Source organism: Cryptosporangium aurantiacum (assembly GCF_900143005.1).
Classification (GTDB): domain Bacteria; phylum Actinomycetota; class Actinomycetes; order Mycobacteriales; family Cryptosporangiaceae; genus Cryptosporangium; species Cryptosporangium aurantiacum.
Genome location: NZ_FRCS01000018.1, coordinates 56,556 through 114,226, shown reverse-complemented (window position 1 = coordinate 114,226; position 57,671 = coordinate 56,556). Strand labels below are relative to the sequence as shown.

At 69.6% G+C, this 57,671-nt stretch carries 55 protein-coding genes and 1 riboswitch (2 of these 56 cut by a window edge); of the genes, 23 read left to right on the top strand and 32 right to left on the bottom strand.

All coding sequences use genetic code 11. The features are described from left to right. The 4 genes in view from BUB75_RS37140 to moaC are tightly spaced (at most 37 nt apart) and all read right to left on the bottom strand, a layout consistent with a single transcriptional unit that may run on beyond the window. On the bottom strand, positions 1-209 hold the 5' end (the start) of the coding sequence (locus tag BUB75_RS37140) for a molybdenum cofactor biosynthesis protein MoaE (protein ID WP_143175660.1). Its footprint begins 241 nt before the window's first position; only the first 209 of its 450 coding nucleotides appear in the window; it begins with the start codon at positions 207-209; the stop codon falls past the left edge of the window. Positions 210-246: 37 nt separating this feature from the next. Continuing rightward, the gene (locus BUB75_RS37135) at positions 247-1,416 is read right to left on the bottom strand and encodes a molybdopterin molybdotransferase MoeA (protein ID WP_073264227.1); all 1,170 of its coding nucleotides are present in this window, start codon (positions 1,414-1,416) and stop codon (positions 247-249) included. After that, positions 1,413-1,910, bottom strand: coding sequence for a molybdenum cofactor synthesis domain-containing protein (locus BUB75_RS37130; RefSeq protein WP_073264225.1), 498 nt, complete (start codon positions 1,908-1,910; stop codon positions 1,413-1,415). The genes BUB75_RS37135 and BUB75_RS37130 overlap by 4 nt, the downstream gene beginning before the upstream one ends. Continuing rightward, positions 1,907-2,386 (bottom strand): cyclic pyranopterin monophosphate synthase MoaC, encoded by a 480-nt coding sequence (gene moaC, locus BUB75_RS37125; RefSeq protein WP_143175659.1) that lies wholly within the window; start codon positions 2,384-2,386, stop codon positions 1,907-1,909. The genes BUB75_RS37130 and moaC overlap by 4 nt, the downstream gene beginning before the upstream one ends. A 70-nt stretch (positions 2,387-2,456) precedes the next feature. On the opposite strand from moaC, the gene BUB75_RS37120 reads away from it, so the two are divergent. Further along, entirely contained in the window at positions 2,457-3,350 is an 894-nt protein-coding gene (locus tag BUB75_RS37120; protein WP_073264221.1) for a putative PEP-binding protein, read from the top strand. Here the strand turns inward: BUB75_RS37120 and BUB75_RS37115 are convergent. Further along, on the bottom strand, positions 3,347-5,392 hold the full coding sequence (locus BUB75_RS37115; protein WP_073264219.1) for a hypothetical protein: 2,046 nt from the start codon (positions 5,390-5,392) through the stop codon (positions 3,347-3,349). The genes BUB75_RS37120 and BUB75_RS37115 overlap by 4 nt on opposite strands. 563 nt (positions 5,393-5,955) lie before the next feature. Here BUB75_RS37115 and BUB75_RS37110 point away from each other — a divergent pair. Then, complete coding sequence (locus BUB75_RS37110; protein WP_218617993.1) at positions 5,956-6,576, top strand: DUF4383 domain-containing protein; 621 nt, start codon at positions 5,956-5,958, stop codon at positions 6,574-6,576. A gap of 115 nt (positions 6,577-6,691) precedes the next feature. Here BUB75_RS37110 and BUB75_RS44625 read toward each other — a convergent pair whose 3' ends face one another. Beyond that, positions 6,692-7,603 carry a helix-turn-helix domain-containing protein gene (locus BUB75_RS44625; RefSeq protein WP_245806368.1) on the bottom strand — a complete coding sequence of 304 codons (912 nt, stop codon included), beginning with the start codon at positions 7,601-7,603 and terminating at the stop codon, positions 6,692-6,694. Between BUB75_RS44625 and BUB75_RS45815 the strand changes: the two genes are divergently transcribed. After that, positions 7,490-7,909 (top strand): VOC family protein, encoded by a 420-nt coding sequence (locus BUB75_RS45815; protein ID WP_245806370.1) that lies wholly within the window; start codon positions 7,490-7,492, stop codon positions 7,907-7,909. The genes BUB75_RS44625 and BUB75_RS45815 overlap by 114 nt on opposite strands. Position 7,910: 1 nt before the next feature. On the opposite strand, the gene BUB75_RS37095 is transcribed toward BUB75_RS45815, so the two are convergent. Then, positions 7,911-8,498, bottom strand: coding sequence for a TIGR03086 family metal-binding protein (locus BUB75_RS37095; protein ID WP_073264215.1), 588 nt, complete (start codon positions 8,496-8,498; stop codon positions 7,911-7,913). 94 nt (positions 8,499-8,592) lie between these two features. Between BUB75_RS37095 and BUB75_RS37090 the strand changes: the two genes are divergently transcribed. Then, the gene (locus BUB75_RS37090; RefSeq protein WP_073264213.1) at positions 8,593-9,234 is read left to right on the top strand and encodes a TetR/AcrR family transcriptional regulator; all 642 of its coding nucleotides are present in this window, start codon (positions 8,593-8,595) and stop codon (positions 9,232-9,234) included. Between the two features lie 14 nt (positions 9,235-9,248). Here the strand turns inward: BUB75_RS37090 and dnaB are convergent, their stop codons facing one another. The 8 genes from dnaB to BUB75_RS45810 all read right to left on the bottom strand — a co-directional run bounded on the left by dnaB (position 9,249) and on the right by BUB75_RS45810 (position 15,615). Further along, the gene (gene dnaB / locus BUB75_RS37085; protein ID WP_073264211.1) at positions 9,249-10,625 is read right to left on the bottom strand and encodes a replicative DNA helicase; all 1,377 of its coding nucleotides are present in this window, start codon (positions 10,623-10,625) and stop codon (positions 9,249-9,251) included. Between the two features lie 377 nt (positions 10,626-11,002). Beyond that, complete coding sequence (locus BUB75_RS37080; protein ID WP_073264209.1) at positions 11,003-11,644, bottom strand: AAA family ATPase; 642 nt, start codon at positions 11,642-11,644, stop codon at positions 11,003-11,005. A 186-nt stretch (positions 11,645-11,830) separates the two neighbouring features. Beyond that, positions 11,831-12,637: a CPBP family intramembrane glutamic endopeptidase gene (locus BUB75_RS37075; protein ID WP_073264207.1), complete on the bottom strand. Its 807-nt coding sequence runs from the start codon at positions 12,635-12,637 to the stop codon at positions 11,831-11,833. 256 nt (positions 12,638-12,893) lie between these two features. Next, positions 12,894-13,343 carry a 50S ribosomal protein L9 gene (gene rplI / locus BUB75_RS37070; RefSeq protein WP_073264205.1) on the bottom strand — a complete coding sequence of 150 codons (450 nt, stop codon included), beginning with the start codon at positions 13,341-13,343 and terminating at the stop codon, positions 12,894-12,896. 13 nt (positions 13,344-13,356) lie between these two features. Next, positions 13,357-13,593, bottom strand: coding sequence for a 30S ribosomal protein S18 (gene rpsR, locus BUB75_RS37065; protein WP_035859653.1), 237 nt, complete (start codon positions 13,591-13,593; stop codon positions 13,357-13,359). Positions 13,594-13,677: 84 nt separating this feature from the next. Beyond that, positions 13,678-14,187: a single-stranded DNA-binding protein gene (locus BUB75_RS37060; protein ID WP_073264203.1), complete on the bottom strand. Its 510-nt coding sequence runs from the start codon at positions 14,185-14,187 to the stop codon at positions 13,678-13,680. A gap of 104 nt (positions 14,188-14,291) precedes the next feature. Beyond that, positions 14,292-14,582: a 30S ribosomal protein S6 gene (gene rpsF / locus BUB75_RS37055; protein ID WP_073264292.1), complete on the bottom strand. Its 291-nt coding sequence runs from the start codon at positions 14,580-14,582 to the stop codon at positions 14,292-14,294. 136 nt (positions 14,583-14,718) lie between these two features. Further along, the gene (locus tag BUB75_RS45810) at positions 14,719-15,615 is read right to left on the bottom strand and encodes a hypothetical protein (protein WP_143175657.1); all 897 of its coding nucleotides are present in this window, start codon (positions 15,613-15,615) and stop codon (positions 14,719-14,721) included. Positions 15,616-15,735: 120 nt separating this feature from the next. On the opposite strand from BUB75_RS45810, the gene BUB75_RS37040 reads away from it, so the two are divergent. Both BUB75_RS37040 and BUB75_RS37035 read left to right on the top strand, forming a co-directional pair. Further along, a complete protein-coding gene (locus BUB75_RS37040; RefSeq protein WP_073264197.1) occupies positions 15,736-16,512 on the top strand; it encodes a deoxyribonuclease IV in 777 nt (258 codons plus the stop codon). Beyond that, positions 16,509-18,485, top strand: coding sequence for a hypothetical protein (locus BUB75_RS37035; RefSeq protein WP_084742172.1), 1,977 nt, complete (start codon positions 16,509-16,511; stop codon positions 18,483-18,485). Before BUB75_RS37040 ends, BUB75_RS37035 begins: the two co-directional genes overlap by 4 nt. Here the strand turns inward: BUB75_RS37035 and BUB75_RS37030 are convergent. From BUB75_RS37030 to BUB75_RS37015, 4 genes are all read right to left on the bottom strand, one after another. After that, positions 18,441-19,943 carry a glycosyltransferase family 87 protein gene (locus tag BUB75_RS37030; protein WP_073264195.1) on the bottom strand — a complete coding sequence of 501 codons (1,503 nt, stop codon included), beginning with the start codon at positions 19,941-19,943 and terminating at the stop codon, positions 18,441-18,443. The two genes, BUB75_RS37035 and BUB75_RS37030, sit on opposite strands and share 45 nt — an antisense overlap. A 101-nt stretch (positions 19,944-20,044) precedes the next feature. Further along, positions 20,045-20,422: a hypothetical protein gene (locus BUB75_RS37025; RefSeq protein ID WP_143175656.1), complete on the bottom strand. Its 378-nt coding sequence runs from the start codon at positions 20,420-20,422 to the stop codon at positions 20,045-20,047. 213 nt (positions 20,423-20,635) lie between these two features. Continuing rightward, positions 20,636-23,194, bottom strand: a complete 2,559-nt coding sequence (locus BUB75_RS37020) for a transglycosylase domain-containing protein (RefSeq protein WP_143175655.1) — start codon at positions 23,192-23,194, stop codon at positions 20,636-20,638. A gap of 369 nt (positions 23,195-23,563) precedes the next feature. After that, complete coding sequence (locus BUB75_RS37015) at positions 23,564-23,971, bottom strand: DUF5318 family protein (RefSeq protein ID WP_073264189.1); 408 nt, start codon at positions 23,969-23,971, stop codon at positions 23,564-23,566. Positions 23,972-24,129: 158 nt separating this feature from the next. Here BUB75_RS37015 and BUB75_RS37010 point away from each other — a divergent pair, with 158 nt between their 5' ends. Then, the gene (locus tag BUB75_RS37010) at positions 24,130-24,789 is read left to right on the top strand and encodes a PadR family transcriptional regulator (RefSeq protein WP_073264187.1); all 660 of its coding nucleotides are present in this window, start codon (positions 24,130-24,132) and stop codon (positions 24,787-24,789) included. A 119-nt stretch (positions 24,790-24,908) separates the two neighbouring features. Beyond that, a complete protein-coding gene (locus BUB75_RS37005) occupies positions 24,909-25,988 on the top strand; it encodes an inositol-3-phosphate synthase (protein WP_073264185.1) in 1,080 nt (359 codons plus the stop codon). Positions 25,989-26,128: 140 nt separating this feature from the next. On the opposite strand, the gene BUB75_RS37000 is transcribed toward BUB75_RS37005, so the two are convergent. Both BUB75_RS37000 and BUB75_RS36995 read right to left on the bottom strand, forming a co-directional pair. After that, on the bottom strand, positions 26,129-26,647 hold the full coding sequence (locus BUB75_RS37000; protein WP_218617992.1) for a GNAT family N-acetyltransferase: 519 nt from the start codon (positions 26,645-26,647) through the stop codon (positions 26,129-26,131). A gap of 8 nt (positions 26,648-26,655) precedes the next feature. After that, positions 26,656-27,141, bottom strand: coding sequence for an NUDIX hydrolase (locus BUB75_RS36995; RefSeq protein WP_281248431.1), 486 nt, complete (start codon positions 27,139-27,141; stop codon positions 26,656-26,658). A 72-nt stretch (positions 27,142-27,213) separates the two neighbouring features. Between BUB75_RS36995 and BUB75_RS36990 the strand changes: the two genes are divergently transcribed. Continuing rightward, a complete protein-coding gene (locus BUB75_RS36990; RefSeq protein ID WP_143175654.1) occupies positions 27,214-28,566 on the top strand; it encodes an MFS transporter in 1,353 nt (450 codons plus the stop codon). Positions 28,567-28,570: 4 nt separating this feature from the next. Here the strand turns inward: BUB75_RS36990 and BUB75_RS36985 are convergent, their stop codons facing one another. After that, positions 28,571-30,016, bottom strand: coding sequence for a CCA tRNA nucleotidyltransferase (locus tag BUB75_RS36985; RefSeq protein ID WP_073264177.1), 1,446 nt, complete (start codon positions 30,014-30,016; stop codon positions 28,571-28,573). 254 nt (positions 30,017-30,270) lie between these two features. Between BUB75_RS36985 and BUB75_RS36980 the strand changes: the two genes are divergently transcribed. From BUB75_RS36980 to BUB75_RS36940, 9 genes are all read left to right on the top strand, one after another. Next, entirely contained in the window at positions 30,271-30,750 is a 480-nt protein-coding gene (locus tag BUB75_RS36980) for an NUDIX hydrolase (RefSeq protein WP_073264175.1), read from the top strand. After that, positions 30,747-32,576, top strand: coding sequence for a murein biosynthesis integral membrane protein MurJ (gene murJ, locus BUB75_RS36975; protein ID WP_143175653.1), 1,830 nt, complete (start codon positions 30,747-30,749; stop codon positions 32,574-32,576). Before BUB75_RS36980 ends, murJ begins: the two co-directional genes overlap by 4 nt. Positions 32,577-32,957: 381 nt before the next feature. After that, positions 32,958-33,131, top strand: a riboswitch (cyclic di-AMP (ydaO/yuaA leader). A gap of 180 nt (positions 33,132-33,311) precedes the next feature. Then, positions 33,312-34,019: a C40 family peptidase gene (locus BUB75_RS36970; RefSeq protein WP_073264173.1), complete on the top strand. Its 708-nt coding sequence runs from the start codon at positions 33,312-33,314 to the stop codon at positions 34,017-34,019. Between the two features lie 241 nt (positions 34,020-34,260). Continuing rightward, a complete protein-coding gene (locus tag BUB75_RS36965) occupies positions 34,261-35,670 on the top strand; it encodes a protein kinase family protein (RefSeq protein WP_178380081.1) in 1,410 nt (469 codons plus the stop codon). A gap of 45 nt (positions 35,671-35,715) precedes the next feature. Then, positions 35,716-36,315 (top strand): RNA polymerase sigma factor SigM, encoded by a 600-nt coding sequence (gene sigM, locus BUB75_RS36960; protein WP_073264169.1) that lies wholly within the window; start codon positions 35,716-35,718, stop codon positions 36,313-36,315. After that, complete coding sequence (locus BUB75_RS36955; RefSeq protein WP_073264167.1) at positions 36,312-37,181, top strand: hypothetical protein; 870 nt, start codon at positions 36,312-36,314, stop codon at positions 37,179-37,181. The genes sigM and BUB75_RS36955 overlap by 4 nt, the downstream gene beginning before the upstream one ends. Positions 37,182-37,309: 128 nt before the next feature. Further along, entirely contained in the window at positions 37,310-38,248 is a 939-nt protein-coding gene (trxB, locus tag BUB75_RS36950; protein ID WP_073264165.1) for a thioredoxin-disulfide reductase, read from the top strand. 61 nt (positions 38,249-38,309) lie between these two features. Further along, a complete protein-coding gene (gene trxA / locus BUB75_RS36945; RefSeq protein ID WP_073264163.1) occupies positions 38,310-38,636 on the top strand; it encodes a thioredoxin in 327 nt (108 codons plus the stop codon). Positions 38,637-38,929: 293 nt separating this feature from the next. Further along, positions 38,930-40,084, top strand: coding sequence for an N-acetylmuramoyl-L-alanine amidase (locus BUB75_RS36940; RefSeq protein WP_073264161.1), 1,155 nt, complete (start codon positions 38,930-38,932; stop codon positions 40,082-40,084). Here BUB75_RS36940 and BUB75_RS36935 read toward each other — a convergent pair. Continuing rightward, positions 40,077-40,715, bottom strand: coding sequence for a GNAT family N-acetyltransferase (locus BUB75_RS36935; RefSeq protein WP_073264286.1), 639 nt, complete (start codon positions 40,713-40,715; stop codon positions 40,077-40,079). The two genes, BUB75_RS36940 and BUB75_RS36935, sit on opposite strands and share 8 nt — an antisense overlap. 428 nt (positions 40,716-41,143) lie before the next feature. Here BUB75_RS36935 and BUB75_RS36930 point away from each other — a divergent pair, with 428 nt between their 5' ends. Both BUB75_RS36930 and BUB75_RS36925 read left to right on the top strand, forming a co-directional pair. Then, positions 41,144-42,457, top strand: a complete 1,314-nt coding sequence (locus tag BUB75_RS36930; RefSeq protein ID WP_073264159.1) for an aminotransferase-like domain-containing protein — start codon at positions 41,144-41,146, stop codon at positions 42,455-42,457. Continuing rightward, positions 42,454-43,401, top strand: a complete 948-nt coding sequence (locus tag BUB75_RS36925; protein ID WP_073264157.1) for a D-alanine--D-alanine ligase family protein — start codon at positions 42,454-42,456, stop codon at positions 43,399-43,401. The genes BUB75_RS36930 and BUB75_RS36925 overlap by 4 nt, the downstream gene beginning before the upstream one ends. Before the next feature lie 51 nt (positions 43,402-43,452). On the opposite strand, the gene BUB75_RS36920 is transcribed toward BUB75_RS36925, so the two are convergent. The 9 genes from BUB75_RS36920 to rpmH form a co-directional block, all read right to left on the bottom strand. Then, positions 43,453-44,145 (bottom strand): GNAT family N-acetyltransferase, encoded by a 693-nt coding sequence (locus BUB75_RS36920; protein ID WP_143175652.1) that lies wholly within the window; start codon positions 44,143-44,145, stop codon positions 43,453-43,455. A gap of 1,538 nt (positions 44,146-45,683) precedes the next feature. Next, positions 45,684-46,670 (bottom strand): ParB/RepB/Spo0J family partition protein, encoded by a 987-nt coding sequence (locus BUB75_RS36915; protein WP_073264153.1) that lies wholly within the window; start codon positions 46,668-46,670, stop codon positions 45,684-45,686. Continuing rightward, positions 46,667-47,668, bottom strand: a complete 1,002-nt coding sequence (locus tag BUB75_RS48945; protein ID WP_425430918.1) for a ParA family protein — start codon at positions 47,666-47,668, stop codon at positions 46,667-46,669. The genes BUB75_RS36915 and BUB75_RS48945 overlap by 4 nt, the downstream gene beginning before the upstream one ends. 1,628 nt (positions 47,669-49,296) lie before the next feature. Beyond that, a complete protein-coding gene (gene rsmG / locus BUB75_RS36900) occupies positions 49,297-50,061 on the bottom strand; it encodes a 16S rRNA (guanine(527)-N(7))-methyltransferase RsmG (protein ID WP_073264149.1) in 765 nt (254 codons plus the stop codon). After that, positions 50,058-50,561 carry a Jag family protein gene (locus BUB75_RS36895; RefSeq protein WP_084742166.1) on the bottom strand — a complete coding sequence of 168 codons (504 nt, stop codon included), beginning with the start codon at positions 50,559-50,561 and terminating at the stop codon, positions 50,058-50,060. Before BUB75_RS36895 ends, rsmG begins: the two co-directional genes overlap by 4 nt. Before the next feature lie 60 nt (positions 50,562-50,621). Then, positions 50,622-51,725, bottom strand: a complete 1,104-nt coding sequence (gene yidC / locus BUB75_RS36890) for a membrane protein insertase YidC (RefSeq protein ID WP_073264147.1) — start codon at positions 51,723-51,725, stop codon at positions 50,622-50,624. After that, positions 51,722-52,018, bottom strand: coding sequence for a membrane protein insertion efficiency factor YidD (gene yidD / locus BUB75_RS36885; protein WP_073264282.1), 297 nt, complete (start codon positions 52,016-52,018; stop codon positions 51,722-51,724). The genes yidC and yidD overlap by 4 nt, the downstream gene beginning before the upstream one ends. Positions 52,019-52,116: 98 nt before the next feature. Beyond that, the gene (gene rnpA, locus BUB75_RS36880) at positions 52,117-52,515 is read right to left on the bottom strand and encodes a ribonuclease P protein component (protein WP_073264145.1); all 399 of its coding nucleotides are present in this window, start codon (positions 52,513-52,515) and stop codon (positions 52,117-52,119) included. A 17-nt stretch (positions 52,516-52,532) separates the two neighbouring features. Then, complete coding sequence (gene rpmH, locus BUB75_RS36875) at positions 52,533-52,670, bottom strand: 50S ribosomal protein L34 (protein WP_035859730.1); 138 nt, start codon at positions 52,668-52,670, stop codon at positions 52,533-52,535. A 501-nt stretch (positions 52,671-53,171) separates the two neighbouring features. Between rpmH and dnaA the strand changes: the two genes are divergently transcribed. From dnaA to gnd, 3 genes are all read left to right on the top strand, one after another. Continuing rightward, entirely contained in the window at positions 53,172-55,265 is a 2,094-nt protein-coding gene (gene dnaA / locus BUB75_RS36870) for a chromosomal replication initiator protein DnaA (protein WP_425430916.1), read from the top strand. A gap of 782 nt (positions 55,266-56,047) precedes the next feature. Next, a complete protein-coding gene (gene dnaN, locus BUB75_RS36865) occupies positions 56,048-57,187 on the top strand; it encodes a DNA polymerase III subunit beta (RefSeq protein ID WP_073264141.1) in 1,140 nt (379 codons plus the stop codon). A gap of 251 nt (positions 57,188-57,438) precedes the next feature. Further along, positions 57,439-57,671: the beginning of a phosphogluconate dehydrogenase (NAD(+)-dependent, decarboxylating) gene (gene gnd / locus BUB75_RS36860; protein ID WP_073264139.1), read on the top strand. It continues 700 nt past the right edge of the window; 233 of the gene's 933 nt are visible here — the first part of the coding sequence; the start codon lies at positions 57,439-57,441; the stop codon falls past the right edge of the window.

Here is a 57,671-nt window from a genome sequence, read left to right as displayed (position 1 = left end):
ACCTCACCCGCCGACGGGTGACCGGTGTACTCCAGCTCGGTCACGATCCGCCCGTGGTCGTGGTCGCGCACCACACCGGAGAAGCCCACCACCGCACCGGCGGCCAGCACGGATACCGCCTGCTCGTGCTCGGCGGTCGAGATCGGCTCCTCGGTGACCTGGGCCACCACCACCCGGTGGCCGGCCTGCCGGATCGTCTCGCTGCTCATGGCCCCCATCCAACCACCGGATTCCCGGACCGGCAGCTCAGCCGGGCATCGGGACGAAGTCGGCCTTGGCGCCGGTCGGTGCCGTCGTGTCCGGGCGCACGATGACGAACCCGTCGGCGCCGGCCACGCCCCGGAGCATCGCCGACCCGGCGTGCGGCAGCGTCACCGCGCCGTCCGGCGTGAGCCGGGCCAGCGCGAGGTGCGTGAACGTGCCCCGGCCCGGGACGTCGTTCGCGAGCACCACCGAGGCCAGCGGCGGCAGCGGCGCACCGGCGAGACCGGCCAGCAGCGGCGCCGCGAGCGTCACCAGGCCGATCACCGCCGACTGCGGGTTGCCCGGCAACCCGACCAGCCAGCCGGCGCCCGGCCCCGGCAGCGTCGCGGTGAGCATCGGGAAGCCCGGCCGTACCGCGACCGTGTCGACGACGTACGAGGCGCCCAGCGTGGCGAGCGTGGGGTGCAGGTGGTCCACCGGCCCGTGCATGGTCCCGCCGGTGGTGAGGACGACGTCCGACTGCGCGGCAGCCTCGCGGACCGCGGTCTCGTGCGCCTCCAGCGTGTCGGCGGCGCGGGTCACCGAGACCACGTCCGCACCCAGCCGCCGCAGCCAGCCGGGAAGCGAGGGTCCGAGCGCGTCCCGCACCCGGCCGGCCCCGGGCGGCCCGCTGTCGAGCAACTCGTCGCCGAACACGACCAGCGCGACCCGCGGACGCCTGCGGACGGCCAGCACGTCGTGCCCGCACGCGGCGGCCAGCGCCAGCACGCCCGGCGTCACCCGGACGCCCGGCGGCAACAGGATCTCGCCGGCGGCCGCTTCCTCGCCGGTCGGACGCCACTCCTGCTTCTCCGGCAGCGACGCGGTGACCCAGGAGCCGTCCACCTCGGTGCTCTCCAGCCGGATCACGTGCTCGGTGCCGACCGGCACCATCGCGCCGGTGGCGATCTCCACCGCCGTGCCGGACGTCACCGTGATCTCGCTGGCGTCACCGGCCAGGACCTGACCGACCAGCCGCCACGGCGCCGGGCCGGCCACCGCGTACCCGTCCACGCTGGACGTGTCGAATGCGGGTAGCGCGGTGAGCGTCACCAGCGGAGTGGCCAGTACGGCGCCGTCGGCCTCCGGCAGCGGTACCGGCCGGCCGGGTAGCGGGGTGGCTGCCGTGTGCACGGCCGCTCGGGCGTCGTCCCAACTGATTGGGTGCTTCACGCGTGGCCTCCGGGGTCACTACGCGGGTGGTCTCCGCCACGGAGCTGGTCGACCGCGTGCCCGAGGATCGGGCCGAGCACCGCCAGCCCGTCCTTGGCGCCGCCACGGGAACCGGGCAGGTTGACGATCAACGTCCGCCCGGCCACCCCGGCGAGTCCGCGGGACAGCATGGCGGTCGGAATGCGCGGAACCGCGTAGGCCCGGAGGGCCTCGGCGATGCCCGGCACCTGGTAGTCGAGGACCGCCGCCGTGACGTCCGGTGTGCGGTCGGTCGGATTGATGCCGGTGCCGCCGCTGGTGAACACGACGTCGACGCCGTCGGCGACGGCGCCCCGGAGCGCCTCACCCACCGGCTCGCCGTCCGGCACCACGACCGGCTCACCCACCTCGAACCCGAGCGCGCGCAGGCCCTCGGCCAGCAACGGTCCACTCTCGTCGGAGTACACGCCTGCCGCGGCCCGATTCGAGGCCACGATCACCCGAGCGGTCCTCACCGGTCGGCCGGCCTGCGCCAGGAGCCGGTCTTGCCGCCGTCCTTCGCCTCGCAGCGCACCGCGTCCAGCGAGGCGGCCGGGTCGACGGCCTTCACCATGTCGATCAGCGCCAGCCCGGCGGCGGCGACCGCGGTGAGCGCCTCCATCTCGACGCCGGTGCGGTCGGCGGTACGGGTGGTCGCGGTGATCGCGATCTCTTCGTCGCGAATTTCGAAGTCGACCGTAACGCCGTGCAACGCGATCGGATGACACAGCGGCACCAGGTCGGGCGTCCGTTTGGCGCCCATGATCCCGGCGATCCTGGCCACCGAGATCGCGTCGCCCTTCGGCAGGCCGTCTCGGCGGAGTAGGCCGATGACCTCGGCAGTCGTCCGTAGGAGACCGGTCGCGACAGCGGTGCGGACGGTCGCCGACTTCGCGGAGACGTCCACCATCCGAGCCGCCCCGGCCGCGTCGACGTGACTGAGCTCCGGCATGGCACCAGAGCTTACTGTCCGTCCCGGTGCTGATCGGGCAGCGGTCATCTCAGTTCGATAATGTCCGGTCGTGAACGCACCCCTTCGCGGACGGCTGGCGGACGGCCAACCGGTCTCCCTGCTCGCCGAGCTGGTCGACCCGTCCGAGGCCGAGTCCGCCGCGGCTGCGGGCGCGGAGGGCGTCGGACTGCTCCGCAGCTGGTTCGCCGTGCGCCCGGACGGTGCTCCGCTGCCGGTCGCCGAACAGCAGGCCGGCTACCGACGTGTGCTGCGGGCGTTCCCCGGTGCCCGGGTGGCGGTCGAGGCGCTCGACCCCGGCGAGCGCCAGGGCGCGTTCGGCATCCGCGGCGTGCGCGCGCTGCAGGCCCGTCCCGACGTCCTGTCCATTCAGTTGGACGCTGTGTCGGGCGCCGCCCGCGAGACCGGCGCCGAGCAGGTGGACGTCGGGATCGTCACGGCGATGGTGACCGAGCCGGAAGAGGTGGCGTGGTTCCTCGAGGAGGCGCGCTTCGGCGGGGTCGCGACCGCCGGTGTGCTCGTTGATCTGCCCGCCGCTGCGGTGCTCGCCGGCACGATCCTGCGAGCGGCGTCGTTCGCCACGATCGACACCGACGGGTTGACGCGGTACGCGGTCGCAGCCGACCGGGCGGCGGGCACCGGACGCTGGTACGACCCGTGGCAGCCGGCGACGCTACGGCTGGCCGAGCTCGTGGGGGCGTCCGGGTCGTTGGCGGGTAAGGAGATCAGCGCTCGGGGCGCCGGTGCGGCCGACCCGCTGCTCGCGTGTGTCCTGATCGGTCTGGGCGTCACCAGCCTGGTGCTCCCGCCCGACCGCTTCGAGCCGGTCCGCGCCGAGTTGGCCCGGCACGCGTTCAGCGACTGCCTGCGGTACGCCGAGCTGGCCACCCGCGCAGCGTCCGCTGAAGACGCCCGCCGCCGCGTCCACGCGGCGATCGATCGCTAGCCCGTCGTTCGGGTGTGGGTGACCACTTCACGTAACGATGTGCCGGCGCCGATGCGCTGCCAGCGGCGTTGCGTCCAGGCGTGCAGCGTCCAGCCCTCGCGGGTGACCGCCGCGAGCACCCGCCCGTAGCGCTGCGCGACCTCCTGCAGCAGCGTCGGGATTCCGGTCTCGACGTCGACCGCGCGGCCGTGCTGCGCCGGGCTCAGCGGCTCGGTGCGAGCCACGTCGTGCTCGATCCCGCCGAGGCGCTGGGGGAGCGCGGCGAGCACGCGCCCGACGGCGTCGCCGAGCGTCAGGTCGATTTCCGGCGGGGCGTACCGGCTCTTCGCTCCCCGGTGGGTCACCGCGAGGCCCCACCGCAGGCGTCCGCGTGGATCGACGGCGATCGCGATCTCTGCCCGGGCGTCGACCCCGAGCACTGGCCTCAGCAACGATTCCACTGGCACGTCACCCGGTGGGCGGACGAAGTAGACGAGGCGCCCGCCCGGCCGACCGGCGGTGAGCCGCGCCAGGTACTCGGCCACGACCTCGCGCGGGTCGCTCAGGTCGGTGGCGAGCACACCCTCGCGCGCCAGCGCGCCGATCGAGCGGATGCCGTGGCTGCACAGCCAGTCCACATCGGTGCCGAACGCCTCGGCCCAGGCCACCGCGGTCAGCTCGCGCGGCACCCGGGCACACCGGACGCCCTGATCGTTGACGAAGAACTCGACGTTCGGCGTCTTACCGATCCGGAGGTTCGTGGTCTGGCCACGGCCGTCCGGACCGATCAGCGTGACCACCGCACCCAAGTGAACCAGGCGGGTGTCGTCGCAGCCGGAGCAGTACGGATCCGGCGCCCGGCCGACACCCGCGCAGCGCGGGCAGTCCGGCGTGGCGACGTCGTCCAGGTAGGTGCACGAGCACTCGCGCCAGGCGACGCCCGAGACGCAGCGGGCGCACCGCTGGGTGGGGATGGACGGACCCAGCCACGGCGGCGTCCGCAGTTCGTCCACCCGGCCGACGACGCGCTCGACAGTGGACCGGACCTGACCGGTTTGCTGCGCCGCGAGCAACTCCCGCTCCTCGACGACGGTGAGCGCGGACAGCTGCCAGCGGCCGTCCCGCCAGGTCGCACTGCCACCGTCCGCTCCACTCGCGGTGATCGTGACGGCCGCGACCAGGTCCTCGACGGTCCACGCCGAGGTGCCGTCACCGGCCGGCGGCGGGGAGGCGACCACCCAGTGACCGGCGGCGGTCGTCGCGCCCTTGGCCTGCTCGACGAGGTCTGACGGGGTGTGGGCGAGTAAGGACTCGGTGAGCGTCGCGGTGCCCGGGTACCAGGCCTGGCCCTGGCGCGGCTGCGCACCGGGCACCTCGTAGGCCACCGACCAGAACCCGTCCAGGAAGCGGACGACGAGGTCGAGCCGACCGGCGTCGGCGGCGCGGCGGAGCTCCACCAGCCGCTGTTCCGGGTCCACGTGCGCCCGGACGCCTGCCGGGTAACCGACGTACAGGTGCCAGCGACGACGCCCGGCCCACTCGGCGATCGCGGCCTGCTCGGCGGCGGACTTCTCCGCGTTGGGCGCCGCCAGCGTCCAGGTGTCGGGCAGGTAGATCGGCGTGGCGAGGTCAGCGCTGGCCAGCGGCCGGTCGAGCATGTCGTAGAGCGTGTCGACGCCGACCCGCGCGGCGAGTTCGCGGACGATCGCTGACAGATCGATCATCCAGCGGCCGGGACGAGCCTCCCACGGCACCGGCTCGAAAGCGCCGGGGACGACCTGGACGGAACCGGTCTGCCCGGTCACCGCGTTGACAACGGTGACGACACCCTGGGCACGCAGCGAGCCGCCCTGCCGGCACGGGAAACACATGACGGTGGTCTCGCCGGAGCCCCGGCAGATCTCACAGTCCGGGTACGGGTCGGAGTCGGAGAGGAGGAGGCGGCCGCTCACCAGGAACTCAGTGCCGTTGTGCCGACAGGCGCACGGAGCGATCCTGAACCCGAGACCGTCGCACGCCGGACAGGCGATGAGCGCGGGCTCGACCGGAGCGGTGTCTGCCATGGAACCTCTTCGGGTTGCCTCGACCCTGATGTCGCATACGTCCGTAACGCTTTCCCTACCGAAGGTAGACAGAGCGTGTTGGACGAGCGCTTCACGGTAGCGTTTGTACCGGCGTTGCGGGAGGGGTATCTGTTAAACATTGCCGTACGTTTGGCAACCGTCCGAATAATGCTCCATTAAGTCCTGCTTTGAACATTTCTCAGTTTTAGGCGCCATTAAGGTTTTATCGCCCCGCGAGAGCGCTTGTCGGGCACCGCTGCCTTCACGCAGGTCATCCCGGATCCCGCCGGAGGCGCGGCGAGGGCCCCATCATCGCGGACCTCTGCACCAGACTGTGACAGGGTTGTGTCAACACCATCAGACAGTGGCGTAATCAGGCCTCAACGAGCGTGGACGCCGCGTGAGGCGCGGGAATCCCGGATCTGCCCCCACCGAAATTCAGCCCTGCGTTTGGCCTGGTCAGGACGTGGCATACGTATCCTTAACAGGTCTAAAGGCGCGCGAACCAGACTCGCGCGGTCGGAGGGGCGGGAAAGATGTCCGGACTACCGAAGAACCATAAGTTGGGGAAGGTCTACCGGTACGGCGGCGGCTTCATGGGCCTGGTACTGCTGACATTCGGAATCCTGGGCTTCGCCAACCAGCTCGAGTTCTTCTCCACCGAGGGCAAAGAGGTTGCCGGACTCTCGTCAAACGGTGCGCTGGCGCTGATCTCCGTCGTAGTAGGTCTTTGCCTGCTCGGCTGCGCCGCCGTCGGTGGTAATACCGCGTCGTGGGCGAACAGCGCCTTCGGCTGGGCGTTCATCCTCAGCGGCCTGGTCAACATGACGATCATGCGGACCGAGTTGAACTTCCTCGCGTTCCGGATGAGCAACGTCATCTTCTCGTTCGTGGTGGGCGTCGCGCTGATCACGTTCGGGATGTACGGGCGGGTGAGCGGAACGCTGCCGCCGGACAACCCGTACTGGCGGGAGCGGCACGGCCTGCCGCCGGAGGTGCAGGAGGGCGAGGACCTGCGGCTGGAGTCGATGCTCGGTGCCGCGACCGACGGCGACCGGGGTTCCGACCCACACAACATGGCCGGCGTGCCGCGTCACACGTCGACCGGCGCACCGATTCCGGTGCTGTCCGGCGGACCGATCCTCTCCGGAGCTCCGGCCCAGCCGGTACACAAGCCGCGCTGACGCGGACGATTTGTAGCGGGCCCTGTCTCCCTGGGAGGCAGGGCCCGCACCAGATGGTGGCGTCCCGGACCACCATCTGTGGCGGCCGCTCGGCGGGCGGCGTGAGGGTGGGCGGTCAGTGGGGAGCCCGGCGGGCGGCGAGGAGTCGGGCGGGCGTCAAGCCGGTCAGCGCGCGGATCTCACGGGAGGCGTGCGGCTGATCGGCGTAGCCCGCCGCCGCAGCCGCGGCGCCGACCGCGTAACGGTCCTCCTCGGCGCGCCGCAGGAATTCGTGCACACGCGCCACCCGGTGCAGCGTCTTCGGTGTCAGGCCGGTCTCTGCTCGCACCAGGCGGCGGAGGTGTCGGGACGAGAAGCCGGTGCGGTCGGCGACCGTGTCCACCGCCGGGGCGTCGGGCGCGGTCAGCGTGCGGACGATCGCCACCGTGGCACGGTCCGGCCGGACGTCCCGCCACCGCTCGCGAAGCCAGGCGCCCGCCGCGGCCCCGGGCGCCCAGACCGCCTCGGCTACCAGGCGGGCGGAACGTCCGTCGAGAACCGCGTCGAGCGGGAACGAACGGTCGGTCAGCTCATCGGCGTCGACGCCGAAAACCGCGCGGATCGCATACGGCTCCAGCCGCAGGCCACGGACGTGCGACCCGTCGGACAGCCTGGGCAGGTCGACCCGGGTCGCCGGGCCGACGAGCTGGGCTGCGCCATCGTCACCGACCAGGATGTCCGCGCAGTTGTCCGGAATGACGCGGTGGATCAGCAGCCCACCGGTGATCCGCTGCTCCCACCCGCAGCGCGCGACATGGCCGAGGCCCAGCGGCGGGTACTCCCGATACTCGTTCCGCCCGACGTGGCCGATTCGTTCAAGACCGTCCGCCGCCGGCCCGCCAGAGTGATCGGCATGGATCAGAGACTCAACGTCATCACGCTGGGCGTCCGCAATCTGGACGCCACTCGCCGGTTCTTCGTCGACGGCCTGGGTTGGAAGCCGCACCTCGACGTCCCCGGAGAGGTCATCTTCTTCCAGGTCGGTCATGGACTGCTCCTCTCGCTCTGGGATCGCGAGGCGATGGCGGCCGAAGCCGGCGAATTCCATCGGGGTGACGCCGCAGCGCCGATCACCCTCGGCCACAACGTGTCCTCCGAGGACGAGGTGACCGCCGTACTCGATCGTGCCACCGCAGCGGGAGGAACGGTCACCGGTCCGGCCGAGCGCCGGGACTGGGGCGGCGTCTCCGGGTACTTCACCGACCCCGACGGTTACCGCTGGGAGGTCGTCCACAACCCGGGTCTGTCGTTCGCGCCCGACGGCACGATCACGTTCGCTCCGCCCCAGGCCTGACTCACGGCTTCCAGTCCGGGGTGCGGCCGAGGAAACGCAGGAGTCGGGCCGCCGCGCCGTCGCCGGACTCGGAGTCCTGCGCGGGCCCGAACGCGAACGCACGCAGCGGTCCGGCGATCGTCTCCGCAATCGGCGTCAACTGTTCCGCGAGCTCGTCGGAGAGCGGCGACGGCACGCCGATCGCGACCGCGATGTCCCAGGCGTGCACCGCGGCGTCGAGAGCTGCGGCGTCGACCACCTGTTCGGCTGACAGCGGCCCGATCGGCAGCGGGCACGGCACCTCGGGTGTCGCGGGAGCGACGGTGGCGAACGCTGCGGTCGTGACGGAGAGCGCCGACTCGAGATAACCCTGCGCCGACTCCGGCGCGTTCTCGGACGGTGCGAACGGGTCTTCGGTCGGCCCGCCGCTCCCCGTGATCGCCGCCGCATATCCGCGCTGGTCACCGGCCGCGTGGCGGAGCACCTGCGCGACGTTCCAGTGCTCGCACGGCGTGTGGCGGGCCCAGTCGGCGTCGCCGAGCTGCGCTGCCACGGACCGCAGCGCCTGGTGTGCCTGCTCCAGCGTGACCCACTCGGTGGTCGAGGACATCGGGGCTCCTATCTCCGGAACGGAACGTGCTGTTCCGTTCTGGGACCGAGCCTATCGGAATGGATCGTTCCGTTCAAGGGGCTATGCTGACCGCATGCCGAGCACCGGTTTGAGTGGGCGCAAGGCCCAAGCTGCCCGCAACGATCAGACGATCCTCGCGGCGGCCCGCGAAGTGTTCCTGCACGACCCGACCGCACCGATGTCCGCGGTCGCCGAGGCGGCCCACGTCGGTATCGGGGCGCTCTACCGCCGTTACGCGAGCAAGGAGCAACTGCTCCGGACCCTGTGCGCGGCCGGGCTACAGCGATTCGTCGAGATCGCCGAGCACGGGGCCACGGTTGAGGACGCCTGGGAAGCGTTCGCCGGGTACGTCAGCGCCGTGGTTGATTCCGACGTGCATTCGCTCACTGTCCACCTCGCCGGGACGTTCACGACGACCCCCGAACTGAGCACCCTCGCCGGGCGGGCCGCCGAACTCGGCAACGCGCTGTTTCGCCGGGCGCAGGAGGCCGGCGCCCTGCGTCCGGACCTTCACCCCGCCGACGTGCCGATGCTGTTCGAACAGCTCGCCGCCATTCGTTTCGGCGACAACGAACGCACGGCGGCGCTGCGCCGCCGGTATCTCACGCTCCTGCTCGACGCCCTGCGGCCGGAGTCGGCCAGGACGCCGCTGCCCGGCGAGGCGCCGACCCCGGACGAGCTGAGCGGCCGTTGGAGGCCGACAGAGCCCGCGTAACCAGGTTCTTGTGGTCAGACACCCGTGCTCATGTCGACAAATCGACTGAAGTGCCCCTGGAAGGCCACGGTCACCGTGTCGGTCGGGCCGTTACGGTGCTTGGCCAGGATGAAGTCGGCTTCACCTGCGCGCGGGGACTCCTTCTCGTAGTAGTCCTCGCGGTGCAGCAGTAGCACCATGTCGGCATCCTGCTCGATCGACCCCGATTCACGCAGGTCCGACAGCTGTGGACGCTTGTCGGTGCGCTGCTCCGGGCCACGGTTGAGCTGCGAGGCCGCGATCACCGGCACCTCGAGCTCCTTCGCCAGCAGCTTGAGGCCACGCGAGAGTTCCGCGACCTCCTGCTGGCGGGACTCGACCCGCTTGTTGCCGGTCATCAGCTGCAGATAGTCGATGACGACAAGACGCAGGTCGTGGCGCTGCTTGAGCCGCCGCGCCTTCGCCCGGATCTCCATCATCGTCATGTTCGGCGAGTCGTCGATGAACAGCGGCGCTTCGCTGACCTCGCCGATGCGCCGGGCCAGCTTGGTCCAGTCGTCCTCGGAGAGCTGCCCGGAACGCAGGTGGTGGAGCGGCACGCGAGCCTCGGCGGAGAGCAACCGCATGGTGATCTCGATCTTCGACATCTCCAGGCTGAACACCGCCGAGGTGAGCCGGTTGCGGATCGACGCCGAGCGGGCGACGTCGAGGCCGAACGTGCTCTTACCGAGACCGGGACGGGCCGCGACGATGATCAGCTGGCCGGGGTGCAGGCCGTTCGTCAACCGGTCGAGGTCGGCGAACCCGGTCGGGACGCCGCTCATCACGCCACCGGTGGCGCCGATCGCCTCGATCTCGTCCATCGTCGGCTGGAGCAGCTCTTCGAGGACCGTGTAGTCGTCGCTGGTGCGCTTCTCGGTGATCTCGTAGACCGCCTGCTGCGCCATGTCGACGACGTCGTCCACCTCGCGTCCGGCGCCGGCGGCCGAGCCGTACCCGAGCTGGACGATCCGGGTGCCTGCCTCGACCAGGCGGCGGAGGATCGCACGTTCGGCGACGATCCGCGCGTAGTAAGCGGCGTTGGCGGCGGTCGGCACCTGCTGGATCAGCGTGTGGACGTACGGAGCACCGCCGACGCGGGCGAGCTCGGCACGGTCGGCCAGAGCGGCGACGACCGTGACCGGGTCGGCGGGTTCACCGCGGCCGTAGAGGTCGAGGATCGTGTCGAAGACGAGCGCGTGCGCGGGCTTGTAGAAGTCGTTGGAACGGACGATCTCCACGACGTCGGCGATCGCGTCCTTGGAGAGCAGCATGCCGCCGAGAACGCTCTGCTCCGCGGCGAGGTCTTGGGGAGGCGTGCGGTCGAAGTCGCTCGGTGGGGCGTAGGACTCGACCTCGTCGCTGACGGCCACCCGCGTCCCTCCCCGGCACTCCAGCGCCCCCGTCAACCCGGAGCACGTCACCACTGTCGTACCGGATGGGTCCGACAGTTCCCGCTGAGCCGGGTGAGTCGACGATAGAAAGCCGGGGCGGCTGCGGACAAACCGGCCTGTGCACAGGCCTGTGGACAACGTTGTGGAAGACGGGGGGTAACTCTGTGTGGGATCTGTGCAGGAAGGTGTGAACGAGGAAGTATTTTCGGGCCGAATTAGGCCTCTGAACTGCGGAAACGTGCGTCCACCGGGTGTGGACGGGAATTAGTCAGCCCGACACCGTCGACGTTGGTGACGGTGGGTAACGCGCCGCATCGCTGTGTACATGCGCTGTCCACAGCCGAGTGGACACCCGCTCACCGCCGACGGGGAGCCGGCTCCAGAACGATGCGGCGGGCAGTGTCGCGGGTGATCGTGTGGACGGACGCGTAACCCGGCTCGCCTTCCTCGGTCAGCGGGCGTAAGCGTGTCCAGCGCCGCCAGTGGCGCTGCACCGTCCGCGCCGGGACCTTCCGGCCACGGATCCGTTGACCGTCCAGCGACTCGGCCAACGAGACGTTGAGCCACAGCAGGATCGCCGGACGACGAGACAACCGCGCGACGATGCTGAGCAGGCGCCTGGCCCAGCCACGGGTGGCCGTGTCGTGGAGCACGATCGTCTTCCGGCCGGGTAACGCGAGCAGCAGCCGGAGGTAGTGCTCGGCGTAGACCAGCGGACGCCAGATCCGGTATCCGCGCCGGCCGCCGAGCAGGCGCTCCCAGCGCGTCCGGATGTCCTCGGGGTCCCGCACGCTGAACACGCCCCGCGGCGACGTGACGCGCAGCCGGTGCAGCAGCGTGCTCTTCCCTGCGCCGGGGACGCCACCGACGACCACGAACGCGCGGCGCGGCAGCGGAAGCCGGGGCGCCTCACCGGGATCGGGCTCGGTCGGGCCGAGGCGCGCGGGGCCACCGCGCCGAGACGCCCCGCCGCGTGGGGCGCGGGTCGCGGCCGGCACCGGCTCCGGTGGACCGGCCTGATCGGTGCTGGGGGTAGGAGGGGCGAAGAACAAGGCGGATGAAAGAACGGCTGTCCCGACTCTCATGCTTCAGTGTGCACACGCCCGCGCAAGATTCGGCTGTGTCCAGTCACCACACGGACACTTCAGGCGTCAGTCGTGACCAAGCGCACACGTTCCGTCTCTCTACGGTAGCCAGGACACGTGTTCATGAAGCAGCGTGTAACCGACAAACGCGACGATGTCGATCAGGGCGTGCCCGATCACGAGCGGCCACAGCCGGTTGGTGCGCTGCCAGAACCGGCCGTAGACCAGCCCCATGAGCAGGTTGCCGAGGAAGCCGCCGAAGCCCTGGTAGAGGTGGTACGAGCCGCGCAGAACCGCCGCGGCGAGCAGCGACTTGTTCTCGCCCCACCCGAGTTGCCGCAGCCGGGTGATGAAGTACCCGACGACCAGCACCTCTTCGGCCCACGCGTTCGCGATCGCCGCGATGATCAGCACCGGCGCACGCCACCAGACGTCGTTCAACGCCGCGGGCACCACGGTCAGGTTGATCCCGATCGCCCGGGTGACCAGGTAGAAGGCCAGGCCGGGTAGCCCGATCAGGGCCGCCAGCCCCGCGCCGCCCGCGAGGTCCCCGCGGATCCGGTCCCGACCGAGCCCGATCGCCCGCGGGGCGATACCCGAACGCCAGAGCAGGTACAGCCCGAGGCCGCCCCAGACGCCGAGCTGACCGGCCGACAACAGCTGATAGGCCAGGTCGATCAGGTTCGCCGCCGCACGCGACACGTTGAGCGCCACGGTCTGGTCCGACAGCGGTTCGGGCTGCAGCAGCGAGTCCAGCAGCGACAACAGGCTCCGGACGCCGGAGAGCCCGAGCGTCAGGGCGAAGACCAGAAAGACCTCGATCGCGAGGGCACGCCGCTCGGCGGGGTCGGTCACCACAGTCGGCTCCGCCGGCCGAGCGGGCGCCAGGATCGTCCGCACGCTCACCGGAGCAGGTTACTCAGCCTGCCCGTGCCCTGCCTGCACCGCGCCACGCACGGCACGGCACGGCACCGCGCCACGCACGGCACCGCGCCACGCACGGCACCGCGCCACGCAGGGCACGGGCCACGCACGGCACAGGGCCGCGCCACGCACGGCACCCGCGCCGCGCCACGCACCGCACGGCACGACACGGACCGGGCCACGGAGACGGCGATGGCCGGCCCGGAGACCCGGGCCGGCCATCAACGACGAGCGAGACTTACTTGTCCGCGACGACGTCGAGCGAGATCTGCGCGGAGACGTCGGGGTGCAGCCGCACCGCGACCTTGTGCGACCCGGTCGTCTTGATGTGACCGGGCAGCTCCAGCCGACGCCGGTCGAGCTCCGGACCGCCGGCGCGGACCACGGCCGCGACGACGTCGGCAGCGGTGACCGAACCGAACAGCCGGCCGCCCTCGCCTGCGCGAGTAGCCAGCTGAACCTTCAGCTTCTCGACCTGGCCCTTGATCTCCTGGGCGTGGTCGAGGTCGCGCACCTGACGGGCGTCGCGCGCCCGCCGGATCTGAGCGACCTGCTTCTCCTGACCGCGGGTGGCCAGGATGGCCTTGCCCTGCGGCAGCAGGAAGTTACGGCCGTAGCCGTCCTTCACCTCGACGATGTCGCCGGGCGAACCGAGGCCACTGACCTCAGAGGTGAGGATGATCTTCATTTCCTCGCCCTCCTCAGCGCGCGGTGCTGGTGTAGGGCAGCAGCGCCATCTCGCGGGCGTTCTTGATCGCGCGGGCGATCTGCCGCTGCTGCTGGCTCGACACACCGGTCACTCGACGGGCACGGATCTTGCCGCGGTCGGAAATGAACTTCCGCAGCAGCGCCGTGTCCTTGTAGTCGATGTAAGTGATCTTGTCTTTGTCGAGCGGGTTGATCTTCTTCTTGGGCTTCCGCACGGGCGGCTTGGCCATGGGTCTTCCTTACTCTGCTTCACTCGGCGTCGAACACGAGTGAGTGCGATCGGTGGCTCTACGCGGCTGTGGCCGACGCTGCCGTTAGAACGGGGGCTCGTCGCTGAACGAGCCGCCCCCGCTGCCTGCTGGCGTCGCCACGGCCCACGGGTCGTCTGCTGGCGCCCCACCGCCGGTGTTGCCGCCGCCGGACGAGCCGTAACCGCCGCTGCTGCTGCCACCACCGCCGCGGGTGGTCTTGTTGACCCGCGCGGTCGCGCTGCGGAGCGACGGGCCGACCTCGTCGACCTCGACCTCGAATACGGTGCGCTTCTCACCCTCGCGGGTCTCGTAGGACCGCTGCCGGAGCCGGCCCTGCACGATGACCCGCATGCCGCGCTGCAGCGACTCGGCTACGTTCTCGGCCGCCTGCCGCCAGACGTTGCAGGTGAGGAAGAGGCTCTCGCCGTCCTTCCACTCCCCGCTCTGCCGGTCGTAGGTACGCGGCGTCGAAGCGAGCCGGAATTTAGCCACAGCTGCGCCACTGGGGGTGAAGCGCAACTCGGGGTCGTCAACCAGGTTGCCGACCAGGGTGATGACGGTTTCGCCTGCCATGGGGTGCGATCCTCCTCAACCGATCTCGTCACTGAGTTCTCGAACTGCTGCTTGGTCGCTCAGCCTGCCCGAGGGGTACGACGAAATCGGTTGCTCTCAGCGCCTCAGCGCTGGTCGGGTCGGATGACCTTGGTCCGCAGAACGGACTCGTTGAGGTTCAGCTGACGGTCGAGCTCCGCGACAGCCGGAGGCTCCGAGTTCAGGTCGACGATGGCGTAGATGCCTTCGACCTTCTTGTTGATCTCGTACGCGAGCCGACGCCGGCCCCAGACGTCGACCTTCTCGACGCTGCCACCGGACGTACGGATCACGTTGAGGAACGTGTCGAGCGAGGGAGCGACGGTGCGTTCCTCGAGATCAGGGTCGAGGATCACCATGACTTCGTAATGACGCAAGGTGGAACCCACCTCCTTTGGACTCAGGCGGTCACGGTCGGTCCGTGACAGGAGGGTCGATCGCGTCATGCAATCCCGACCACCCTACCAGCGCAGACGGAGTGCTACCGACCGCCGCCGCGCCGCCTGTGGATCGTCACCCGCGCTTCCGGCGTAGCGTCCGCGCCTTCCTGGCGGCCTGCGAGTGGGCGCCGACCTCGACCACCGGTCGATACGCGAGCACCGTGCGGAACGCGGCCGCGCCCAGGCCGGCGATCACCACGGCGGTGAGCAGGACGACGAGCCCCAGCTGGTCATGGGTGCTGGAGAACCCGGGGAACGGGGGCAGTACCGGGGAGACCTCGGCGTCCGCCGGGTCCAGATCGGGTGAGCCTGGCCGCTCACCCTCCGGAGTCACCGCGTCGTCGGCGTCGTCCCGTCCCCGGTCTTCGGAAGGGCCGGTGGGCGACGGCGAGGAACTCGGGTGCACGGAGGCCGAGCTGCTCGGCGCGAGAGGGATCACCGCGCCGCTCCGGGTGCTGGGGGTCGCGCCGGCGGGCCCGCTCGGTGCCGACCCGTCGTCGGGGCCCGGCGACTCCGACCGACGCTGGTCGGCGCTGTCCGGCCCGGACGTCGACCTCGGTTCCGCCTCGTCGGGCGAGGCCGCGAGCACGGTGACCCGCCCGGCCGAGGACGTCAGTGCCCCCACCAGCGGGACGTTCGCCGCGCTCGCGACGGCGGTGAACGTCTCGGCCCTGGTGGTGCCGGTGAACAGCATCGACGCCGAGCCGCCCGGCTCTACGCGGGTGGACTCCCCGCCCACCGTGACCCTGAGCACGACCGCGGTGGCGTTCACGAAGAGAACCTCGCCGCCGGCCGGAACCGTCACCGCGGTCGGCCCGACCGTGATCGCGCTGAGCACCCCGACGACGTTCAACACGCTGTTGAACGTCATCGTCGCGTCGGCTGCCCGCACGGGCGCCGGACCTAACGACGTCAGCGCTGACAGCGCGGCCAGGAGCAGGGTGATCGTGCGCTGCTGCCGTCTCGACACCGGCCCTCCCCAGACGTTCGGTACGCACAACGACGCCCCACCGCACCGGTGACGCCCGGGAGCCGCGGGCAGTGTGGCCGAACTCTCCGTAACGTCGTAGCCCTGCCCTAAGCTCGCGCCATGCGTATCGGTGCCCATGTCGACCCCGCCGACCCGCTGGCCGCCGCCTCCGTTCGCGGCGCCGACGTGGTCCAGTTCTTCCTCGGTGACCCGCAGGGATGGAAGAAACCGGTGCCGCGCGAAGACGCTGCCGCGTTGATCGCCAGCCCGGTCGACGTCTACATCCACTCGCCGTACGTCATCAACCTGGCCAGCACGAACAACCGGATCCGGATCCCGTCCCGGAAGTTGCTCGGCCAGCACGCCGAGGCGGCCGCAGCGGTGGGCGCCAAGGGGCTGATCGTGCACGGCGGTCACGTCGGCAAGGGTGACGACGCCGAGGTCGGGTTCGACAACTGGCGCAAGGCGTTCGCCCAGGTCGCCGAGTCCGGTGGATTCCCGCTGCCGATCCTGATCGAGAACACCGCGGGCGGTGACAACGCGATGGCCCGCCGGTTCGACCGGCTGGCCCGCCTGTGGGACGCGATCGGCGAGTACGAGCCCGGCTTCTGCCTGGACACGTGTCACGCCCACGCCGGCGGCGAGGATCTGCTCGGCGTCGTCGATCGGGTCAAGGCGATCACCGGCCGCATCGACCTGGTGCACGTCAACGACTCGAAGGACCCGTTCGACTCCGGCCGCGACCGGCACGAGAACCTCGGCAGCGGCCAGATCGACGCCGACTTGCTGGTGGCCACCGTCGCTGCGGCCGGGGCGCCGGCGATCTGCGAGACGCCCGGCGGGGACGACGGCCAGTCCGCGGACATCGCTTTTCTCCGGGAACGGCTGGCCAAGTGAGCGGTTCGCACGAAGGCAGCGCCCCACCCGGCGACGCCCCGACCGACGACACCCATCCGAACGACGACCACCCCGACGACGCCCCCAGCCCGGACGGCACGCGCCCGGACGGCACGCGCCCGGACGGCACGCGCCCGGACGGCACGCGCCCGGACGACACAGGCCCGGACAGCACAGGCCCGGACGGCGAGCACCCCGAGAAACGCCGTCGGCCTGACGTCCACAAAGCAGTGAAGGCGCAGCCGAACGCAGACGTTCGGCAGGCGACACCGCGGTGGCGTTACCTCCTGCACCGATTCACGACCAGTGAGTTCACCCTGGTCGGTCTCGGCTTCGCACTCGTCGCCGTGGTCATGACCTGGCCGACGCTGAAGAACCCGTCCACCACGGTCCCGCAGGACGTGTTCGACCCGCTGCTGATCGCCTGGGAGCTGGCCTGGGGCGGGCACGCGCTGCTGACCCAGCCGGACGCGCTCTGGCAGTCCAACGCGCTCTACCCCGAGGCCGACTCGTTCGCGTTCACCGACAGCCTGCTCGGTTACGCGCCGCTCGGCTTTGTCGGCGAGGGGCCGGCCGCCGCGCTGGTCCGGTACAACGTCGCCTACGTGTTGGCGTTCTATTTGGCCTCGGTCGGCGGATACGCGCTGGCGAAGCGGCTGGGCTCGGCGTGGCCCGGTGCGGTGCTGGCCGGTCTCGCGATCGGCTACGCGCCCTGGCGGCTCGGCCAGGCGGGCCACCTGCACGTGCTCTCGACCGGCGGGATCGCGCTGGCGCTCGCCGCGTTGGCGAAGGGCCACGGGTGGTCCCTGACGCGTGGCTACCGGCCCGAAGAGGTTCGCCCCGGCTGGGCCGCCGTGGGCTGGGGCCTGGCGTGCTGGCAGATCACGATCGGGTTCGGCATCGGGCTGCCGTTCGGTTACGTCCTCGGCGGGGTCTGCGTCGCGTCCGCGATCGGCTGGCTCGTCACCGGGCGCCCGCGCCTACGCAAGGGCCTCCTGATCGCGGACGCCGGAGGCGCACTCGCGTTCCTCACGATCACGGCGCTGATGGCCCGGCCGTACCTGCGTGTGGTCGAGGCACACCCGCACGCCCGGCGCACCGAGAGCGACCTGACGCTGTTCTCCCCACCGCTGCGGGGCTTCCTCACCGCACCGGAGACCTCGTGGCTCTGGGGTGAGAGCTCCGCCCAGTCCCGCAGCACGCTGCTCTGGGCACCGGAGATGACGATGCTGCCCGGCGTCTTCCTCCTGGCCTGTGCGGCGGTCGGCCTGTTCTTCAGCGTCTGGACCGTGCGGCAGCGCCTCTGGCTGGCGGTCGCCACCGTGGTCAGCGTCGTTCTCGGGATGGGCACCACGTTCTTCGGCGGCGAACCCGGTTACCTGCTGCTCTACCGGTACCTGCCGGGTTGGGACGCGATCCGCACGCCCGGTCGGCTGGTCATCTGGACCACGCTGGTGCTCGCGTTGCTCGCGGCGGGCGCGGTCACCGCGTTCGGCAACCGCCTGGCGCCGCGAACGCACCCCCGAAAAACAGCAAGGCTGGTCGTCGCCGCCGCACTGGTTCCGGCGCTCCTCGTAGGCGTCGAAGGCCTCAACACCACACCGCACCCGACTGCGCCCGCCGTGCCGCAGTCGTTCCGTGGCATCACCGGACCGGTGCTGGTGCTGCCCAGCGACGCCCGCGACCAATGGCCGATGCTCTGGTCCACGGACGGGTTCCCGAAGATCGTCAACGGCGTCTCCGGGTTCACGCCGAACTCGCAAGAGCAGATCCGAGCGGCGGCGACGGTCTTCCCGTCCGCGGAGAGCATCCAGTACTTCCGCGACCTGGGAATCAAGACCGTGCTCGTCCTCCGCGAGGGCGACTACAGCGCCGTCGGAACGGACTACGAGCGGATACTCACGGCCAGTGTGGACGGACTGCCGCTGTCACGTATCGACCGCGGCGACGGGGTGCTTTTCGAGCTGCGGTGATCGGGGTGGCGGGGTGCTCTCGTCGAGCACTCCGCCCTCCGGATCGTCGACGCCGTCCCGTCGGACGACGTCCAGCTCCGGCCGCAGCGCCTCCCGCACTACCAGCCCGCACAGAACCGCGACGCTGAGCCAGCGGGCGATGCTGGCCAGCGTGAACGCCGCTTCCGGCAGCACCGCGTTCTTGCCGCCGGAGACACGGATCAGGATCTGGTAGAAGCAGAAGAAGTAAGCCAGTTCGCAGGCCTGCCAGATCAGGATCGCGCGCCACTTCGGCCGGGCCAGCACCGCCAGCGGAACCAGCCACAGCACGAACTGCTGCGACCACACCTTGTTCGTCAGCAGGAACGCGGCGACGACGAGGAACGCCATCGCGCCCAGCCGCGGCCGACGGGGGGCGAACATGATCAGCGCCGCGATCCCGATGCAGCAGAGGGCATAGAGCACCCACGCGGTCGCGTTCAGCGCCGGAATGTGGTCACCGAGCCAGACGAATGGCGGTAGACCCAGATCGGGTTTGCCCTCCGCGGTCCGGCCGACCGGAATGTGCGTGCCGATGTACCAGAACGTGCCCCAATCGATCGGACGCTCCGACGAGAGGCGGAAGAACCTCGACCAGCCGTCCGGCGCCATGATCGCGAACGGCACGTTGATCACGAGCCAGGTGAAGACGGCGCTACTCACGGTCGTCAGTGCGGAGAGCCGCGCCTCGGTAGTCCGCCGTCGGAAACAGAGCAGTACCAGTGGACCCAGGATCAGCAACGGATAGAACTTCGCCGCGGTCGCCAGCCCGAAGAACACACCTGCCCATCCGGGCCGCATTCGCGACCAGGCGAGGATCGCCAGCGCGGTCAGAGCGATCGCCAGGTAGTCCCAGTTGACGGTGGCGGTGACGAAGACCGCGGGCGCCAGCGCCACGATGACGCCGTCCCACGGTCGCCGCGCCCGCGAGCGAACCACCGCCCACGTCGTGATCAGACCGAATCCGGCCAGCGCGAGCGCGGTCAGGTCGTAGAAGATCGTGCCTTCGTTCGGGTCCCCCGGCGTCAGGAAGTCCACCGCACCGCTGGAGACCAGCGCGTGAACGGGCAGGCCGATCACGCCCATCATGATCCCGGTCAGCACCGGGTACTCGACCTCGTGCTCGATGTAGGGGATGTACCCCTTGTTGAGCTCCTCCGCGTAGTAGAGCGCGAGGACATCGGTGTAGCAGGCATTGCGGTACTGGTCGTAGTTGTCCCAGGCGCCGTCACGGCACGGGGACTTCTGGACCCAGTTGAACGCGAAGACCAGCGTGGTCAGCAGCAGTGCCACCTGGAGCGGCGTCCAGAACCGTTTGCGCAGGCTGGCATGTCGGCCCAGTGGTCCGCCGACCGCCTGGGACAGGCCGGCCACGACCCGATCACTGTGGCTCGGGATCACGATGTCGACGTCGGTGCGCTCGGTCGTTCGCTGGGTCACGCCACGATCCTGCCGCACGAGGGGAAATCACTCGGGCTCGACACCAAAGACGATGCCCCGTCCGACAAACGCCGGACGGGGCATCGGTCGTCAGTGAGGCGTCAGTCGACGTCCGGAAGCGCCCAGGGTCCGCAACCGTTCGGGTCGCACACGCGATATTTCCGGATGTAGAAGCCCTTCGTCATACTCACGCAGCCGGCCCAGAAGTCGCCCGGGACAGGCGCGCTGTAAGAGGTGTCGTAGTAGTCGAGCAGTCGTCCGTCGTTCGGATCGACGCGGAGGTAGGCGGACAGACCGTCGTTCGACCAGTTGCAGATGTTCAGGTTGTAGTGGCCGCCCGAGGACGCCTTGTGCACGACAGATCCGTAGTCCTGGCCGTAGTAAACGCCGGCCTGCGCCGCAGTCCCCGACGCGGCGAGAAACACCCCGGTGATCAGGAGAGTGCTGACCAAAGCAACGATCCATCGACGAAGCCGCATACCGTGCCTCCTCTGGAACAACCGATGCGAAACGTCCCGCAGCCTACGGATCGCGTAACCGGATCAGCACAGTCTGTGAGATGGCCAACAATCGCTCGAAAATGCCCCTTAACCGGCTCCGTCACTGACCGTCTACAACGGACGCGAAACGCCGAACGGCACCATGCGAGATCCGCACGGTGCCGTTCGGCAGGGAGTCGAGAGCCGGGTCCGCTAACCGGGCTGGTTGAAGATCCCGCCGTCTCCGTTATCAGAACCGTCGGTTTCACCCTGGTCACCGTTGCCGTTGTCCGGAGTCGCATCGGTGCTCGGCGTGCCCCACCAGTCGCCGTCACCGTTGTCGCCGTCCGGGTTGTCCGGGTTCGGCGTCTCCGTAGGTGTGGGAGAGGGTTCCTCGGTCGGCGCGTTGCCGGCCTTGTCACCGAGGTGCGGTGCCGACTCGAACTTCTCCTTGGGCTGTTTCTTTAGCGCCGTGCTCATGTAGTCGCGCCAAATTTTGCCGGGGATACCGGAACCGTAAACCCGTTCGCCCGTGGTCTTGTCGATCAGCCTGATGTCGTCGCCACTGCCACCGACCCACACCGCAGTCGCCAACTGGGGCGTGTATCCGCACATCCAGGCGTGGGCGTTGTCGTTGGTCTCCCGGTACTGCTGGGTTCCGGTCTTGATCGCAGCTTCCCGACCGTCCGTGATCTTTTTGTTGGTCGCGTCGTAAACCTGCTGCATGACGTACGAGACGTCCTTGCCGACGTCCTCGGAGAACGCCCGGACCGGCTCGGCGGTGTGCGCCGCGTGCTCCCACATCACGGTGCCGTCGGCGTCTTCGACCTTCTCGATGAAGTACGGCTCGTGGTACGTGCCGTAGTTCGCGAACGTCCCGTAGCCAGCGGCTTGCTCGAGCACCGACACCGAGTACTGCCCGATACCGAGACCCGAGTTGAGTTCGTCGGCGATCTGCTCGACCGGCTTGCCGTTCAGCGTCTTCACGCCGGCCCGCGCCGCGAGCTTGGCGACCTCGCTAGCGCCGACCTCGAGCGTGAGCGCCCAGTAGACGGTGTTGAGCGACTTGACCGTCGCACGGGTCAACGAGCATTGCTTCCCGCAACTGTTGTCGTCTCCGGAGTTCTTCAGCGGAGTGTCGCGGTCCCTGAACTTCTGCCCAGACGTGCCATCCCACAGCGAGTCGATGCTGTAGCCGTCCTCGATGCCCTTGGCCAGCACGTACGGCTTGTACGACGAGCCGGCAGGGTGCGGGGCGGCGGCAAGGTCATAGTTGCCGTATCCGCGGTCGCCCCCGTAGTACGCCTTGACGGCGCCGGTCTTCGGGTCGACGGAGACCATGGCGGTCGCCATCTCCTTGCTCTGCGTCTCGTCGTTGACGTACTTCTCGGACGCTTTCTTCGCTGCCTGCTGGGCCTTACTGCTGATCGTCGTGTAAACGGTCAGGCCGCCGGTGTTGATCACCTGCTCTTCGAACCCGATCCGCTTCAGCTCGGCCTCGATCTTCTGGCCGAGGATGCCGGTGGATCCGGCCCGCCAAGCGCCGGTCCGGCTGCCTTTGTCCGTCGCCTTGGGGTAGGTCATCGCCGCCCGCTCGGCCTGGCCGATGAACCCCTTTTTCACCATCTGGTCGAGGACGTACCCCCAGCGGCCCTGAGCGCTCTCCAGCTTGTTCGCCGGATCGAAGTTCGTCGGGTCCTTGATCACCGCTGCCAGGACCGCGCCCTCGGCCGCGGTCAGCTTCTCGACGTCCTTGTTGAAGTACGCCTTCGACGCCGACTGGATGCCCCACGCCCCACGACCGAAGTAGATCGTGTTCAGGTAGCCCCTGAGGATCTGCTCCTTCGACCAGCTGCTGGAGAGCTTCCTGGCGAGGATGATCTCCTTCACCTTCCGGGAGTAGCTGCGCTCCTTCGTCAGCTGCAGCGCGTTCCGGATGTACTGCTGGGTGATCGTCGAACCACCACCGGCATCGTCGTTCCCGGAGACCAGACCCCAGACGGCACGGGCGGTACCCCGGAAGGAGACACCGCTGTTCTCGTTGAAGTCCGGGTCTTCGACCGCGATCACGGCCTCTTGGACGTGCTTCGGCACCTTGTCGAGCGTCACCTCGACCCGGTTCTCGAGCGCGAACGTCGCGAACGTGCCACCGTCGGCGTACTTGATCGACGTGGTGCCACTGGACTTGGGGAACTCCGGCAGGTCGACGCTGGCGTACGCGACCCCCCCGCCGGTCAGGCCGAGCAGCATGCAGACCGCGGTCGCGATACCGATCCCGATCAGGATCTTCTTGCCGCGTCCCGCCTTCTTCACCTTCGGGCCGTTCGGCGGCATGCCACCGAACTCGGGGTGGAGCTGGTCGTCCTCGAGCGCAGCCGCTCGGCTGCGCGGGCCCAGACCGGTCGGCCGGTCGCCGACAGCGGTGCTGCCGTAGGTGGTGCCGCTCGACGCCCCGTACGTGGTGCCGCTGCCGGAGCCGTATGTCGTGCCCTTGCTCGCCGACGAACCGTAGGTGGTGCCGGACGACGCAGCGCTCGACCCATAGGTGGTGCCGCTTGCCGAAGATCCATATGTGGTGCCGGACGATGCGGCGCTCGACCCGTAGGTAGTGCCGGAGGAGCCCGAGGCCCGGCTGCCGTAGACGGTGCCGCCCTCGCCGCTGCCCGACGCTCCGCGAGATGCCGAGCCGCCGTACACCGTTCCGCCGCTTGAGGGACGCGGTCCGACGTCGGGAGTACCGTCACCGCCGCCCGGAGTGTGGCCGTAACTCATGCGTCCACCATGCCCCGGAAGCACCAAGCGATCAAAACAGCCACCCGCTCCTGTGACAGGCCGCTCACAGAGCAATCACCATTTCCCACGCCTTGCTGTGATCGGGTTCGTCGGTCACGAACCCGCTGGAACCGGTCGGCCAGCCGCATGACAGCTCACCGTCCGCGATCCTCTCCTATGGCATCCGTACCAGGGGCCAACCCGGTCACTTCCTTAACCAGCTTTAATCCAATCGTGAGTGACAGCGCTTACCCAAAACGGGTACCTCGTCCTTAACCGGACTTAACGTACGCGCGCCTCACACCTATCAGTAGACCGTGCCTCCGCAAGGAGCGAGCGGCTGGGACTGAATTCGAGCCGTACGGATGATCAGTCGGCCGCGCGCCGTCGACCGTCCTTGTCATCGCTGGTCAGGCCGTCGCGACCCAACGTGTACTTCTCCACCAGGTGATTCCACCCGCAGCCGCGGCAGACCTCGACGACATAAACGTCGAAGGCCCGGTAGTCCATCGCGAGCATCGCCAGTTCGGCACGCGGCCGCGCCTGCCCTGCCGACGTTCGCAGCTCGTCGCCGTAGATGTAGTGCACCAGCCACACCGGCTCACGGCGGCAGATCGGGCATCGCGTCTCGGTGGCCTCGCCGAAGAACTTCGACGCTCTGACCAGGTACGGAGACGCGTCACACACCTCCAGCGCGCCGACCCGGCCCGCGTAGACCTCACGCAGAAGCGCACGGCGCTTCAGCGTGTAGTCAACGACCTGCCGTTGGGTCCGCACAGGGCGAAGGGTACGCGGGCACGGGGGCGCCGGCGGAGGCAAAACAACGGGCATGACGGGGATTACCCCGTGTCCCTCTGCACCGAGGCGTCGGATCGATGTATCGTCTCGATACATCGGCGCGAGCCAACGCCAGGTGGACGAGAGGAGGCCCGGCGGTGCTCGAGTTCGCGATCCTGGGGCTCCTGCACGAGGGCCCGATGCACGGTTACGAGCTGCGCAAGCGGCTGACGACCCTGCTCGGGGCTTTTCGTGCGGCGATCTCCTATGGATCGCTCTATCCGACCCTCCGGCGGCTCCAGGCCGGGGGCTGGATCACCGAGGTCGAGCCTGACCCCGACGACGTGGTCACCGCACCGCCGCTGACCGGGCGACGCGGTCGAGTGGTCTACAAACTGACCGCCGACGGCAAGGAGCGGTTCGCCGCTCTGCTCGCCGGCTCAGGGCCGGAGACCTACGACGACGAGGGCTTCGGCGTCCACTTCGCGTTCTTCAGCCGCACTGACGCGGCCACCCGGCTCCGGATCCTGGAGGGACGCCGGCGACGGGTGGAAGAACGCCGGGACGGGTTGTCCCAGATGCTCACCAGGGCCGGTGAGCGGCTGGACGCCTACACGCTCGAGCTACAGCGCCATGGATTGGAATCAGCCGACCGGGAGGTCCGCTGGATCAACGAACTGATCGCCAAGGAGCAAGCGGGCCGCCCACCGTCACCACGTGTCGGGCGCCCCGCGACGTCGAACAGTTCAGTTGACTCCCCGCCGCCGGGTGACCGGCCGGACGAGGAGACCCCCGGCAGCCCGACGGCAGCCGGATAGCCAGGTGGCCCGCGCGATCGGCCCCCGGGACCTCGTTTGGTCACCGGTCGCCTCCCGGAGCCGATCTGCGATCGCACACCTTTTGAACCGTGAGTTGAAACACAGAGAGGGAGGCCCCTATGGGCTCCGTACGTGTCGCCATTGTCGGCGTCGGCAACTGCGCCGCGTCGCTCGTGCAGGGCGTGCACTACTACCGTGACGCTGACCCCACGACGCGGGTGCCCGGGCTCATGCACGTCCAGTTCGGTGACTACCACGTGCGTGACGTGGAGTTTGTCGCCGCGTTCGACGTCGACGCCAAGAAGGTCGGGCGTGACCTCTCGGAGGCCATCGTGGCCAGCGAGAACAACACCATCCAGATCTGCGAGGTGCCGCCGACCGGCGTCACCGTGCAGCGTGGCCACACCTTCGACGGCCTGGGCGAGTACTACCAGGAGATGGTCACCGAGTCCGACGACGAGCCGGTCGACGTCGTCCAGGCGCTGAAGGACGCGAAGGTCGACGTCCTGGTCTCGTACCTGCCGGTGGGTTCCGAGGACGCGGACCGCTTCTACGCGCAGGCCGCGATCGACGCCAAGGTCGCGTTCGTCAACGCGCTGCCGGTGTTCATCGCTTCCGACCCGGAGTGGGCGCAGAAGTTCACCGACGCCGGCGTCCCGATCGTCGGTGACGACATCAAGTCGCAGGTGGGCGCCACCATCACCCACCGCGTGATGGCCAAGCTGTTCGAGGACCGCGGTGTCGAGCTGCTGCGCACGTACCAGCTCAACTTCGGCGGCAACATGGACTTCATGAACATGCTGGAGCGCAAGCGCCTCCAGTCGAAGAAGATCTCCAAGACCCAGTCGGTCACCTCGCAGATCCCGCACGAGATGGAGAAGGCCGACGTTCACATCGGTCCGTCCGACTACGTGCCGTGGCTCGACGACCGCAAGTGGGCCTACGTCCGCCTCGAGGGCAAGGCGTTCGGCGACGTCCCGCTGAACCTGGAGTACAAGCTCGAGGTCTGGGACTCCCCGAACTCGGCCGGCGTCATCATCGACGCGGTCCGCGCGGCGAAGATCGCCAAGGACCGCGGCATCGGTGGCCCGATCAACTCGGTCTCCTCGTACCTGATGAAGTCGCCGCCGGAGCAGTACTCCGACGACGAGGCGCACGCCGCCGTCGAGGCCTTCATCGCCGGCGAACTCGAGCGCTGACGTCTTTTATATCGACGCCTGCATGGCGAAGGCCGGTCGCTTCCGCGACCGGCCTTCGTCGGCTTCGGCCCCGACGTCCCGCCGCTCCGTAGGTGGTTACTGACCCACCCTCCGGCCGCTGGGGGTGTGCAGGGCGCACGTCAGAGCTTCAGCGAGAGCAGCACCTGGTCGTAGCGGTAGGGACCGACCGCGACGAAGCCCGTGCGGCGCCCGTACTCAGTGAAACCGAGGCGCTCGTAGAGGCGTAACGCGCCGATGTTGTCCCCGCGGACGTCCAGCGTCAGCGTTTCGATCCCGGCCTGCCGCGCGGACTCCGCCAGTAAGCTGACCAGTCTTCCGCCGATACCGGTCCCACGGTCGGCCGGCGCCACGAACACCTTCTCCAGGTCGGCGTTGACCCGGAGCGTCGGCCGCGCGTACCGCCGCCAGTACCCGAACCCGGCGATCGCTCCGCCCGCCGCACCGGCCAGCACCGCGACGGCGTCCCCGGCCTGGGCCGCGGCCACGACGTCGTCCAGCCACTCGTCGAACTCGGCTCGGCTGGGCGGCCCCACCCAGCCGATCGCACCCCCACCGATCACGACCGCTACCACGACGCTGTACAGGTTCCCGGCCGTCCGGTCATCGAGTCGACCGGTGACCTGCGCGAACGTCGTCATGGACGGGGTCAGTGGGGAAGGTAGCCGCTGCGGTTTCGCCATAGTTCCACGTGGAACGGTGCCGCCGGTTGGTCCCGAACCGGCCACCACCGCTCCAGCACGCGCTGGGTGAGCGGGCCGGTTTCGCCTTCCCGCAGGGACGACGGATCGACCCACCGGACCTCGACGATGCCCTCGTCGAGCTGCGGAACCGGCTCGGCGGCCGGATCGACGGCCGCACCGAGGTAGAACGCGCCGAGGACGACGGTTCCGGTGTGCAGCCGGTACGAGGCATAGGTACAGATCAGCCGGTTGACGGACACTTCTAGACCGGCCTCTTCGCGCGCTTCGCGAACGGCCGCCGCCTCCAACGTCTCGCCGGCTTCCTGACCGCCGCCGGGCACCTCCCAACGAACCCCGGTTCGGCGCTCCTGCCGGATCATCAGTAGTCGATCGTGGTGGAGAACAAGGACCGCGGCACCAGCAGTGGTGCGGGTCGGGGCGATGGGTGACACACCGGCCACATAGCCTCCCTGAAGCTGTCCTCCAAATGTTACGGCCACGGCAGGGCCCTTACCCTGGGCGGCGTGAGTGGACCCTCCGTAGGCGCGTGGCGGGAGCTCGGAGGGCTGCTTCGACGTCGGGACTTCCGGCGGTTGTTCGCCACCCGGCTCACCGGCCAGTTCGGCGACGGCGTGTTTCAGGCCGCGCTCGCCGGTTCGGTGCTGTTCAACCCCGACCGCCAGACCGAGCCGGTCGCGATCGCCCTCGGCTTCGCGGTGCTGCTGCTGCCGTACTCGCTGCTCGGCCCGTTCACCGGCATCCTGCTCGACCGCTACCCCCGGCGGAACGTGCTGCTCTGGGCCAACATCACCCGGGCCGGAGTGTTGGTCGGTGTCGCCGCCGTGCTCTGGGCGGGCGGCCGCACCGGGCCTTTCCTCGTCCTCGCGTTGGTCGCGGTTGCGGTCAACCGGTTCATCCTCGGTGGGCTCTCGGCCGGCCTGCCGCACGTCGCGCGCGACCGGGAGCTGGTGACCGCGAACGCGCTGTCCCCGACGGCAGGCACGGTCGTCCTGACGCTCGGCGTCGGCGCCGCGGTCGGGCTACGCAGCCTGGTCGACGGCGGCGACTTCGGTTACGCGGGCATCCTGCTGCTCGCCGCTGCCGCCTACCTTCTCTCCGGGGTGCTCGCAGGCGGCTTCTCCGTGCTCGCGCTCGGCCCGGACCACAACGACCCGACGGCGAGCCTGGAGACGATCGGCTCGGTGGTGCGCGGCATGGTGGCCGGCATCCACCACCTGTCCGACCGGCGGACCGCCGCCTATGCGCTGCTGACCGTGGGACTCGGCCGCATCGGTTTCGGCGTCACGACGATGGCGCTCCTGCTGCTGTACCGGAACACGCTGTCCGGCTCCGGCCTCTTCCCGGGCGGGGAGACCGGGCTGGGGCAGGTCGTGCTCGCCACCGGATTCGGTGCGTTCCTGGCGGCGCTCGTCACGCCCGGCGTCGTCCGCCGCCTGTCCCGACGGACGTGGATGACCGGCCTGCTGGTCGTCACCGCAGTCGTCTGGCCGATCGTCGTGGCGGTACCGGAGACCGCAGCCGTCGTCGCGGTCGCGCTGGTCGCGGGGTGCGCCAGCCAGGGGATCAAGATCATCGTCGACGCCGGCGTGCAGTCCGAGGTCGACGACGTGTTCCGCGGACGGGTCTTCGCGCTCTACGACATGTTGTTCAACGTCTGCGTGGTCAGCGGGCTGCTGATCGGCGCGTTCGGGCTACCGGACTCCGGGCGCTCGTGGCCGGTCTTCGTCGGCCTGGCGATCGGCCACCTGGCCCTCGCCGGGTGGGTCGCGCTGTGGACGAGGCGCTACGGCTGGGCGACGGTCAGCGTCGCCACCCCGCACGACGCCGCCGTCCTCGAAACCGATCGCACGGGATAGGGAGTCAGTCCGCGACGATTCCGTTCTCGCGGGCCCAGCGGAAGAGTTCGGCCTCGGCCTCCTCGCGGCTGAGCTGGCCGCGGTCGAGACGCACCTCCTTGAGGTGCTTCCAGGCCTTGCCGACGACCGGACCCGGCGGGACGCCGAGCAGCTCCATGATCGCGTTGCCGTCCAGGTCGGGACGGATCCGCGCCAGGTCCTCCTCGGCTTGCAGCCGGGCGATCCGCTCCTCCAGCGTGTCGTAGGAGCGGGCCAGCGCGGCCGCGCGCCGCTTGTTCCGGGTCGTGCAGTCCGACCGGACCAGACGGTGCAGCCGGGGAAGCAGGTCACCGGCGTCCGTGACGTACCGCCGCACGGCAGAGTCCGTCCACTCGCCGCGCCCATACCCGTGGAACCGCAGGTGCAGGAAGACCAGCGTCGCCACCTGCTCGGTGACGTCCTTCGGGTACCGCAGCGCCTTCATCCGGCGCCGGGTCATCTTCGCGCCCACCACCTCGTGGTGGTGGAAGCTGACCCCGCCGCCCGACTGGATCTCCCTGGTCGCGGGCTTGCCGATGTCGTGCAGGAGCGCAGCCATCCGCAGCACGAAGTCCGGGCCGTCGGTCTCCAGGTCGATCGCCTGGCGGAGCACGGTGAGCGTGTGCTCGTAGACGTCCTTGTGCTGGGCGTGCTCGTCGATCTCCATCCGCATGTTCGGCAGCTCGGGCAGCACGTGCGCGGCCAGCCCGGTGTCGACCAGCAGCCGGAGCCCGGTGACCGGGTCCGCACCGCAGATCAGCTTGGTCAGCTCGTCCCGGACCCGCTCCGCGGTGATCCGCGTGATCTGGTCGGCCATCGCGGTCATCGCGGCGACCACCTCGGGCGCCACCTCGAACTGCAGCTGCGACGCGAACCGTGCCGCGCGCAGCATCCGCAGCGGGTCGTCGGCGAACGAGTCCTCCGGCGTGCCGGGCGTCCGCAGCGTCCGGGACGTCAGGTCCTCGAGGCCGCCGTGCAGGTCGACGAACCGGTGATCGGGCAGCCCGACCGCCATCGCGTTGACCGCGAAGTCCCGCCGCACCAGGTCGTCGGCGAGCGAGTCGCCGTACCGGACCACCGGGTTGCGGCTCTGCCGGTCGTAGGCCTCGGCCCGATAGGTGGTGATCTCCAGCCGGAGGCCGCGCCGGGCCGCGCCGACCGTGCCGAACTCGATGCCGGTCGTCCACGTCGCCTCTGCCCACCCGCTGAGCAGCTCCAACACACGCTGCGGCCGGGCGTCGGTGCAGAAGTCGAGATCGTCGCCGAGCCGCCCGAGCAGGGCGTCCCGTACCGATCCACCAACCAGGTAGAGCTCGTGACCGGCAGCGTGGAACCGACGCCCGAGGTCGTCGGCGACGGGCGAGACACGGAGCAGTTCGGCGACCGCGCTCTGCTGAGCAGCGGTCAGGGGCGAAGGCGCAGTAGGTGACACAGTAAGACCAGTATCGGAGGCGACGGTTGGGGAGTCAGCGGCCACCTGCTCGTCTCCCGACGGATCGGCAACGGATGGGTCAGCCACGGAGCTGAACCTTATCCACTGCCGATGCCCAGCGGCGCGCCCGTTTCGGCACCGAAGCCCCCAATACCACATCTGACCGAAGCCTGCTGCACCGGCACTACGAGCAACAAACCGGTCCCTGGACGGCCTCACGGCGTTTACCCGAGGCGGGCGCTATCGTCAGTTTCATGGCCCGCCGAAGTTCCCCGCGTCGGCCCGGGGGTCCCGGGCGGCTGCGACGGGTCGAGGAAGTCTCGGCAGGCGGTCTCGTCGTCCAGGGCGACGCCGGCCACCTCGAAGGTGCGCTGATCGGGAAGCTCGACCGCCGCGGCCGTCTGCTCTGGTCACTGCCCAAGGGACACGTCGAAGCCGGCGAAACGCTCGAGCAGACCGCTGCTCGCGAGGTCGCCGAGGAGACCGGCATCGTCGGCGACGTGCTGGCGGCTCTCGGTACGGTCGACTACTGGTTCGTGTTCGAGGGCCGTCGCATTCACAAGACCGTGCATCATTTCCTCCTGGATGCGGTGGCGGGAGTGCTCTCCGACGCCGACGTGGAGGTGACTGAGGTGGCCTGGGTCCCGCTCAGCGAGATCCCCGACCGGCTGGCCTATCCGGACGAGCGGAAGCTCATCGCCCGGGTGCCCGACCTGCTCGAGCGCCCGGCGTGAGGCGGTCCGACCCGGCCGATCGCGATCCTGGGCGCCCCCGCTCCCACCCGCTGGGAGGCGAGCCGGCTGACTTCGACCTGCGGCACCCGCGCTCCGACCGCTACGACCCGGACGCCACCGTGATCCTGCCGGTCGCCGGGCCGGAGCCCTTCGACGACACGGTTCCGATCCCGGTGGTCAGCGAGGTTCCCCCGCAGCGGGTGCCGGAGAAGGACGGCAGCAGCAGCGTCGCCCGCTCGAGCGGCGTCATCGCGCTGTTCAGCCTCGTCTCGCGCGCGACCGGCTTCATCCGCACCGCGGCGATCGGCGCCGCGATCGGCGGTGGCCTGGTCGGCAACGCCTATCAGGTCGCGAACACGCTGCCGAACATGCTGTACGAGCTCCTGCTCGGCGGCATCCTGACGAGCGTCGTCGTGCCGCTGCTCGTCGCCGCGAAGAAGCGGGACGCCGACGGCGGCGAGGCGTTCACCCACCGCCTGCTGACGATGGCGACGCTGTTGCTGGGCGCGGCGACGGTGCTGGCGCTGCTCGCGGCCCCGCTGCTGACCGCGTTCTTCGCCGACGGCGAGACGACGTCCGCCAGTCGCCAGCTCACGACGACGCTGGCCTACCTTCTTCTCCCGGAAATCTTCTTCTACGGGCTGTCCGCGCTGTTGGGTGCCGTGCTCAACACGCGCAACGAGTTCGCGGCCCCGGCGTGGGCGCCGATCCTCAACAACATCACGGTGATCGTCACCGCCGTGGTGTTCCTGTTGCTGCCCGGTCCGGCGACGCTCACCCCGGAAACAATCACCGGTGCCCAGGTGGCGGTGCTCGGCATCGGCACCACGCTCGGCATCGTCCTGCAGGCCTTCGTGCTCTGGCCTTCTCTGCGCAAGGTGGGATTCCGCTGGAAGTGGCGGTTCGATCTGAGGGGTTCCGGGCTCGGCGAGGCGGGTCGGCTCGGCGCCTGGATGTTCCTCTACGTCGGCGTCAGCCAGCTCGGGCTGCTGCCGGTAATCAAGATCGCGAACTACGCCGGTAACCGCGGCGGGCCCGGTCCGCAGATCCACAACAACGCGTTCCTGCTGTTCATGATGGTGCACGGGATCGTCGCGGTGAGCATCCTGACCGCGCTGCTGCCCCGGATGAGCGCCGCGGCGGCGGAGCGCAACTTTCCCGAGGTGAGCCGCAACCTCTCGCTCGGCGCCCGGCTCTCGTCGGTGGTGCTGGTGCCGGCCACGGCGGCGTACCTGGTGCTCGGCATCCCGCTGGCGGTGACCGCGTTCCAGTGGGGCAACTTCACCCAGGACCAGGCGATCTCCACCGGCTACGCGACGATGGCTGCTGCGATCGGGCTGGTGCCGTTCGCGATCAGCCAGATGCAGATCTTCGCGTTCTACGCGCTTCGCGACACGAAGACGCCTGCGCTGCTGAACATTCCGGTCGTCGCGGCGAAGATCCTGTTCGACCTGTGCGTCTTCTTCTGGTTCCCGACCGAGTACGTCGTGGTCGGCCTGCAGTGCGGCAACACGGTCTCGTACATCGTGGCCGTCCTGATCTCCGGACGTCTGCTCTCGCGGCGTCTGGGCGGCTTGGACACCGCCCGGATAACCCGGACGACGACCCGCCTGGGGCTCGCGGCGGTGGTGGCCGGACTGCTCAGCTGGGCGGTGGCGTACGGGATCCAGGCGTGGCTGGGCATCGGCAAGCCAGGCGCGTTCGTCTCGCTGGTCGTCGGCGGCCTGGTGCTGGTCGGCGTCTACGCAGTCGTGGCGCTGCGGTTGCGGGTTCCGGAGGTCGTCGAAGTGGCGAACACCGTGAAGCGTCGCCTGCCTGGCCGCTGACGGCCAATCACACAGGGTTATCCACAACCTGCTGCGGTCTACGTGATAAACGCCACGCCGCAGGTACGGTCGATCCGTCGCGGAGAACCCGACTACGCCACGTGAGGTTGACGGCCATTCGTCCAGTTCAATTTCCCAACCCGCAACACGGTGAACATCAGGATGTGACCGACCCACGACGCGCCGAAGAACTAATTAAGACACGCGTGAAATCGGTTCGGAGTGGTAAAAACTTCTCACTTTGACTGTGACGCACGTCGCAAAGGACTGGCAACTCCCACGAGGCGCGGGTTCAGTTCTTCGCGGCAACTGACGCGGCAGCCACGCCGCGCACACCGCAGGATTCGCCACGCCGAGCCCTGTCCACGACATCCGCGGTGTCCCTCCAAGTAGCCAACCAATTGGACAGGGGCGGGGGACCCACAGGTACGTGGGGTCGCCGGAGATCAGATCCGGCGCGATCCCTTGGGGTGAAGCCGCGCAGCGCGCGGCCGGGCACTACACCTTCCCGCCCGAACCCGACAGCTCACCTCGCAGGCGTGCATGGAAGGACTCTCCTTGCATACGGTGCATTCCCATCGGTGTGCCCTGCCCGCGAATCAGTACGAACGTACTGAGACTTCTTCGCAAAACAGGCCGTACACGGGCAAGAACACCGGCGGTGCCCGCCACCGCGCAGTCTCCGGTCCCAAGCACCGCGCCGTCACCCGGCGCACCCCGCTGCGGACCACCGCATTGGTCGGCGTTCTGGCCGGCTCACTCGGCGCAGGCCTGGTCGGCGTCACCGCCTCGCCGGCCGCCGCCGCAGTCCCGGCCGCCGCAAAGCTGTCGGGCGCCACTTCTGTCACCACCGGATCGCGCGCGACGCTGCACGCGATCGGCACGGTTGACGGCAAACCCGCTGCCTACAAGTCGTTCTCGCTGCAGTACCAGTCCAGCAAGGGCTGGCGGACGGTCAGCACGAAGAAGGCCCGGCCGTCCGGTCAGCTCGAGTGGACCGTGACCATCGGCGGTACCTCCAACTGGCGTGTGGTGCTGTTCGTGAACGGCACGCAGAAGACGCTCTCCCCGAACCACCACGTCAAGGCCAAGTCCAGCGGGTCCGCGGTCGTCAAGGCTGCTTCCCGGCAGGCAGGCAAGCCGTACCGCTTCGGTGCGGCCGGTCCGAACTCGTTCGACTGCTCGGGCCTCACCCAGTACGTCTTCAAGCAGTTCGGCAAGTCGCTACCGCACAGCGCTACCAAGCAGGCGCGGTACGGCCGGTCGGTCAGCAAGTCGGCGAAGCAGCCCGGCGACCTGATCCTGTTCGGTAGCGGCAGCTACTACTCACATGCCGCGATCTACGCCGGCGGGAACTACATGTGGGACGCGTCGACCGCCGGTCAGCCGGTGGCGAAGCGGAAGATCTGGAGCAACACGTACGTCGTGCGTCGTCTCGTCTGACGATGACGACACGAGGAGGGACGGTCGGGTGCGTCGCACTCGGCCGTCCCTCTCGTCGTCGAAGTGGGTGTGAACAGCCGCAACACCCACTTGACCGAGGCTGAGACCATCAACTCCCTATGAGAGCTGTTCATCCAGTGGCGTCCGACGCGCCGCAACAGGCAGGATGGACCTGTCCCCAGTAGCCGCCGCACGGCCTACCCTGAGGGGCGGAGCGGTCGATACTGCGGGAGGGCGGGTTGTGACACAGGTCGGCGCGCCCGTGCAGGGTGAAGTACTGGCGGGCCGGTACCGGCTGGAAGAAGCGCTGTACGCCGATGCGGCGTCCGGCCATGCGCTCTGGCGTGGGACCGACAATCTGCTGAACCGCACGGTCTCGATCGAGCTGCGGGTACCCGGCGGCGAAGCTGCCGAGCAGATGATCGCCGAGGCAGTCGCTGCTGGTCGCATCGTGCACCCGTCGGTGATAGGGGTCTACGACGCCGTCGACGAGGGGCCGCGCGCCTACGTCGTCCGCGAATGGGTCAACGGGCAGACGCTCTACGACACGCTGGCCAACGGGCCGCTGCATCCGGCGCGCGCCGCGTCGCTGGTCCGAAACACCGCTGACGCACTCGCCGGCATCCACGCCACCGGGCACGCCCACGGCAACCTCACGCCGTCGACGGTCCTGATCGGCAACGACGACGAGGTGACGCTCGTCGATCTGCACCTGGGCGGTCCGGGGCAACAGCCGTCCGACATCCGCGCGCTGGGTGGCCTGCTCTACGCCGGACTGACCGGCCAGTGGCCGGATGCCCTGCCACCGCACCGCACCGGTCTGCCGGACGCCACCCGCGTCGACGGCCGGATGTGCTCACCACGGCAGATCAGGGCCGGGATACCTGGGTACCTCGACGCGCTGACGATGGACCTGCTCGACCCCGCCGTTCCGCCGCCGACCGCGGCCGACCTGGCGAGCGAGCTGCGCCGCTACGACGTCGCCGACCCGGCACTGAGCGCCCTCGCCGTGCTCGCGCCCGAGCCGGCCACCAGCGGTCCGCGATGGACGCGCGTCGGCGTGCTCGTCGTCGGCATTCTTGTCGTTCTGGGTGTGGTCATCAGCGTCGCGGCACTCGGTCTGCCGAACTTCGGTGGCGGCGGTGACGGCGGCCCGACGGCCGGTCCGTCCTCGGCCGCACCCGCCGTGCAGGCCGGGCCGGTGAAGATCGTCCGCGCGACGCTGCTCGATCCCCCGGACGGCGACTTCGCCGAGGACAAGAACGTCGACAACGCGATCGACGGTAACGCGAGCACGGTCTGGAAGACCGACCAGTACAACGGGACGCAGTTCGCGAAGCTCAAGCCGGGTCTGGGCCTCGTCCTCGACCTGGGTGGCGCCCAGAACGTCTCCAGCGTCACGATCGGGTTCGACCACCCGGGTGCGACGTTCGAGGTGCGGGCCGGCACCGAGCAGCCCAGCTCGCAGCCGCGGGACATCGATCCGTACAACGTCGTCGGCAAGTCGCAGACCGCATCGAACGCGACCACCACGGTGACGTTCGACAAGGCGGTGAACACGCCGTTCCTGGTCGTCTGGCTCACCGACACCGGGACGAACTCGAGCGGCAAGTACCAGGTCGCGATCTCGGAGATCAGCGTCAAGGGGTAAGCCTGGTCACGCTCGGGTGGCGCTGAGCCTCTACCCTCTCGGTCCATGCGACCGTCGCTCGGCCACCTCGATGACCGTGGCCTCCTGCGCGCGCACGTCTCGGGCGAGCCGGACGCGTTCGCCGAGCTGGTTCGCAGGCACCGCGACCGGCTGTGGGCGGTCGCGCTCCGGACGATCGGCAACACCGAGGATGCGGCCGACGCCCTCCAGGACGCGTTGCTCTCGGCGTACCGCTCGGCGGGTTCCTACCGGGGCGAGGCAGCGGTCACCACGTGGCTGCACCGGATCGTGGTGAATGCGTGCGTCGATCGGATGCGTCGTCGGCAGGCCCGGCCGACGGTCCCGCTCCCCGACGACGACGGGCGGGCACCGGCCGCACCGACCGACGTGATCGCGGCCAGGGAGACCGCGCTCGACGTCCGGGCCGCGCTGGCCGAGCTGCCGGCGGAACAGCGCGCCGCCCTGGTCCTGGTCGACGTCCAGGGTCATCCGGTGGCCGACGCCGCGGAAATACTCGGCGTCGCGGTGGGCACGGTGAAGAGCCGCTGCGCACGGGGTAGGGCCAGGTTGGCCGTGAAGCTCGGCCATCTCCGGAACCCCGACGCGGAGCCGGACGTCGAAGCCACGGAAGGAGGTGCCCGGTGACACCGTCTGAACTGGACCAGCTCGCGGACTACGCCGAGGGCCTCCTCGACGGCACTCCGGACGGCGAGGCGATCGCCGCCCGGATCGCGAACGAGCAGGAGTGGGCGGACGCGTTCCGCCAGCTCACCGAGGTATCCCCGCGGATCGCCGCGGACCTCGGTGCGCTGCCCGAGATCCCGATCCCCGCCGAGGTCGCCGCCGCACTCGACCGCGCGCTGGCCGAGCAACCACCGCTAACAGCTCCCCATTCCACTCCCCGCCCCGCCGACGAACTCGACCAGCTCCGCACCAAGCGGGCTGCCCGTAAGGCGAAGGCAGGTGGTTGGGTGGTGGCAGCCGGGGCCGCGGCGGTCGTCGCGGTCGCCTGCTTCGGGGTGTTCCAGTCGCTGGACCTGGGGTCGAGCGACGACCTGGCGGACTCGAGCGCCGGCGGCACCGAATCGAACGTGCTGAGCGCGCCCGCTGCGCCGCAAAGCATCCACGTCTCGGGAACCGCCTACTCGTCCAGCCAGCTCGGTACGCAGGCCCAGTCCCTGTTGAACGCGCAGGACGACGCCGGGACGCGACCGGCCTCGCCGACAGAACCCGACCCGGCGACGCCGAAAGCAGCCGAAGCGAAGCCGGGCACGGTCCCGCCCGAGCTCCGGCGGTTGCTCGGCCCGGCCGATCTCCGGGCCTGTCTGACCGCGCTCAGCATCGCCGCGCAGCCACTGGCCGTCGACTACGCAACGCTGGACGGCGCCCCGGCGGTCATCATCGTCGCCCCGCACGCCGATCCCGCCGTGCTCGACGTGGCCGCAGCCGGGCCGGAGTGCGGCATCGGCCGGTCCAGCGACGAGCTCGCGCGCACCTCGATCCCCCGCTGAGCGTGACGTCCGGCACGCGGGCGCACACGGGAATGTCGGCACCTACCATGGCGTTTGCGTGACTGTCCCGTGAGAAAGCCTTCACCGGTGGGTCACGACCACTGTGCAGGGCGAACCTGGAGGAAGACGTGGCTAGCGAAGACATCCGGAACGTGATCATCATCGGGTCCGGTCCGGCCGGCTACACCGCTGCCGTCTACACCGCCCGGGCCTCGCTCAAGCCGCTGGTTTTCGAGGGCGTGCAGTCCGGTGGCGCGCTGATGACGACGACCGAGGTGGAGAACTTCCCCGGCTTCCCCGGCGGCATCGACGGCCCGGACCTCATGGACAACATGCGTAAGCAGGCCGAGGCGTTCGGCGCCGAGCTGCTCACCGACGACGTGACCGAGGTCGACCTGTCCGGCCCGGTCAAGATCGTCAAGGTCGGGCAGAAGGAGTACAAGGCCCGCGCGGTCATCCTCGCGACCGGATCGGCCTGGCGTCCGCTCGGCATCCCGGGTGAGCAGGAACTGCTGGGCCACGGCGTCTCGTCCTGTGCGACCTGTGACGGGTTCTTCTTCCGGAACAAGAAGATCGCGGTCATCGGTGGTGGCGACTCCGCGATGGAGGAGGCCACGTTCCTGACCCGCTTCGGTGACACCGTGACGATCGTGCACCGACGCGACGAGTTCCGCGCCTCGCAGATCATGGTCGACCGGGCGAAGGCGAACGAGAAGATCGATTTCCGGCTCAACAACGTTCCGGTCGAGATCCTCGGCAAGGACGGCAAGGTGGCCGGCGTCCGACTGAAGAACACCGTCACCGGCGAAGAGTCGGTGCTGGACGCCGAAGGCGTCTTCATCGCGATCGGTCACGACCCGCGCAGCGCGCTGTTCAAGGACCAGGTCGAGATCGACGCCGAGGGATACGTGAAGGTCGCCGCCCCGAGCAGCCGCACGAACGTTCCCGGTGTGTTCGCCTGTGGTGACCTCGTCGACCACACCTACCGACAGGCGATCACCGCCGCCGGAACGGGCTGTGTCGCCGCGCTCGACGCCGAGCGTTACGTCGCCGCGCTAACCGAATAATCCGGTTTGAACCCATAGCATCCCTCTCGCACCAAACCGGCCCCCTGAAGAAGGAGAAACCATGGGCGCCAACACCAAGGCCGTCACCGACGCCAGCTGGACCAACGACGTGCTGCAGAGCGACAAGCCAGTGGTCGTCGACTTCTGGGCGGAGTGGTGCGGTCCGTGCCGCAAGGTCGCGCCCGTGCTCGACGAGATCGCCGCGGAGCTCGGCGACAAGATCCAGGTCGTCAAGCTCAACATCGACGAGAACCCGAACACCGCTCGTGACTACGGCGTGATGTCGATCCCGACGATCACGGTCTTCAAGGGCGGCGAGCCGGTCAACTCGATCCTCGGCGCGCAGCCGAAGGGCCAGATCGTCAAGATGATCGAGAGCGCGCTGTAAGCGAATGCTGTACGAGGGGCTCCGAGCCGTTGTGGCTCGGAGCCCCTTCGATGTTTAGCCGATTCGCCCGTCGGGCTTGGTCTATGAGACCGTTTGCGCTTCGGAGGTCGAGCCTCGATCAAGAGGCACATACCCGACACGCGACGCGCCCGGGCACGCTACGGTGCGCTGTCGTGGCCGGGACGCGTTACGGTCGATGATCGCGGCCTCAATGCCGGACCGGAGGCTCTCCGGCCGGTTCCCCTTCGGTTCCCCCGACCGAAGGTCGCGGATGGAAGGAGCGAGCTGACCCCATGCAGTTCATCAAGCGTGGCACCACCGGACCGGCAGCCGCCGAGGTCAAGTCGACGCTGGTGACACTGGGGTTGATCGCTGATACCGCCGCCGCGGAGCCGGCGGAGGACGTCCTTTTCGACGCTATGTGCGAACTCGCCCTGCGTGAGTTCCAGCAGGCCCGCGGCCTGGTCGTCGACGGCATCGTCGGCCCGGAGACGTGGCGCTCGCTGGTGGCGGCCCGGTGGCGCCTCGGCGACCGTGTCCTGCACCGATCGGTGAGCGAGCCGATGCTCGGCGACGACGTCCGCGAGCTGCAGGAGCGGCTGCTCGAGATGGGCTACGACGTCGGCCGGGCGGACGGGATCTTCGGTCAGCGCACCGAGACCGCGCTGCGGGCCTTCCAGCGCGAGGTGGGCCTGGCCGCCGACGGCACGGTGGGACCGCTGACCATGCGTGCGTTGCGTCAGCTCGGGCGCAAGGTCGTCGGGGGGCGACCGCAGCTGCTGCGCGAGTCCGCGATGCTCTACCACGCGGGCCCAGCGCTGTCCGGCAAGCGAGTGGTGATCGATCCGGGCCACGGCGGCTCCGACGTCGGCGTCGTCGCCGAGGACGGGCTGCTCACCTGGACCGAGTCGCACCTCGTCTACGACCTGGCGAGCCGGCTCGAGGGCCGGTTCTCGGCGATCGGTGTCCGCGCCGACCTGACCCGCGGCCGCGACCACGAGCGCACCGGTGCGGAGCGGGCCGCGCTGGCCAACACCGTCGGCGCCGACCTGCTGATCAGCCTGCACATCGACAGCAACCCGAACCCGCTGGCGAACGGCGTCGCGACCTATCACTTCGGCACCGGATCCGGTGTCAGCTCGACGGTCGGAGAGCGGCTGGCCGGGCTGGTGCAGCGGGAGATCGTCGCCCGCACCGGGATGCTCGACTGCCACACCCACGCGAAGACGTGGGAGATGCTGCGGCTCACCCGGATGCCGGCCGTCCAGGTCGAGCTCGGTTACCTCAGCTCGCCGATCGACCGGCCGCGTCTGATCGATCCCGCGTTCCGCGACACGGTCGCGGAGGCCATCCTGATCGCTGTGCAGCGCGTGTTCCTGCCCACCGAGGCGGACGTGAAGACCGGTTCGCTGGACCTGTCGGCGCTGCAGGCAATGCAGTTCAGCTGACCGGGCTGGATCGATGGGCCGGTCCGAGGGCCAGTGAGGGGCTCATCGAACCGAGCAGCTTCTCCAGCGCGTACTCGACGTCGGACTTCCAGGACAGCGCCGTCCGCAGGTCCAGGCGCAGGCGGGGCCAGCGCGGGTGCGGCCGGACGGTCTTGAAGCCGACGGCGAGCAGGTAGTCGGCCGGGACGAGGCACTGGGGCTGGTCCCAGCGGGCATCCGCGAACGCCTCAATGGCCTTCACACCGCGTTTGGTGAGGTCCTTGGCCACACCCTGGACGAGCATGCGTCCCAGGCCGCCTCCGACGAACTGAGGCACGATGTACGCGGTCATCAGCAACGCCGCGTCGGGGCTGACCGGGCTGGTGGGGAACGCCACCGAGCGCGGGACGTACGCGGGCGGTGCGAAGAGCACGTAGCCGGCGGGCACCCCGTCGACGTAGGCCAACTTGCCGCAGGAGCCCCACTCGAGCAGCGTCGACGAGATCCACGCTTCCTTTTCCAGCGCGGGGTCGCCGCACTCGATCGCGCGGTCCTGACTCACCGGGTCGAGTTCCCAGAACACGCAGGACCGGCACCGAGTCGGAAGATCTTCCAGGGTGTCGAGCGTGAGGCTGACCAGCCGACGCGACATCAGCGGATCGACCCCCGACGCGAATTGACCGACACCCGGCCTCCCTCGCTGTGCACCGACCACGCCGGGGGCGGCACCGACGTTGGTGCTCCACCGGCCTGCCGCTTCCGGCATTCCACTCGCGGCCCCGGCTGACTCGGCTCTTCGGCCGACCCAGCTCAAAGCAAGGGGCTGCTGATATCCACCCGAATGACCATGGTAAGGGCGCGCTCGGGAGCGCGAAAGGGTTCGACGCGCCGGTCAGTATCCTGTAGTCGTAGGCGATCGCACGGCAACCGGCCCTCATACCCGCCAGTGAGGCGGGAATTGGCTTGGTCAGAACGGCTGTTCCGGCCGGACAATGCAGTGCGGCGGCGCGGACACCGATGACCGCTGAACCCGATTGGCGGCTGCGTTGCGTGGCAACGCCCACCGCGAGAGGCGAGCGTATGAGCGGCACGACACTGGACGACTACACCGATCGTTATGCCCGGCGGATGCGCGGCATGACCGTTTCTGAGGTCCGCGCACTTTTCGCCATGGCAAGCCGGGCCGAGATCGTCTCGCTGGCAGGTGGGTCGCCGTTCGTGTCCGCACTCCCGCTCGACGAGATCGCCGAGATGACCGCCGCGTTGATCCGCGACCGCGGCGCCGAGGCCCTGCAGTACGGCACCGGCCAGGGTGACGTGCGCCTCCGTGAGCTCGTATGCGACGTGATGGCCGTCGAAGGCGTCATCGGTTCCGCGGAGGACGTCGTCATCACGGTCGGCTCGCAGCAGGGGCTCGACCTGATCGCGCACCTGTTCCTCGACCCGGGCGACGTCGTGCTGGCCGAAGGCCCGTCGTACGTCGGGGCCCTGGGGACGTTCGCCGCGGCCGAGGCCGAGGTCGTCCACGTCCCGATGGACGCGGAAGGCCTGATCCCTTCGGAGTTGGACGTCACGCTGCGGCGCCTCACGGCTGAAGGCCGCACGGTGAAGTTCCTCTACACGGTGCCGAACTTCCAGAACCCGACCGGCGTGACGCTCACCGAGCCGCGGCGAGACGCGATCGTGGAACTCGCCGAGCGCTACGACCTGCTGATCATCGAGGACAACCCGTACGGCTTGCTGGGCTTCGAGGAGGGGCCGGGCCAGGCACTGCGGGCCCGCTCGTCCGACCGGGTCATCTACCTGGGGTCGTGCTCGAAGATGTTCGGCGCCGGGCTGCGCACCGGCTGGGTCCTCGCCCCGCCCGCGGTCCGCGAGAAACTCGTCCTGGTCAACGAGTCGCAGGTGCTCAGCCCGGCGATGCTGACGCAGATGATCGCGTCCGAGTACCTCGGCAAGTACCCCTGGCGCGAGCAGCTCAAGGTGTTCCGTGAGATCTACCGCGAGCGCCGCGACACCATGCTCGACGCGCTCTCCACGATGATGCCGAGCGGCGTCACCTGGACGCACCCGCGCGGCGGGTTCTTCGTCTGGGCGACCGTCGGCGACGACCTCGACACCAAGGCGATGCAGCCGCGTGCGCTCGCGCACAAGGTTGCCTACGTGCCCGGGATCGGCTTCTACGCGGACGGCGCCGGCCGCCAGAACATGCGGCTGTGCTTCTCGTCGGCATCGCCGGACCGGATCCGAGAAGGGATCCGGCGCCTGGCGAGCGTCATCGAGGAGGAGACCGAGCTGCGTCACGTCTTCAACACGCCGTCCGCCGTACGCCGTGGCCCGCACGGTGGCCCGGTGTCCCGCACCTCGTTCACACCCGGACCGGAGTTGGCATGAGTAGGCACGTCCTCGTCCTGGCCGGTGGCCTGTCCTACGAGCGCGAGGTCTCGCTGCGCTCGGGCCGCCGCGTCGTCGATGCGCTGCGGCGCAGCGGCGTCGACGCCACCGTTCGCGACGTCGACGCCGGCCTGCTGACCGCGCTGGAGACCGAGCGGCCGGACGCGGTGTTCATCGCGCTGCACGGCGCCAGCGGCGAGGACGGGTCACTCCGGGGCGTGCTGGACCTCCTCGGCATCCCGTACGTCGGCGCCGGCGCGGATCCGGCTCGGGTCGCCTGGGACAAGGCTGCGGCGAAGGCTCAGCTGCGCGCCGTCGGGCTGCCGACGCCGGACTGGATCGCGCTGCCCCACGAGACGTTCCGCGAGTTGGGTGCGCAGGCACTGCTCGACCGGATCGTCGAGCGGCTGGGCATGCCGCTGATGGTGAAGCCGGCCGAAGGTGGCTCCGGGCTGGGGGCGCAGGCCGTGCGCACGGTCGAGGAGCTGCCCAGCGCGATGGTGGGGTGCTTCGGCTACTGCGACACCGCATTGATCGAGCGGTTCGCCAGCGGTGCGGACATCGCGGTGAGCGTCGTGGAGTCTGCGCTGGGGCCGGCGGCGCTGCCCGCGGTGGAGATCGTTCCGGCGGACGGCGTCTACGACTACACGGCCCGGTACACGGCAGGCACGACGACGTGGCACGCACCGGCCCGACTCGACCCGGAGATCGCAGAGCGGGTCGCCGAGACCGCGGTCGCGGCACACGATGCCCTGGAGCTGCGTGACCTGTCGCGGGTCGACCTGCTCGTCGACGAGGCGGGGGACATCCAGGTGCTGGAAGTCAACGTGTCGCCAGGGCTGACCGAGACCAGCCTGCTGCCGATCGCCGTGCAGGCGGCCGGCCTCGACTTCGGCACGGTCCTTGCCGATCTCGTAGAGCAGGCCATCAAACGCTCGAGTTAGTCGAAGGCCCCCGCGCGGGGCTCTTGTTCTGGCCTGGAGCCCGCTGAGCACTTAGAGGTCTAGCCAGAAGTGGAGTTCGTCTCGGTCGTCGTTCGGGCCGACGCGGATCGCGCCGGGGATCCGACCGACCTCTCGATAGCCGCACCGCTTGTAGAACCGCTCGGCCCCGGTGCCGCTGCGCGTCATGAGCGTCAGCGCCTCGAGTCCCAGAGCCTCCTTGGCATAGGCCGCCGCCGCCGCCATCAACGAGGTGCCGAGTCCGAGCCCCTGCCACTCCGGATCGACCTGCACCCGGTACACGGTTCGCCAGTGGCGACGCAGAAGACTCTCACTTTCGGCGAGCAGCAACCACGCTACAACGCGCTCGCCCGTTAGCGGCCCTGAGAGGCCCGTAGACAGACGATTGTCCGAATCGGTACCGGGGACTACAGGGATGTCATTCTGGGCGCTCTCCGTGGAAGGGAAGCCTGCCCCGTTTCGGACTGATTCGCGATTTTTTTCACGATCCGGTGCGACGAGACAGATCAACACGTCGGAGCCCTGCCGGACGCGGTCGAACGAACGATCCGCAGTCGGTCGGATGTCGTCGCCCGTCACCGGTGGCACGAATCCGACCGAGCCGCCTTCGTTGGTGACACGGACCCACATGTCGACGAGGTGCGCACGGAGCTCCTCGGTCAACGGTGGGTTCACCACCACCCTCGGCTCGGTTCCAGTATCCGGCTGACCTTCTTCGTGGTGCACGATCTCTCCAGGCTTGGTTCTCTAACGTGGTGCTTGATCGGGCGTCGTGCCGTTCGATCCAACGACGACGCGGTCCGCTCGCCACGCCCAGTCTTGGGCGGGACTCGCCAGTTCCTGCCTTCCGCGCGCCCGGCCGCCGCCCGGGGGTATCCGGTCGCCACGCTGACGCTGCGGATGCCCGTGCTGTTCTGGAACGGTCGGGGCTTCGCTGCCCCAAAACGTGGACGCCCGGCGACCCATCGGGTGGGTGCCCGGCCGTGCCCGCGCTCAGCGATTCCGGACGGACCTATCGTCGTCGTCGGAGGCAATCCGAACGACTGCGGTCACCGGGCAGGCGGAGCGCCAACGGACACCGTCTCTCGATCCACGCCGCAGCCCGCTCGTCGGGCATCTCCGCTCACCTCTCTGCCGGTCGCCCACCGGCAACCTGGAGCCGGCGGGCGGTCCGCTCGGCGCGACTCCGCTCGGATCAGATAACCAGGTCCATATCCGGGCTCACGCCGCCGGGGTGGGTTCTTCGGGCCCGTCGGGCCTCAGCGTCGGCTCACCGACGTCGTCGGGCAGCGTGCAGCAAACGCACACCGAGCCGACGGACGCGGGGGAGAGGCACACCCATGCGCCTGATCCTGCCCCACGCCCCCTCCCAAGGCCCACCGAATTTTCGCCCCGCCGATCCCGCCAGACCCCTGCCCCGCAGCTCCCATCTCACTCCCGCCGCCCCACCCCGCGCTACCCAGGCCCACGCGCTCGCCGCCCTCGTGGCACCACCGCCCTCGTGGCGCCCCCGCCCTCGCGCCACCCCAGCCCGCGCGCCGCCCCACCCGCGCGCGCCACCTCCCGCGCGCCACCCCAGCCCGCGCGCACCATCCGCCCTCGTGGCGCCCCCGCCCTCGCGTCACGCAACCCCTCACGTGCCGCCCAGCCTCCGCTGCTGCCCCGGCGCGGCTCTCCGCTCCGCCGCACGCCACCCGCGGCTTCCCTGTGCCCGCCCTCGCGCTCCACGCCCACTCCGGGACTCCGCGGCCCACGCACACCACCCAACCCCTCGCGCCGCCCGTGGCTCTCGCGGCCATAGCGGCCCGCCCCCAGCCAATGCGCTACTGCGGTCTGCGCCGAACACGGCGGAGGCCGCTGGCGGCGGCTGCGCGTCGCCGAGTTCGGCAACCGGCCGAGCTTCTTCGGTCCGCAGCCTCTGACCCGCCAACCGCCGCGTCCTATCGGAGAGGTCACCGGCGTACGGCGCTCGATCCTGACCGGTAGCCCAGGATCCATCGCGATGGGATGGCTCGCCGCGTCGTTGATGAACCTGACGACTCGCCGGGCTCCGCCTGGGCCACGCCCACGCCTCACTCTGGGCGGCCTCCGCCGCTCCGCCCGATAGCGCTGAACATTTTGTGCCCCTGGAGGGGCACAAAATGTTCAGCGCCTCGGCCGCCGCTGTTAATCGGCGAGCCAGGCAACCGTCTATGCGCGGTTCCGCCGAGGGAGCAGCGGCGCCTCGCTACGCGTCCGGCTGATGACGGTGACCGACCCGCGCGTCAGGACTGGTCGTCGACCTGGCCGGTGACTCCCATCGCGTCAGCGATGCGCTCCAGGTCGTCGATCGTCGCGAACTCGATCGTGATGCGCCCCTTGCGCTTCCCCAGGTCCACCTTCACCCGGGTGTCGAACCGGTCGGACAGCCGCCCGGCCAAGTCCTCCAGACCGGGAGACCGCATCCGGGTACGCCGTGCCGGCGCCTCGCGCGTCGGCGGCTCCGGGTCGCCGCCGAGCGCGACGATCTCCTCGGTGGCCCGCACGGAGAGCCCTTCGGCGACGATTCGTGTTGCCAGCCGCTCCTGTGCGTCGCTGTCGTCCAGCGAGAGCAGCGCCCGGGCATGACCCGCGCTGAGCACGCCGGCGGCGACGCGGCGCTGCACTGCCGACGGGAGATTCAGCAGCCGGATCGTGTTGGAAATCTGCGGACGGCTCCGTCCGATGCGCTTGCTGAGCTCCTCCTGGGTGACGCCGAACTCGGCGAGCAACTGCTGGTAAGCCGCCGCCTCTTCGAGCGGGTTCAGGTCGGAGCGATGGATGTTCTCGAGCAGCGCGTCCCGGAGGAGATTGTCGTCGCTGGTGTCGCGGATGATCGCGGGGATCGTCTCGCGGCCGATCGCTTTCGAGGCGCGCCAGCGACGCTCCCCCATGATCAGCTCGTAGCTGCCGGCACCCTTCTCCCGCACCACGACCGGCTGGAGAACACCGACCTCGCGGATGGAGGTCTTGAGCTCCTCCATCGCGTCTTCGTCGAACTCTCCCTTACGGGGCTGCTTGGGGTTGGGCGTGATCGCGTCGACCGGCACTTCACGGAACTGGGCACCGGGGACCGGCGCCAGGTCCGACTGGCCGCCGCCATTGGTCGACGCGCCCGTGGCGAACGGCGTCCGCTGGACGACGACCGGAGCGCCGCCGTCCTCTTCACCCGGCAGCGGTGCCGCCGGAATCAGCGCACCGAGGCCCCGCCCCAGTCCGCGTCGATTCTTCACTGGTGTCCTCCCCTAGCGCCGCGCTCCGCGATCTCCCGAGCAGCCTGAAGATAACTCGTGGATCCGCGCGAACCAGGATCGTAAGTGATCACCGATTGCCCGAACCCGGGCGCCTCCGAGACACGGACGCTCCGGGGGATGACCGCCTCCAGCACGGTCTCGCCGAAGTGTCCCCGCACCTCTGCGGCGACTTGATCGGCGAGCTTGGTGCGACCGTCGTACATCGTCAACAGGATCGTGGTGATCTGGACGTCGTTGTTGAGGTGCGCCTTGACGAGTTCGACGTTCCGGAGGAGCTGCCCCAGCCCTTCCAGCGCGTAGTACTCGCACTGGATCGGGATGAGTACCTCTCGTGCCGCGACGAGCGCGTTGACGGTCAGCAGACCGAGAGACGGCGGGCAGTCGATGAAGATGTAGTCGATGTCGGCCGGGAAGGCGTCGATCGCCCGGCGGAGACGGTTCTCGCGGGCGACCACCGAGACCAGCTCGATCTCCGCGCCGGCGAGGTCGATCGTCGCCGGCACGCAGTAGAGGTTCGGCACGCCCTCGACGGCCACGGTCGCGTCCGCGAGCGGGATGCCGTCGACGAGGACGTCGTAGGTGCTCGGGACTCCGGCCCGGTGGTCGACGTTCAGTCCCGTGGACGCGTTGCCCTGGGGGTCGAGGTCGATCACCATGACCCGGTTTCCGTGAAGGGCGAGCGCCACGGCGATGTTGACCGTCGTCGTGGTCTTGCCGACGCCACCCTTCTGGTTCGCGACGCACATGACGCGACGGGTGGCGGGGCGAGGCAGCGTGTTGTGGCCGGGGTTCAACACCTGGACGGCGCGACGAGCCTCGATCGCTATCGGCAGGTCGTCGTCCTCTGTTTCACGTGAAACATCGCCGGGGAGGACCCGGGGATCCATCGTCAGCGGATCCGTTTCACGTGAAACCTCGTACGGATCGGGAGCCGTTTCACGTGGAACGGCGGTGGCGTCGTCCAGCACGGCACGGATACGTCGCTGGCTCTCGTCCGCTTCGTTGGTGAGCGCGTGCGGGGCGGACTGAGCGGGGTCGCTCACGTCGATCTCCTGGACCTGTTCAGTACCGGACTCGGGGGAAGCTGACCCCAAGGGTTCAGCGGTGTCCGCCGACGCTGCAGTCGCTGCGCCGCGCTCGAAGGGAGGGACCTCGGCGAGGATTGCGCCGGCACTTCCCGACGGTACCGCCCCGACGTCACTAACCTCTGCCCGACCGACAACTCTGTGGATGAGATCGCGCAAGGAGTCACTGATTCCTTCGCTCAACTCGCCGACGCGGCGCTCGCTGGGGGTTGTTCCGAGCAGATCGTCGAGCGTCGGCGATACGACGATCTCCAGTCGTCCGTCCTCGACGCTCAGCCCCTCGTCCGGTCCGACCGCCCGGAGCCGGGGACGCGCCTCCTCGCCGGAACCAGCCGCAGTAGTAGGCCCAGCCACGTCACTGCCATCCCCAGCCCCAGTACATTCCCGAGCCTCACCACCGACACCGGCGAAGTCGTCGGGTTGCTCGGCATCCAACCCGCCGCCCGGGCCACGCCCATCCCTTGCGCCCCCCGGGAACCCACCCTCGCTGGGACGCACGACAGAGCCGCCGTCGCCACCCGCCTGTTCGCCCGCGACCGCCACACCGCTCCCGCCGACCGGGCGCTCGCCCAAGCCGGCCCGAACCGACGAACCGTGCCCAGCGACGCGGGCACCGTCGCCGATCGAAAGCTCATCCGAGTCGACCCCGACCGCGACCTCGTCCACCGACTCACCAGCGCCGGGCGCCCCGCCTCCGGACTCTCCGCCTCCGGACTCCCCGCCCCCGGACTCGCCGCCCCCGGACTCGCCGCCACGGGACTCGCCGCCACCGGACTCGCCGCCCCCGGCCGGGCGCTCGCGCCAGTCACCGCCGACTGCCGAGCGCCGGCCCGCCGCGATCGCCGGCTCGCTGCCCCAATCGCCGCCACCGGCCGGGCGCTCGCGCGAGTCACCGCCGACTGCCGAGCGCCGGCCCGCCGCGACCGCCGGCTCGCTGCCCCAATCGCCGCCACCGGCCAGGCGCTCGCGCGAGTCACCGCCGACTGCCGAGCGCTGGCGCGCCGCCGCCGCCACCTCGCCCCCGGACTCGCCGCCTGGATCACCGTCGGCCGTCGGACTCGGGTGCGTGGACGTCTCGGCAGGCTCGACCCCCGGATCACCCCCGAAGCCCTCATCACCTTCGTGGCCCGCACTCAACGAGACTCCGCCGCTCTCCGCAAGAGTGCCGCCAGCGACGGGCCCGCCCGCCCCCGCGGCGTCCGGAGGAACCGAAACCGCGCGGATCAGCCGCAGCGGTGAGGCCGAACTCCCCGGCCGTCTCGGACGCCGGGACAGCTCGGTCGGGCGCGGCGCGTGGCGTCGACCACGACGCCGGACGAGGCCGCGCGCCCCACCATCGTCACCGCCTTCGTCGAAGCTTCCGTCGAAGCTTCCGTCGAGCGATAGCCAGCCGAGGTTTTCGTCGAGCGAGGGCCAGCCGAGGTCCGAGCTCCCGCATCCCGGAAGGTGGACCACCGCCGATCCGGCCGGTTTCGAGTCCGGCCATCCCACGGCAGTGGGCTTCCGAGATGCGTCGTCGGTCATGGGCCGTGTTGTCCTCTCCGTCGCCGGCGGCTCGGAGCAGCCGAACCCGGCCGCCGCCGCGACGAATCCCGACGGCTCGCGGCCGCCGGGCCAGGGCCCACCGAGCCACCACGGAGAATCTCGACCACGGTCGTCGGGGGGTCGACGACACCGCCTCCGCACTCGACGATACGAGGGGAGACGCCCCCAACCCGTGCTACCGCGGCGGCGTGTTCGGTGATCTCCTCGGCCGCCGACGACCCCTTCAGCGCGAGCATCTTCCCGGAAGGCTCACACAGCGGCAGGCACCACCCCGCGAGGCGGTCCAGCGGCGCGACCGCCCGCGCGGTCACGATGGCCGCGGAGACCTGACCCACGACCTCCTCCGCCCGCCCACGGCGCACGGTCACCGACGACAGTTCCAGCGCGGAGACCGCCTCGTTCAAGAACGCGACCCGGCGGGCGAGCGGCTCCAGAAGCGTCACCCGCAGATCCGGTCGCGCGATCGCCAGAACGAGGCCGGGCAACCCAGCGCCGCTCCCGACGTCGACCACCGTGGCGTCCGCCGGAAAGAGCTCAGCCACGACGGCGCAGTTGAGGAGGTGACGATCCCACAGCCGCGGGGCCTCCCGCGGACCGATCAACCCGCGCTCGACGCCCGCCGTCGCCAGCAGGGAGGCGTAGTCGATCGCCAGCGGTAGCCGCTCGCCGAACACCTGGGCCGCAACAGCAGCGAGCCCCGCCGGCGGACCGGCGGGGCTCGCAGGAAGTGTGCTGCTCATGCGCTCTGCAAGTGGACGACCACCCGACGCTCCGGCTCTTCACCCTCGGACTCGCTCCGGACGTCGTCGATCGCGCTGATCGCGTCGTGCACGACCTTGCGCTCGAACGGGTTCATCGGGCTGAGCTTCACCGGCTCACCCAGCGACCGCGCCTGCTCGACCGCGTTCTTGGCGATCGCGACGAGCTCCTGACGACGCTTGGCGCGGTAACCGCCGACGTCCAGCATCAGCCGACTACGCACGCCGGTCTGCTGGACGACCGCCAGACGAGTCAGCTCCTGCAGCGCGTCGAGCGTCGAGCCGCGCGGGCCGATCAGCGCGTCGAGCTCATCACCGATCACCGCGACGACCGCCCGGTCGCCCTCGACGTCCATGTCGATGTCCCCGTCGAAGTCGAGGATGTCGAGCAGCCGCTCGATGTAGTCACCGGCGATGTCGCCCTCGCGAACCAACAGGTCTGTGCCCGTCTCGTCCGCGGTCTCGGGACGCGTCTCCGTCATCAATACTCCCTGGCTTGCGGCGCCACCGCGACGGGGCACCGATGATCCGTGGAGGACCGGCTAACGCCGGCCGCCCTTGCGCTTGCGGTTCCGGTTGTCCTGCGGACGTCGTCCGCCGCCGCTACCGCGGGGTGGAGTCGGTCGACGCGCGGGCGCCGGTTTCTCGGAGTTGTCGTCGGCCGAGGCATCGGACTTCGACTTATCGGCCGCTGCACGGTCGGCCCGAGCCTGAGCGGTGTCGAACTTGACCGAGCCGCCGGTGGACTGCCGCGCGGTCGCGGAGCGGCCGCCCTTCTTCGGGTTGACCGGCTTGACGCCTGGCTTCGGCGCCATCGCGGCGGCCTTCTCCGGGTCGACCTTCGGGTCACCGGGCTTCGGGATCGGCATCTTGCTGAGCACCCAGAACTGCTGACCCATCGAGAAGAAGTTCTGCGTCACCCAGTAGATGACAACACCGATCGGGAAGATCGCACCCGAGATGAGCAGCGAGGCAGGGATGCCGTAGAGCATCAGCTTCTGCACCATCGCTTGCGTCGGGTCAGCCGCCGCACCGTTGCGCGCGATCATCTGGCGCTGCGTGATGTAGGTCGTCGCGACCATCGTGATGATCAAGATCCCGGAGACCAGCGTGACCGACAGCCGGCTCGCGTCGAGCTGCTCCAGCTGCTCGGTGGTGTTCCGGAACGCGGCCGCGATCGGGGCACCGAAGATCGTCGCTTCGGAGGCGCTGTGGAACTGCTCCTCGGTCCACCCGTACTCGGTGGTCATCGCCTTGAACGCGGATTCCGACGCCGGGTTGATCAGCCGCAGCACGTGGAACAGACCGAGGAAGACCGGGATCTGCAGGAAGATCGGGAGGCAGCCCATCAGCGGGTTGGCCTTCTCCCGCCGGTACAGCTCCATCATTTCCTGCTGGAGCTTCTGCTGGTCGTTCTTGTACTTGTCGCGCAGTTCCTTCATCTGCGGCTGGAGCGCCTGCATGGCTCGCTGCGACTTGATCTGCTTGACGAAGACCGGGAACAGCACGACCCGGACGGTCAGCACGAGGAAGACGATCGAGAGCACCCAGGCGAGGCCGGACGGCAGGTTGAGGAGGCCGCCCCACAGGTCGTGCCAGCGCAGCAGGATCCACGAGATTCCCGTGTAGATCCAGTTCAGATTCACCGAGTAGCTCCAGACAGACGGCGGTTGCGAGCACGACGGAGGCGGGTCACCCACCGGGAGCGGGGCCGCGCCGAGGGGACCGGGTCGTACCCGCCGGGGTGGAACGGGTGGCAGCGCATTACGCGCCAGCCTGCCAGCAGGATCCCCGCCACCGGGCCGTGAGTCCGCAGCGCCTCGAGCGCGTAGGCGCTACAGCTGGGGTGGAAACGACAGCGCGGAGGCAATGCCGGGCTGATCCACCGGCGATAGAACTGGATCGGCGCGATCAGTACCGCGAGCAACAGCCGAGACATCCGGCCTGCCGGCCGTTCGGTCGGCTCGGTGAGCTCGGTCGCAGCGGAGCCAGGGGCCGTCTCGTCGGAGACGTCCCCGGGTCGGTGCGGTGCCATGCTCATCGTCGGGCCTTCAAGATGCGTCGGAACGCGCCGTCCAGGTCGCGGGCCAGGGTCTCGGAGGACTGACCGGCCGCGGCCGGAAGCGCACGGACCACCACCGCACTACCAGCCGGTAGCTGCGGTAGCCGGTCACGGACGAGGTGGCGCAGCTGCCGAGCGACGCGGTGCCGCACGACGGCGTTGCCGACCGCCTTGGAGACGACGAAACCGGCCCGGACGGACTCCTCCGTCGGGCCGGTGTCGTTCGCCGGGCTACCGGTGCGCGTCGGGTCGGCCGAAGCCGACGGACCCAACGCCACGTGGACGACGAGCGTGCTGCGACCCGCGCGATTGCCCGAGCGAAGCACCCTGGTGAAGTCCTCGCGCCGCCGCAGCCGCGCGTGCGCCGGCAGCACGCCGCGCTCCTGCCGGATCAGGCGGAGAGGCGCGCGCGCCCCTTGAGGCGCCGGGCGGCGATGATGGCCCGCCCCGCACGCGTGCGCATGCGCAGCCGGAAGCCGTGGGTCTTCGCGCGGCGGCGGTTGTTCGGCTGGTAGGTGCGCTTGCTCACGTCGAGGTCTCCGATGCGTACTATCAGGTCGAACTGCGGTCGGCTCGGCTAAGCCGGTGACCGACGTAGCGCCGCTCACCGAGTCCGTCCTACAGGTACGGACATAGCCATAGATGCTTCCAGCGTACGTGAGCCATCACAGGCCCAGCAAATGCGGTCGGCTCCATCCACAGCCAGTGACCGGCACCCCTCGCAGCGTTCTGCCGCGCACGGCCTCTTCCGTCCCGTATTCAACCTGGCACATCAGGCATGCGCGCAGGCCACGGCCTTGCACGGGACAACGGGCCACCTCAGCCTGTGGACAACGCCTTGTTGGGTGCTCAGAGACGCTGTTAGCCTGCCCGTTTGCCGGTCCTGGTTGATCTCGTCGGAGTCCCCGTCAGAGCAGTCGGGGGCGTTCGGCCTGGTAGGCCCACTGAAGGGCAGCCGCCCGACACGCCGTCGGAGCCGGGGGCACAAAATGTCCGGTTCAGGCCTGGGCCCGCGCACTATACACAGGGTGTGGAAACCGGTGTGGACAGTGCACCGGGCGATCGGGAGCGACGCTATCTACCAGGGGGAACGGTGACCGACGAGAGCGTCAATCTCGAAGGCATCTGGTCTGCGGCCACGGAAAGCCTGGCCGACCAGGACCTCAGCCCCCAGCAGCGCGCGTGGTTGCGGTTGACCCGCCCGCTGGCGTTGGTGGAGGACACCGCGCTGCTCGCCGCGCCCAACCAGTTCGCGAAGGACGCGTTCGAGAGCCGCCTACGCGGCGTCATCACCGACGCGATCTCCCGGCAGCTGGGCCGGACGGTCAACGTCGCGGTCACCGTCCGGGTCCCGGTCGAACAGCAGACGATGGAGCTCCACGTCATCGAGCTCCCTCCGGTCGACACCTGGCGGCCGGACTCTTACCCGCCCGGACGTTACGAGCCACCGCGGACGGGCGCCGGGCCGGCACCGGGTCAGGACGCGCCGCCGTTCGACCGCGAGGCCGACGAGGACTACCGCCGCGACTACCGTCCGGCCTCCGAGCGTCCCGAGTACCCGGCCCAGTCGGGCGCCGGCTATCGGCCGGAAGCGTTCCGCCCGTACGGCGAGAGCGCGCCGCCCCCGCAGCAGCCCGCCTACGGCGCCGCCCCGGAGCGGTACCGCCCGGAGGACGAGCGAGAGCCGGACGCCGGTCCCGGAGAGCCGCTCGACGCGTCGAGCGCGGCCGAGCGGGCTCGCGGTCGCCACGCCGCCGAGTCGGAGGCCGGTACCGCCGCACCGGAGGCGGCCGCCCCGAACCTGGGGGCCGGTACGCCGCCCGCCTCCGGCGCCGCGAGCGTCGTCGGCACCGCGGGTGTGCCCGGCTACCCGCCGGCCTATCCGGAGCAGCAGCCCGCCTACCGCGCTCCGGGCCCGTACGGCGCCGCGCGCCCCGGCGGCTACGAGCCGTACGACGGCACCGCCTACCCGCCGGCCTTCGACAACCGCGGCCGCCATCACCCCCCGGCCTTCGGCCAGGAGCCGTCGGTCCCCGGCGAACCGGCCAACCGCGGCATCCGACGCAGTGAGCCGCCGCGGCCCACCGAGCCGGCCCGGCTGAACCCGAAGTACACGTTCGAGACGTTCGTCATCGGCTCCTCGAACCGGTTCGCACACGCCGCAGCCGTCGCAGTGGCCGAGGCGCCGGCGAAGGCTTACAACCCGCTCTTCGTCTATGGCGGCTCCGGGCTGGGCAAGACGCACCTTCTGCATGCGATCGGCCACTACGCCCAGTCGCTGGGCAACGCACGCGCCGTGCGGTACGTGTCCACCGAAGAGTTCACGAACGACTTCATCAACTCGCTGCGGGACGACAAGACCCAGGCGTTCCAGCGCCGCTACCGCGACGTCGACATCCTCCTCGTCGACGACATCCAGTTCCTGGAGAGCCGCGAGCGGACGCAGGAGGAGTTCTTCCACACGTTCAACACGCTCCACAACGCGAACAAGCAGATCGTGATCAGCTCCGACCGCTCACCCAAGCAGCTGTCGACGCTGGAGGAACGCTTGCGGACCCGGTTCGAGTGGGGCCTGCTGACCGACATCCAGCCGCCGGACCTGGAGACGCGGATCGCGATCCTGCGCAAGAAGGCGGCGCAGGAGCGGCTGGCGGCCCCGCCGGAGGTGCTGGAGTTCATCGCCAGCAAGATCCAGTCGAACATCCGCGAGCTCGAGGGCGCGCTGATCCGGGTCACCGCGTTCGCCAGCCTCAACCGGCAGCCGGTGGACCTGGGCCTGGCCGAGGTGGTGCTGAAAGACCTGATCCCCGAGGGCGGCGGCCCGGAGATCACCGCGGCCACGATCATGGCGGCCACCGCCGAGTACTTCAGCGTCTCCATGGACGATCTGTGCGGGTCGTCGCGGTCCCGGGTCCTGGTCAACGCTCGACAGGTCGCGATGTACCTGTGCCGGGAGCTGACCGACCTCTCGCTGCCCCGGATCGGACAGGCATTCGGCGGCCGCGACCACACGACGGTCATGCACGCCGACCGCAAGATCCGCCAGATGATGGCCGAGCGCCGGTCGCTCTACAACCAGATCGCGGAGCTGACCAACCGGATCAAGCAGCGCGCCCAGCAGTAGCGCTCTCAGCGCCTTCCAGGGCCCGCCGTGCAACCGCACGGCGGGCCCTCGTCGTCGCGGCGGCCGGCCACGTTCAGGAGTCGGTCATTCGGCGCACTCATGCCGTTCACGCCGTTAATCCGGCCCGTTCGCCATCGGATCTTCCACAGCCCTGTTGGGCATTCCGGTCCACATGGTGTGGACACCGGTCATCAACAGGTGGGTATGAGTGACGTCGCTGGATAGAGCGCTAATCTCATCCTCCATCCACCGCACTGCCCCCAGGCCTGTCCACCGTTTCAGCAGCGCTCGTGCACAGGCTGGGGATAACCCTGTGGAAAGGCCGCGCGAATGTGGGAAACCTGTGCGGTCAGATGTGGGTCCGTTGTGGGTAACTGGGGACAACCGCGCGGCTTCCACAAGAGGGCGCTCGTCGTCCCCAATCTCCCCACTGTCTTTCCACACCCCCACTCACGTCGCACGCTGCGAAAACGTTCGATTCCCACAGTTCCCACAGCACCTACTACGACGATGAAACAGTTATCTAGAGAGATCTCAAGTGCTCTTAGGTGCTGGGGACTGTGGGGAAAACGCTCCGGAAGCCGAGTTGGCGCACGCTTCGAACGACCGCATCGAAGAAGACGGAGATCGGACGCGCCTCGGCCGCCCGGCGCACCGTTTCGTCGCACCCACGGGGTACGGTCGGCTCCCCAGCACGACGAAGGACGGCATCACATCGACGGTGCTGCCACCATCGACGTCGGATGCACGCAGCAGGGCCACCGCATTGATGGAGGCAAGGAATGAAGTTCCGGGTCGAGCGCGAGTCGCTTGCCGACGCCGTCGCGTGGACGGCCAAGAGCCTGCCGGCGCGGCCACCGGTGCCGGTGCTGGCAGGTGTCCTGCTGGAAACCGACAACGACCGGTTGACCGTCTCGGGCTTCGACTACGAGGTCTCCAGCCAGATGGGCGTCGACGTGCAGACCGATACGCCCGGCCGGGTGCTGGTCTCCGGGCGTCTGCTCGCCGAGATCACCAGGGCACTCCCGAACCACCCCGTCGAGCTCGAGGCTGACGAGGCGCGCGCCGAGATCGTCTGCGGCACCGCTCGCTTCACGCTGCCGACGATGCCGGTGGAGGACTACCCCACCCTGCCGGAGATGCCCACCGTCGCCGGTGCGGTCGACGCCGACGAGTTCGCCACCTCGGTCGCCCAGGTCGTCGTCGCGGCGGGCAAGGACGACACGCTCCCGGTCCTGACCGGCGTCCGGCTGGAACTGGAGGGCGACCGGCTGACGCTGCTGGCCACCGACCGGTACCGGCTGGCCGTCCGCGAGCTGACGTGGCGCCCCGGTGCACCGGACGTCAGTCAGCACGCGCTCGTGCCCGCCCGCACGCTGTCCGACACCGCCCGCGCGATGTCGTCGGGCACCGAGGTCACGCTCGCATTGAGCCAGGGCACCACCGGCGAGGGGCTGATCGGGTTCTCCGGTGCCGGGCGGCGAACCACCACGCGCCTGCTCGACGGTCAGTTCCCACCGGTGCGCTCGCTCTTCCCCGACAGCCACGCGATCCAGGCGAAGGTGCCGACCGCGACGATGATCGAGGTCGTCAAGCGCGTATCGCTGGTGGCCGAGCGCAACACCCCGGTCCGGCTGGCGTTCACCTCGGGCATGCTCACGGTCGAAGCCGGCGGCACCGAGGACGCCCGCGCGTCCGAGTCCACCGACGCGGTGTTCGACGGCGAGGACATCGAGATCGCGTTCAACCCCCAGTTCCTGCTCGACGGCCTGAACGCGCTCGGAACCGAGGTCGCGGTGCTCTCCTGCACCACGCCGCTCAAGCCGGCGGTGCTCACCGGCGAGGAGGCCGACGCCGAGTCCAAGCCGGTGAACGAGAGTGCTTACCGCTACCTGCTGATGCCCGTTCGGGTGTCCCAGTAGCCGGAGCTTTGTGGCGGGTTCCCCGGCCTGTCGCCAGATAGCCGGGGACCGGTTGACATCCGCGTGCGTGGCACGGGGAAGAATCGATCATGAAGCGTCCGGTGTGTGGAGACGGCCGAGCCGGGGCACGGCTGTCAGACCGGACGCATGCGGCACCTCGGCGGGCCACGACAGGGCGTTTCGTGGCACCACCGACCCAGCCGGCACCGCCACGCGAAGGCTGCGCCATCAGAAACGCAGGGGAGACCAGCATGGAGATCGGCCTCATCGGGCTCGGCAAAATGGGCGGCAACATGCGCGAGCGCCTGCGCCGCGCCGGCCACACCGTGATCGGGTACGACCGCAACCATGAGATCGCCGACGTCGGCAGCCTCGGCGAGCTCGTGGACGCGTTCACGACGTCGCCGAAGGTCGTCTGGGTGATGGTGCCCGCGGGTGACCCGACCCGCGACACCGTCAAGGAGCTGGGTGGCCTGCTCTCCGC

Coding starts and splice junctions, on each gene's coding strand:
- BUB75_RS36935 (WP_073264286.1), bottom strand. CDS start 40,715: ATGTCGCGTCGGCTGGTCAGCCTCACGCTCGACACCCTGGAAGATCTT.
- BUB75_RS37020 (WP_143175655.1), bottom strand. CDS start 23,194: ATGAGTTACGGCCACACTCCGGGCGGCGGTGACGGTACTCCCGACGTC.
- BUB75_RS36980 (WP_073264175.1), top strand. CDS start 30,271: ATGGCCCGCCGAAGTTCCCCGCGTCGGCCCGGGGGTCCCGGGCGGCTG.
- BUB75_RS37005 (WP_073264185.1), top strand. CDS start 24,909: ATGGGCTCCGTACGTGTCGCCATTGTCGGCGTCGGCAACTGCGCCGCG.
- yidD (WP_073264282.1), bottom strand. CDS start 52,018: ATGTCTCGGCTGTTGCTCGCGGTACTGATCGCGCCGATCCAGTTCTAT.
- trxA (WP_073264163.1), top strand. CDS start 38,310: ATGGGCGCCAACACCAAGGCCGTCACCGACGCCAGCTGGACCAACGAC.
- moaC (WP_143175659.1), bottom strand. CDS start 2,386: ATGCCGGAGCTCAGTCACGTCGACGCGGCCGGGGCGGCTCGGATGGTG.
- BUB75_RS44625 (WP_245806368.1), bottom strand. CDS start 7,603: ATGACCGACCTGGAAGAAGATGACCTCTCCGGGGACGTCGAGGTGCGG.
- rpsR (WP_035859653.1), bottom strand. CDS start 13,593: ATGGCCAAGCCGCCCGTGCGGAAGCCCAAGAAGAAGATCAACCCGCTC.
- BUB75_RS36930 (WP_073264159.1), top strand. CDS start 41,144: ATGAGCGGCACGACACTGGACGACTACACCGATCGTTATGCCCGGCGG.
- rsmG (WP_073264149.1), bottom strand. CDS start 50,061: ATGAGCAGCACACTTCCTGCGAGCCCCGCCGGTCCGCCGGCGGGGCTC.
- BUB75_RS37000 (WP_218617992.1), bottom strand. CDS start 26,647: ATGACGACGTTCGCGCAGGTCACCGGTCGACTCGATGACCGGACGGCC.
- BUB75_RS37025 (WP_143175656.1), bottom strand. CDS start 20,422: ATGCGGCTTCGTCGATGGATCGTTGCTTTGGTCAGCACTCTCCTGATC.
- BUB75_RS37060 (WP_073264203.1), bottom strand. CDS start 14,187: ATGGCAGGCGAAACCGTCATCACCCTGGTCGGCAACCTGGTTGACGAC.
- rplI (WP_073264205.1), bottom strand. CDS start 13,343: ATGAAGATCATCCTCACCTCTGAGGTCAGTGGCCTCGGTTCGCCCGGC.
- BUB75_RS37090 (WP_073264213.1), top strand. CDS start 8,593: ATGCCGAGCACCGGTTTGAGTGGGCGCAAGGCCCAAGCTGCCCGCAAC.
- dnaN (WP_073264141.1), top strand. CDS start 56,048: ATGAAGTTCCGGGTCGAGCGCGAGTCGCTTGCCGACGCCGTCGCGTGG.
- BUB75_RS36895 (WP_084742166.1), bottom strand. CDS start 50,561: ATGACGGAGACGCGTCCCGAGACCGCGGACGAGACGGGCACAGACCTG.
- BUB75_RS37040 (WP_073264197.1), top strand. CDS start 15,736: ATGCGTATCGGTGCCCATGTCGACCCCGCCGACCCGCTGGCCGCCGCC.
- BUB75_RS36940 (WP_073264161.1), top strand. CDS start 38,930: ATGCAGTTCATCAAGCGTGGCACCACCGGACCGGCAGCCGCCGAGGTC.
- BUB75_RS36925 (WP_073264157.1), top strand. CDS start 42,454: ATGAGTAGGCACGTCCTCGTCCTGGCCGGTGGCCTGTCCTACGAGCGC.
- BUB75_RS37115 (WP_073264219.1), bottom strand. CDS start 5,392: ATGGCAGACACCGCTCCGGTCGAGCCCGCGCTCATCGCCTGTCCGGCG.
- sigM (WP_073264169.1), top strand. CDS start 35,716: ATGCGACCGTCGCTCGGCCACCTCGATGACCGTGGCCTCCTGCGCGCG.
- BUB75_RS37095 (WP_073264215.1), bottom strand. CDS start 8,498: ATGTCCTCGACCACCGAGTGGGTCACGCTGGAGCAGGCACACCAGGCG.